This window comes from Roseovarius salincola (assembly GCF_026891095.1).
Classification (GTDB): domain Bacteria; phylum Pseudomonadota; class Alphaproteobacteria; order Rhodobacterales; family Rhodobacteraceae; genus Roseovarius; species Roseovarius salincola.
On the sequence record NZ_JAPTNL010000001.1, the window covers coordinates 224,042 to 280,718 of the forward strand.

52 protein-coding genes and 2 tRNA genes (2 of these 54 cut by a window edge) are annotated in these 56,677 nt (G+C 63.0%); 31 read left to right on the plus strand and 23 right to left on the minus strand.

Annotated elements, in window-relative coordinates; genetic code table 11:
• Positions 1–119, plus strand: partial view of an Lrp/AsnC family transcriptional regulator gene (locus N5A93_RS01075; protein ID WP_268953204.1) — the end only. Its footprint begins 310 nt before the window's first position; 119 of the gene's 429 nt are visible here — the last part of the coding sequence; its start codon lies beyond the left edge, outside the window; it ends in the stop codon at positions 117–119.
• Between the two features lie 134 nt (positions 120–253).
• Here the strand turns inward: N5A93_RS01075 and N5A93_RS01080 are convergent, their stop codons facing one another.
• Together N5A93_RS01080 and N5A93_RS01085 are read right to left on the minus strand one after the other, a co-directional pair.
• A complete protein-coding gene (locus tag N5A93_RS01080; protein WP_268953205.1) occupies positions 254–727 on the minus strand; it encodes a disulfide bond formation protein B in 474 nt (157 codons plus the stop codon).
• Positions 724–1,326 (minus strand): YqaA family protein, encoded by a 603-nt coding sequence (locus N5A93_RS01085; RefSeq protein WP_268953206.1) that lies wholly within the window; start codon positions 1,324–1,326, stop codon positions 724–726. The genes N5A93_RS01080 and N5A93_RS01085 overlap by 4 nt, the downstream gene beginning before the upstream one ends.
• A gap of 120 nt (positions 1,327–1,446) precedes the next feature.
• Between N5A93_RS01085 and N5A93_RS01090 the strand changes: the two genes are divergently transcribed.
• Together N5A93_RS01090 and N5A93_RS01095 are read left to right on the plus strand one after the other, a co-directional pair.
• Positions 1,447–1,532: transfer RNA gene (locus tag N5A93_RS01090), tRNA-Leu, on the plus strand.
• 696 nt (positions 1,533–2,228) lie between these two features.
• Positions 2,229–8,711, plus strand: coding sequence for a Hint domain-containing protein (locus tag N5A93_RS01095; protein ID WP_268953207.1), 6,483 nt, complete (start codon positions 2,229–2,231; stop codon positions 8,709–8,711).
• A 384-nt stretch (positions 8,712–9,095) separates the two neighbouring features.
• On the opposite strand, the gene N5A93_RS01100 is transcribed toward N5A93_RS01095, so the two are convergent.
• Positions 9,096–9,242, minus strand: coding sequence for a hypothetical protein (locus N5A93_RS01100; protein ID WP_268953208.1), 147 nt, complete (start codon positions 9,240–9,242; stop codon positions 9,096–9,098).
• Positions 9,243–9,758: 516 nt separating this feature from the next.
• Here N5A93_RS01100 and N5A93_RS01105 point away from each other — a divergent pair.
• Positions 9,759–10,403 carry a YiaD family glycine zipper/OmpA-like lipoprotein gene (locus N5A93_RS01105; RefSeq protein WP_268953209.1) on the plus strand — a complete coding sequence of 215 codons (645 nt, stop codon included), beginning with the start codon at positions 9,759–9,761 and terminating at the stop codon, positions 10,401–10,403.
• Positions 10,404–10,652: 249 nt separating this feature from the next.
• A complete protein-coding gene (locus tag N5A93_RS01110; protein ID WP_268953210.1) occupies positions 10,653–10,778 on the plus strand; it encodes a hypothetical protein in 126 nt (41 codons plus the stop codon).
• Positions 10,779–10,877: 99 nt separating this feature from the next.
• Here the strand turns inward: N5A93_RS01110 and N5A93_RS01115 are convergent, their stop codons facing one another.
• Complete coding sequence (locus tag N5A93_RS01115; protein ID WP_268953211.1) at positions 10,878–11,609, minus strand: Crp/Fnr family transcriptional regulator; 732 nt, start codon at positions 11,607–11,609, stop codon at positions 10,878–10,880.
• 179 nt (positions 11,610–11,788) lie between these two features.
• On the opposite strand from N5A93_RS01115, the gene N5A93_RS01120 reads away from it, so the two are divergent.
• The 3 genes from N5A93_RS01120 (at position 11,789) to N5A93_RS01130 (ending at position 13,643) form a co-directional block, all read left to right on the plus strand.
• Positions 11,789–12,022: a hypothetical protein gene (locus tag N5A93_RS01120; RefSeq protein WP_268953212.1), complete on the plus strand. Its 234-nt coding sequence runs from the start codon at positions 11,789–11,791 to the stop codon at positions 12,020–12,022.
• Between the two features lie 849 nt (positions 12,023–12,871).
• A complete protein-coding gene (locus tag N5A93_RS01125) occupies positions 12,872–13,063 on the plus strand; it encodes a Thivi_2564 family membrane protein (protein WP_268953213.1) in 192 nt (63 codons plus the stop codon).
• Positions 13,064–13,379: 316 nt separating this feature from the next.
• Positions 13,380–13,643, plus strand: a complete 264-nt coding sequence (locus N5A93_RS01130) for a hypothetical protein (RefSeq protein WP_268953214.1) — start codon at positions 13,380–13,382, stop codon at positions 13,641–13,643.
• A gap of 350 nt (positions 13,644–13,993) precedes the next feature.
• On the opposite strand, the gene N5A93_RS01135 is transcribed toward N5A93_RS01130, so the two are convergent.
• Entirely contained in the window at positions 13,994–15,283 is a 1,290-nt protein-coding gene (locus N5A93_RS01135; protein WP_328404155.1) for a fatty acid desaturase, read from the minus strand.
• Positions 15,284–15,503: 220 nt separating this feature from the next.
• Positions 15,504–15,758, minus strand: coding sequence for a hypothetical protein (locus N5A93_RS01140; RefSeq protein WP_268953215.1), 255 nt, complete (start codon positions 15,756–15,758; stop codon positions 15,504–15,506).
• Between the two features lie 569 nt (positions 15,759–16,327).
• Between N5A93_RS01140 and N5A93_RS01145 the strand changes: the two genes are divergently transcribed.
• The 4 genes from N5A93_RS01145 to N5A93_RS01160 are packed head-to-tail and all read left to right on the plus strand — an operon-like array spanning position 16,328 to position 19,690.
• A complete protein-coding gene (locus tag N5A93_RS01145) occupies positions 16,328–17,401 on the plus strand; it encodes an ABC transporter permease (RefSeq protein WP_268953216.1) in 1,074 nt (357 codons plus the stop codon).
• Positions 17,401–18,174, plus strand: coding sequence for an ABC transporter ATP-binding protein (locus tag N5A93_RS01150; protein WP_268953217.1), 774 nt, complete (start codon positions 17,401–17,403; stop codon positions 18,172–18,174). The genes N5A93_RS01145 and N5A93_RS01150 overlap by 1 nt, the downstream gene beginning before the upstream one ends.
• Positions 18,174–19,076 carry an MlaD family protein gene (locus N5A93_RS01155; RefSeq protein WP_268953218.1) on the plus strand — a complete coding sequence of 301 codons (903 nt, stop codon included), beginning with the start codon at positions 18,174–18,176 and terminating at the stop codon, positions 19,074–19,076. The genes N5A93_RS01150 and N5A93_RS01155 overlap by 1 nt, the downstream gene beginning before the upstream one ends.
• The gene (locus N5A93_RS01160) at positions 19,073–19,690 is read left to right on the plus strand and encodes an ABC-type transport auxiliary lipoprotein family protein (protein ID WP_268953219.1); all 618 of its coding nucleotides are present in this window, start codon (positions 19,073–19,075) and stop codon (positions 19,688–19,690) included. Before N5A93_RS01155 ends, N5A93_RS01160 begins: the two co-directional genes overlap by 4 nt.
• 238 nt (positions 19,691–19,928) lie before the next feature.
• Here the strand turns inward: N5A93_RS01160 and N5A93_RS01165 are convergent, their stop codons facing one another.
• Entirely contained in the window at positions 19,929–20,450 is a 522-nt protein-coding gene (locus N5A93_RS01165) for a hypothetical protein (protein WP_268953220.1), read from the minus strand.
• A gap of 355 nt (positions 20,451–20,805) precedes the next feature.
• Positions 20,806–20,882, minus strand: a tRNA-Ile gene (locus N5A93_RS01170).
• A gap of 108 nt (positions 20,883–20,990) precedes the next feature.
• On the opposite strand from N5A93_RS01170, the gene purM reads away from it, so the two are divergent.
• The 3 genes from purM to rnd all read left to right on the plus strand — a co-directional run bounded on the left by purM (position 20,991) and on the right by rnd (position 23,878).
• Entirely contained in the window at positions 20,991–22,037 is a 1,047-nt protein-coding gene (purM, locus tag N5A93_RS01175) for a phosphoribosylformylglycinamidine cyclo-ligase (RefSeq protein WP_268953221.1), read from the plus strand.
• Positions 22,034–22,630 carry a phosphoribosylglycinamide formyltransferase gene (gene purN, locus N5A93_RS01180; protein WP_268953222.1) on the plus strand — a complete coding sequence of 199 codons (597 nt, stop codon included), beginning with the start codon at positions 22,034–22,036 and terminating at the stop codon, positions 22,628–22,630. Before purM ends, purN begins: the two co-directional genes overlap by 4 nt.
• A 90-nt stretch (positions 22,631–22,720) precedes the next feature.
• The gene (gene rnd / locus N5A93_RS01185) at positions 22,721–23,878 is read left to right on the plus strand and encodes a ribonuclease D (protein WP_268953223.1); all 1,158 of its coding nucleotides are present in this window, start codon (positions 22,721–22,723) and stop codon (positions 23,876–23,878) included.
• Positions 23,879–23,917: 39 nt separating this feature from the next.
• Here the strand turns inward: rnd and N5A93_RS01190 are convergent, their stop codons facing one another.
• Positions 23,918–24,433, minus strand: coding sequence for a hypothetical protein (locus tag N5A93_RS01190; protein WP_268953224.1), 516 nt, complete (start codon positions 24,431–24,433; stop codon positions 23,918–23,920).
• A gap of 125 nt (positions 24,434–24,558) precedes the next feature.
• Between N5A93_RS01190 and N5A93_RS01195 the strand changes: the two genes are divergently transcribed.
• Positions 24,559–24,969 carry a SufE family protein gene (locus N5A93_RS01195; protein ID WP_268953225.1) on the plus strand — a complete coding sequence of 137 codons (411 nt, stop codon included), beginning with the start codon at positions 24,559–24,561 and terminating at the stop codon, positions 24,967–24,969.
• Positions 24,970–25,044: 75 nt separating this feature from the next.
• On the opposite strand, the gene N5A93_RS01200 is transcribed toward N5A93_RS01195, so the two are convergent.
• Positions 25,045–25,698, minus strand: coding sequence for a DUF1638 domain-containing protein (locus N5A93_RS01200; RefSeq protein WP_268953226.1), 654 nt, complete (start codon positions 25,696–25,698; stop codon positions 25,045–25,047).
• Between the two features lie 78 nt (positions 25,699–25,776).
• Complete coding sequence (locus N5A93_RS01205) at positions 25,777–26,481, minus strand: corrinoid protein (RefSeq protein ID WP_085816879.1); 705 nt, start codon at positions 26,479–26,481, stop codon at positions 25,777–25,779.
• 189 nt (positions 26,482–26,670) lie between these two features.
• Here N5A93_RS01205 and N5A93_RS01210 point away from each other — a divergent pair, with 189 nt between their 5' ends.
• Positions 26,671–27,777: a PA0069 family radical SAM protein gene (locus tag N5A93_RS01210; protein ID WP_268953227.1), complete on the plus strand. Its 1,107-nt coding sequence runs from the start codon at positions 26,671–26,673 to the stop codon at positions 27,775–27,777.
• Between the two features lie 21 nt (positions 27,778–27,798).
• On the opposite strand, the gene bmt is transcribed toward N5A93_RS01210, so the two are convergent.
• On the minus strand, positions 27,799–28,815 hold the full coding sequence (bmt, locus tag N5A93_RS01215) for a betaine--homocysteine S-methyltransferase (protein ID WP_268953228.1): 1,017 nt from the start codon (positions 28,813–28,815) through the stop codon (positions 27,799–27,801).
• A gap of 194 nt (positions 28,816–29,009) precedes the next feature.
• Complete coding sequence (locus N5A93_RS01220) at positions 29,010–29,324, minus strand: DUF1476 domain-containing protein (protein ID WP_268953229.1); 315 nt, start codon at positions 29,322–29,324, stop codon at positions 29,010–29,012.
• 626 nt (positions 29,325–29,950) lie between these two features.
• Between N5A93_RS01220 and N5A93_RS01225 the strand changes: the two genes are divergently transcribed.
• The 7 genes from N5A93_RS01225 (at position 29,951) to N5A93_RS01255 (ending at position 39,078) form a co-directional block, all read left to right on the plus strand.
• Positions 29,951–30,895, plus strand: coding sequence for a Hint domain-containing protein (locus N5A93_RS01225; RefSeq protein ID WP_268953230.1), 945 nt, complete (start codon positions 29,951–29,953; stop codon positions 30,893–30,895).
• Between the two features lie 119 nt (positions 30,896–31,014).
• Positions 31,015–31,776 (plus strand): phosphoribosylaminoimidazolesuccinocarboxamide synthase, encoded by a 762-nt coding sequence (gene purC, locus N5A93_RS01230; RefSeq protein ID WP_268953231.1) that lies wholly within the window; start codon positions 31,015–31,017, stop codon positions 31,774–31,776.
• Between the two features lie 58 nt (positions 31,777–31,834).
• The gene (purS, locus tag N5A93_RS01235) at positions 31,835–32,074 is read left to right on the plus strand and encodes a phosphoribosylformylglycinamidine synthase subunit PurS (RefSeq protein WP_268953232.1); all 240 of its coding nucleotides are present in this window, start codon (positions 31,835–31,837) and stop codon (positions 32,072–32,074) included.
• Complete coding sequence (gene purQ / locus N5A93_RS01240) at positions 32,074–32,742, plus strand: phosphoribosylformylglycinamidine synthase subunit PurQ (protein ID WP_268953233.1); 669 nt, start codon at positions 32,074–32,076, stop codon at positions 32,740–32,742. Before purS ends, purQ begins: the two co-directional genes overlap by 1 nt.
• 38 nt (positions 32,743–32,780) lie before the next feature.
• Positions 32,781–34,541, plus strand: a complete 1,761-nt coding sequence (locus tag N5A93_RS01245) for an ATP-binding protein (RefSeq protein WP_268953234.1) — start codon at positions 32,781–32,783, stop codon at positions 34,539–34,541.
• Positions 34,542–34,547: 6 nt separating this feature from the next.
• Positions 34,548–35,885, plus strand: coding sequence for a sigma-54-dependent transcriptional regulator (locus N5A93_RS01250; protein ID WP_268953235.1), 1,338 nt, complete (start codon positions 34,548–34,550; stop codon positions 35,883–35,885).
• A gap of 487 nt (positions 35,886–36,372) precedes the next feature.
• Positions 36,373–39,078: an Rne/Rng family ribonuclease gene (locus N5A93_RS01255; RefSeq protein WP_268953236.1), complete on the plus strand. Its 2,706-nt coding sequence runs from the start codon at positions 36,373–36,375 to the stop codon at positions 39,076–39,078.
• A 61-nt stretch (positions 39,079–39,139) separates the two neighbouring features.
• Here the strand turns inward: N5A93_RS01255 and N5A93_RS01260 are convergent, their stop codons facing one another.
• Positions 39,140–39,370, minus strand: a complete 231-nt coding sequence (locus N5A93_RS01260; protein WP_268953237.1) for a sulfurtransferase TusA family protein — start codon at positions 39,368–39,370, stop codon at positions 39,140–39,142.
• Between the two features lie 92 nt (positions 39,371–39,462).
• Here N5A93_RS01260 and N5A93_RS01265 point away from each other — a divergent pair, with 92 nt between their 5' ends.
• From N5A93_RS01265 to N5A93_RS01275, 3 genes are all read left to right on the plus strand, one after another.
• Positions 39,463–40,224 carry a cytochrome c biogenesis CcdA family protein gene (locus N5A93_RS01265; RefSeq protein ID WP_268953238.1) on the plus strand — a complete coding sequence of 254 codons (762 nt, stop codon included), beginning with the start codon at positions 39,463–39,465 and terminating at the stop codon, positions 40,222–40,224.
• Positions 40,225–40,293: 69 nt separating this feature from the next.
• Complete coding sequence (locus N5A93_RS01270; RefSeq protein WP_268953239.1) at positions 40,294–41,505, plus strand: hypothetical protein; 1,212 nt, start codon at positions 40,294–40,296, stop codon at positions 41,503–41,505.
• Entirely contained in the window at positions 41,502–42,881 is a 1,380-nt protein-coding gene (locus N5A93_RS01275) for a cytochrome P450 (RefSeq protein ID WP_268953240.1), read from the plus strand. Before N5A93_RS01270 ends, N5A93_RS01275 begins: the two co-directional genes overlap by 4 nt.
• Before the next feature lie 12 nt (positions 42,882–42,893).
• Here N5A93_RS01275 and N5A93_RS01280 read toward each other — a convergent pair whose 3' ends face one another.
• Positions 42,894–43,106, minus strand: coding sequence for a hypothetical protein (locus tag N5A93_RS01280; protein ID WP_268953241.1), 213 nt, complete (start codon positions 43,104–43,106; stop codon positions 42,894–42,896).
• A complete protein-coding gene (locus tag N5A93_RS01285; protein ID WP_268953242.1) occupies positions 43,103–44,263 on the minus strand; it encodes an aromatic ring-hydroxylating oxygenase subunit alpha in 1,161 nt (386 codons plus the stop codon). Before N5A93_RS01285 ends, N5A93_RS01280 begins: the two co-directional genes overlap by 4 nt.
• Positions 44,264–44,768: 505 nt before the next feature.
• Between N5A93_RS01285 and N5A93_RS01290 the strand changes: the two genes are divergently transcribed.
• Positions 44,769–45,116, plus strand: coding sequence for a hypothetical protein (locus N5A93_RS01290; protein ID WP_268953243.1), 348 nt, complete (start codon positions 44,769–44,771; stop codon positions 45,114–45,116).
• A 59-nt stretch (positions 45,117–45,175) separates the two neighbouring features.
• Here N5A93_RS01290 and ilvN read toward each other — a convergent pair whose 3' ends face one another.
• The 4 genes from ilvN to N5A93_RS01310 form a co-directional block, all read right to left on the minus strand.
• Positions 45,176–45,748: an acetolactate synthase small subunit gene (ilvN, locus tag N5A93_RS01295; protein ID WP_268953244.1), complete on the minus strand. Its 573-nt coding sequence runs from the start codon at positions 45,746–45,748 to the stop codon at positions 45,176–45,178.
• A gap of 81 nt (positions 45,749–45,829) precedes the next feature.
• On the minus strand, positions 45,830–47,584 hold the full coding sequence (locus N5A93_RS01300; RefSeq protein ID WP_268953245.1) for an acetolactate synthase 3 large subunit: 1,755 nt from the start codon (positions 47,582–47,584) through the stop codon (positions 45,830–45,832).
• Positions 47,585–47,881: 297 nt separating this feature from the next.
• The gene (locus N5A93_RS01305) at positions 47,882–48,538 is read right to left on the minus strand and encodes a response regulator transcription factor (RefSeq protein ID WP_268953246.1); all 657 of its coding nucleotides are present in this window, start codon (positions 48,536–48,538) and stop codon (positions 47,882–47,884) included.
• Complete coding sequence (locus N5A93_RS01310; protein WP_268953495.1) at positions 48,535–49,935, minus strand: cache domain-containing protein; 1,401 nt, start codon at positions 49,933–49,935, stop codon at positions 48,535–48,537. Before N5A93_RS01310 ends, N5A93_RS01305 begins: the two co-directional genes overlap by 4 nt.
• Before the next feature lie 253 nt (positions 49,936–50,188).
• Here N5A93_RS01310 and N5A93_RS01315 point away from each other — a divergent pair, with 253 nt between their 5' ends.
• From N5A93_RS01315 to N5A93_RS01325, 3 genes are all read left to right on the plus strand, one after another.
• Complete coding sequence (locus tag N5A93_RS01315) at positions 50,189–51,277, plus strand: TRAP transporter substrate-binding protein (protein WP_268953247.1); 1,089 nt, start codon at positions 50,189–50,191, stop codon at positions 51,275–51,277.
• A gap of 135 nt (positions 51,278–51,412) precedes the next feature.
• Positions 51,413–52,348 carry a TRAP transporter small permease subunit gene (locus tag N5A93_RS01320; RefSeq protein WP_268953248.1) on the plus strand — a complete coding sequence of 312 codons (936 nt, stop codon included), beginning with the start codon at positions 51,413–51,415 and terminating at the stop codon, positions 52,346–52,348.
• A gap of 14 nt (positions 52,349–52,362) precedes the next feature.
• The gene (locus N5A93_RS01325) at positions 52,363–54,717 is read left to right on the plus strand and encodes a TRAP transporter large permease subunit (protein WP_268953249.1); all 2,355 of its coding nucleotides are present in this window, start codon (positions 52,363–52,365) and stop codon (positions 54,715–54,717) included.
• A 28-nt stretch (positions 54,718–54,745) separates the two neighbouring features.
• On the opposite strand, the gene N5A93_RS01330 is transcribed toward N5A93_RS01325, so the two are convergent.
• The 3 genes in view from N5A93_RS01330 to N5A93_RS01340 are tightly spaced (at most 10 nt apart) and all read right to left on the minus strand, a layout consistent with a single transcriptional unit that may run on beyond the window.
• On the minus strand, positions 54,746–55,930 hold the full coding sequence (locus N5A93_RS01330) for a vWA domain-containing protein (RefSeq protein ID WP_268953250.1): 1,185 nt from the start codon (positions 55,928–55,930) through the stop codon (positions 54,746–54,748).
• A gap of 10 nt (positions 55,931–55,940) precedes the next feature.
• A complete protein-coding gene (locus N5A93_RS01335) occupies positions 55,941–56,108 on the minus strand; it encodes a hypothetical protein (RefSeq protein ID WP_268953251.1) in 168 nt (55 codons plus the stop codon).
• A 9-nt stretch (positions 56,109–56,117) separates the two neighbouring features.
• Positions 56,118–56,677, minus strand: partial view of a DUF2927 domain-containing protein gene (locus tag N5A93_RS01340; protein ID WP_268953252.1) — the end only. Its footprint extends 811 nt past the window's final position; only the last 560 of its 1,371 coding nucleotides appear in the window; its start codon lies off the right edge, out of view; its stop codon occupies positions 56,118–56,120.

The following is a 56,677-nucleotide window of genomic DNA, read 5'->3' on the forward strand; positions in this document are numbered from 1 at the left end:
AGATCGGCACCGAGACACTGGAGGCCTTCGATGCGATCCTGGGTCAGATCCGGAAATTCGACGGGATCGCCAGCTCGGAAACCAGCCTGCTTCTGAACACCCGGAAATCGAGCAACTAAGCGGGAGGAGATGGTACGAAACGTCCGCTTTGTACGGTGGTTTCGTACGCAATCCGGCCTGTCGCCGGAAAGTTTGGTACAAACCGCCTGTGCAGACGCAAAACGGGGTCTGAACGGTGCAATCCTGAGCCGGTTCAGGCGCGCCGCACGGCCATGATCCAGAGCGCGGCGAGGATGAGGGAGGCGACGCTGTTCCAGCTGGCCATCGAGAGGCCGAACATCTCCCAGGGCACTTCATCGCAGCGCACGAGGGGGGCGGCCATGATCTGATCGTAGAGCTGGTCGGAACTGAGCCCGGAGACGCCGGAGGCGGTGCAGGAGGCGGGGCCGTCCCACCAGGCGCGCTCGACCCCGGTGTGATAGAAACCGATGGCGGCGGTGGTCAGCGCGGCCAGCGCGCCAAGGATCGCCAGCGGGAAGACCGCGGCGCGGGGCAGAAGAAGTGCGGCCGCGCCGATTCCGATGGCGGCGATATGCGGGTAACGCTGCCAGTAGCACAGATCGCAGGGCGGCATTGCGCCGATATATTGAAAACCGAGCGCGCCCAGCATCATCAGGGCCGAGCCGCCCGAGGCAATCAAGATGAGGAGGTGCCGGTCAAGAGTCATAGGTGGCGCACGAGGTAGAAGCCGCCAAAGAGCAGCGCAACAAACAGAATCGTGAGCAGGCCGAGGCGGCGTTCGATGAAGGTGCGTATCGGGGTGCCGAATTTCCACAGAAGCGCCGCCACCAGGAAGAAGCGAATGCCACGCGCCAGGATCGAGGTGGCGATGAAGGTGCCGAGCGGCATCCCCGTCCAGCCCGACATGATGGTGATGACCTTGTAGGGGAAGGGCGTGACCCCGGCGGTCAGCACCGCCCAGAAGCCGAAATCGTTGAAACGGGTGTTGAATTCGGACATGGCGTCGGCCTTGCCCAGCGATTGCAGGATCGGTTGACCAAGCTGTTCATAGGCCAGCGCCCCGATGGCGTAGCCCAGAAGCCCGCCCAGCACCGAGGCGACCAGCGCCACCAGCGCCACCAGCCAGGCCCGCGACGGGCGCGCCAGGATCATCGGGATCATCAGCACGTCGGGCGGGATCGGAAAGACCGAGCTTTCGATGAAAGCAACCAGCGCCAGCACCCAGAGGGCGCGGGGGTGGTCGGACATGCGGATCGTCCAGTCATAAAGGCGTCTGAGCATGTTGGCCGCGCTTGCTTGTCTCAAGGGTGCCGCCTTCGACCATGTGCGCGGGGTGGGGTCAAGGCCGCAGGGCAGGGGGCGACGCAAAAAACGGCGCGCCGGCACTGGACGAGGGGTCAAGCCTTGGGTAGAACCCCGAACCGTGCCCAAGTGGCGGAATGGTAGACGCAGGGGATTCAAAATCCCCCGGTAGCAATACCGTGTGGGTTCGAATCCCACCTTGGGCACCAGAAGTTCCCTCAAAGACGATTGTGTCGAAAACCCGACAGCGTGTTGCGATTCGGTCGCCACTGTTTCCGATTCGTGGCTGGTCGGCGGAATCGGGGCGAATTGGTGCCATGCCGGAACGCTGTTTCAGGGGGTGACACCGGAATGACCACATTTCTGCCATTTTCCCCGTGTTCGTAAATTGGAAACAAAATTCGGGTTTCCGTTAACCGTTAACTTGCAGGTTATCGGGCAAGAACACTGATTTTATTGAGGTATGAAGGTGCAGGGATTGTCGTCAAAACAGAAACGATGATACGGCTTTATCTGTCGGTTTTCAGACAAAAGCCGTGGTTTCGTCGGTTTGGGGACAATTTGTTGTCGGGTTTCCGACAAATTTCACTTTTTTGAACGCATCGCTCTGGCTACAAGAAGTTAAGCCCAACTGGGGGGCGATGTTTGCTGGTCAAGGGGGCGACCGCACAAGGTCCATGTCGCAAGACGTGGGGGTGTGTGATCGTCGGGCCGCGCCGGACGAGTGCATGGGATGCGGCAGAAGCTGTGTCCTGCTGGCGTGTAAACTGCCAACACCTCCTCTTAGCGAACTCAGGGTCATCGTGCCGGTCGTCGTCATGCTGCAGCGTCGCCTGACGGTCGGGATGAAGAAGGTGTAGCGGCTTGCCTCTCTGTGATGTCGGCCCGCGTAAAGGAGTATGACTATGACCTATTTGTTCGATCCCAAGAGCTCTGTGATCTGGGGCCGCATGTACGATGACACGAACGCGGACAACACGGAAATCAACGACGCTGGCGGGTTCGAGCCGGGCATAGAAGGGCAGCTTATCACGCTGTTGGACGCACATGGCAATGTGAAGGCCACCACGACTACGGATGCGAACGGGGAGTATCAGTTCACAGGCCTTCCCGCAGGCACCTATACAGTCCAGTTCCCCACGGCGATTGGCGACAAGACGCTGGTGGAAAAGGATGTCGGCGATTTCGGCACCGACAGCGACGGGGACCAGGCGACGGGCAGGACGGATGAGATTCACCTTGGCAAGGACCAGACGCTTGGCGAAATCGACGCGGGCTATCGTGCGGGCCAGAACCTTGATGGTGTCGTGTCCGGCGACGAGACCGCGAACCTGATCGACGCGGCATACATGGGCGACCCCGAAGGCGACATGATCGACGCGGGTGACGCGATCCAGCCGGACGCGGGGCCTGACGACGATGTGGTCGACGCGCTTGGCGGCAATGACACCGTGCTGGCGGGCGCGGGCGATGACACGATCTTCGGCGGCGCGGGCAACGATTCCATCGATGGCGGCGCGGGCAATGACCTTATCTACGGCGATAGCGACCTTGCGGGCGGATCGGGCGGCGACACGGGCGAGATCGCGGTGGACCCGGTCGCGGGTGCGGATCAGACGCTGCTGGTCTGGGAGCTGTCCGATGTCTCGGTGGTGAACGCGCCTGGCAATGACAACCCGTTCCCCGACAACGTCTCGGGTGAGCATGACGTTGTCGGCTCGACCCTGAGCTTCAATTCGGGTGCGGCGCCCACCGCGGTGGGGATCAATGACGGCGACAGCCGTTTCAACGATGGCGACGGCAGCCAGGATCTGTCTCAATCGGTGACGCTGAACGGCATTACGGGCCAGGCCGGTGACCGCCTGACTCCGGAATATGCCTATTCGCTGGAAAGCTCGACGGGTGATCTGGTGAACATCTATGCCGTCGAACTGGGCGGCAACGACCCCGTCGGCTTTGTTTCGGATGCGCCGATCGACACCAGCGAGACCTATACGTTCCTCGGGCGCACCGACACGACCCCCGATGTGAACTACGCCAATCTGGCGAATGTCTATCTTGATGGCAGCGCGACGGACACTGGCGACGGCGACAATGGCGTTGCCGGAGATGACACGCTGCTGGGTGGCGATGGCAACGACACGATTTTCGGCGAGGGTGGCAACGATTCCATCGAGGGCGGCGCGGGCGATGATGTGCTCTATGGCGACGGCGACGGATCGCTGCAGGGCGGCAACCCGGTCAACCTTCTGGTCAACGGATCATTCGAGGATGTGACGGGGCTTGCGACCGATCCGTTCGGCTTTGTCGGGACCGGGTCGATCCCCGGCTGGACGACCGCTGACCCGAACGCGCGGATCGAGGTCTACAACGTCAATCCCGAGCTTGATCCGGCGGCCAGCGACGGTCTGAATGCGCTTGACCTCGAGGGTTCGCCCGGCAACATCCGGATCGGTCAGGACGTGCAGAACCTGGTCGATGGGGAAAGCTACGCGTTGCGCTTCGACGTGACGGACAGCCCCAACCTGACTTCGATCGATGGGCCGGAGGAGAACGTGGTGGACGTGTTCTTCGGCGGCGAGTTGATCGCGACCATCGACCCGAGCAATATCGACGAGGCCGAGTTCGAGACGATCCAGTTGACTGTTGAGGCGGGATCGGGCGACGGCAGCGACCGTCTGGAATTCCAGGGCCGCGGCGTCGAGGACAGCATCGGCGTGGGGCTGGACAATGTGCAGCTTGTGCCGACGACGCCGGCGGGTTTCGCCGCGGCGCTGAGCGCGGACGGAGGCGACGATACCATCGACGGCGGTGAGGGCAACGACACGATCTTTGGCGGGGCGGGCGACGATTCCATCGACGGCGGCGCGGGCGATGATGTGCTCTATGGCGACGGCGACGGATCGCTGCAGGGCGGCAACCCGGTCAACCTTCTGGTCAACGGATCATTCGAGGATGTGACGGGGCTTGCGACCGATCCGTTCGGCTTTGTCGGGACCGGGTCGATCCCCGGCTGGACGACCGCCGACCCGAACGCGCGGATCGAGGTCTACAACGTCAATCCCGAGCTTGATCCGGCGGCCAGCGACGGTCTGAATGCGCTTGACCTCGAGGGTTCGCCCGGCAACATCCGGATCGGTCAGGACGTGCAGAACCTGGTCGATGGGGAAAGCTACGCGTTGCGCTTCGACGTGACGGACAGCCCCAACCTGACTTCGATCGATGGGCCGGACGAGAACGTGGTGGACGTGTTCTTCGGCGGCGAGTTGATCGCGACCATCGACCCGAGCAATATCGACGAGGCCGAGTTCGAGACGATCCAGTTGACTGTTGAGGCGGGATCGGGCGACGGCAGCGACCGTCTGGAATTCCAGGGCCGCGGCGTCGAGGACAGCATCGGCGTGGGGCTGGACAATGTGCAGCTGCTGGCGCTGACCCCGGCGGGCGTTCCCTCTGAACTCGTGACGGGCGAGGGTGACGACACCATCGACGGCGGTCTCGGGGCCGACACGATGTACGGCGAGGGTGGTAACGATACCTTCGTGATCTCCAACCCCGGCGAAGCGGGCGGCGATGTGGTCATCGGCGGCAACGGCCCCGACGAAACGCTCGACAATGACGTGCTGGATCTGCGTGGCCTTGGCCAGGTGGAGATCGACGACATGGAAGATCCCACCGATGAAGGCGCCCGCATGGGCACGGTGACGGTCGTCTCCACTGGTGAGACGCTGACCTTCAGCCAGATCGAAACCATCCTGACCGATCCCCAGGGCGACGGGGTCGTGGACGGGGCCGAGGCGGGCGAAGCCATGCCCGTGGGCTATTCGGATGCACAGGGCGACCTGATCACTGAAGGCGACGACACGATTTTCGGCAATGGTGGTGATGACACGATTGACGCAGGCGGCGGCGACGATTCGGTTTCGGGCGGCGACGGTGATGATCTTGTCGATGGCGGTTTTGGCAATGACACCATAAGCGGTGACGACGGCAATGACGATCTGAGCGGCAACTTCGGCGATGATCAAATCTTAGGCGGCGCCGGCAACGACCAGCTGGACGGGGGCGAAGGGAACGATACTCTTTCCGGTGGCCTCGATGACGACATCCTCTTCGGCGATGCAGGCAATGACAGCCTTTCGGGCGACGAGGGCGATGACGTGATCCTTGGCGGCGACGGCGACGACACGCTGCTGGGCGGCGAGGGCGCGGACACGCTGGCCGGCGGCGAGGGCGCGGATTCGCTGGATGGCGGCGACGGCGATGACGACATCGCGGTTGGCGGCGAGGACACGGCGACGGGCGGCGCGGGTGACGATGTGTTCACCATCGACGCCAGCGATCCGGCGACGGATATCGATGTGACCATCGATGGCGGTTCGGACGGCACCGACGGCAACCCCGCCGGCCCCGAGAATGGCGACGAGGGCGACGTTCTGGACCTTGGCGACCAGAGCGCACCGCTGGAGGTCGTGTTCGGCACCGACCCGGAATCCGGCACGGTTGACGGTCTGGACGCCGACGACACCCCGGATGTGACGTTTGAGGAGATCGAGAAGGTCTTGACCGGATCTGGCGACGACACGATCGACGGCAGCAACGCGACCGGGCCTCTGGACGTGGATGCGGGTGCGGGCGACGACGTGGTCGATGGCGGCGATGGCGATGACAGACTTGTTGGCGGCGATGGCGATGACAGCCTGAGCGGCGGCGCGGGCAATGACACGCTGGAAGGCGGCGCGGGCAGCGACACGCTGGAAGGCGGCGAGGGCGCGGACGTGCTGGAGGGTGGCGATAACGACGACACCTTCGTTCTGGGCGTGGGCGATGTTGCGAGTGGTGGCGACGGTGACGACGTGTTCACCGTGGATCCGAGCCTGACCGAAGGTTCCGGCCCGATCACCGTGACCGGCGGCGAGGCCGACGAGGGCGGTGCGGACACCACCAACGACAACTATCCCGGTTCGGGCCTGCCCAATGGCGATATCCTGGACCTGCGCGGCCTCGAGATCACCGACTTCTCGCCCACGGGCGGGGATCCGGCCTCGGAAAGCGGGTCGATCACCTATCTCGATGACAATGGCGATCCGGTGACGGTGAACTATACCGAGATCGAGGCGGTGCTGTTCGACCCGATGGCCGACGGTGTTGTCGACGGCGAGGAGACCGGCGAGGATATGGGGGTCGGCTATGATGACTCCAACCCGCCGACCGATGGCGGCGGCGACATGATCACCGATGGCGATGACGTGATCGAGGGCAATGGCGGCGACGACACGATTGATGGCGGTGCGGGCGATGACCTGATCGACGGCGGCGCGGATGACGATGTGATCGAAGGCGGCGACGGCGACGACACGCTTCTGGGCGGCGATGGCAGCGACACGCTGGCCGGCGGCGAGGGCGCGGATGAGTTGGATGGCGGCGACGGCGATGACGATATCGCGGTTGGCGGCGAGGACACGGCGACGGGCGGCGCGGGTGACGATGTGTTCACCATTGATCCGACCGATCCGGCGACGGATATCGATGTGACCATCGATGGCGGTTCGGACGGCACCGACGGCAACCCCGCCGGCCCCGAGAATGGCGACGAGGGCGACGTTCTGGACCTTGGCGACCAGAGCGCACCGCTGGAGGTTGTCTTCGGCACCGACCCGGAATCGGGCACGGTGGACGGTCTGGACGCCGACGACACCCCGGATGTGACGTTTGAGGAGATCGAGAAGGTCTTGACCGGATCGGGCGACGACACGATCGACGGCAGCAACGCGACCGGGCCGATCGATGTCGATACCGGCGCGGGCGACGACTCGGTTGTGGGTGGTGAGGGCGATGACGTGATCAGCACCGGGCCGGGTAATGACACGGTCATTTCCGGCGACGGTTCGGACACGGTTGATGGGGGCGATGGTGACAATTTCATCGACACGTCGTCCACAGCGCCCGTGCCTCTGCCTGACGATGGCTTCCCCGGTTACGGGCCGGTTCCGGCCATCCCCGCGGATGGCGATCCTGATGATGACCGTGATTTCGTCACCGCGGGGTCGGGCAATGACACGATCATCACCGGCGACGACAACGACACGATCGATGCGGGCGATGGCGACAATCTGATCGACGCCGGGATCGATGACGACGACATCACCACCGGTGACGGCAACGACACCATCGTCGGTGGCGAGGGCAATGACACGATCACGTCCGGTGGCGGCGACGATCTTATCTATGGCGGGCTGGACCCGGCCGTGGTGCCGATCGACGGCACCGATATTCCCGATGCGCCGGACGGGGGCAGCTTTGGCCCCGACCCGGACGAGGATAACGGGCGCGATCTGATCTTTGCCGGTGCAGGCAATGACACGGTGTTCGGCCAGGATGACGACGACACGATCTATGGCGGCGACGGCGATGACTCGCTTGACGGCGGTGTCGATGACGACCTGATCTTCGGCGAGTCTGGTGACGACACGATCATCGGCGGGCAGGGCGCGGATACGCTTTCTGGTGGTGCGGGTTCGGATGTCTTCGTCATCGAAAATCGTGAGGATGCCTTCGGCGATGAAATCGATGGCGGCACCGAGGATGGCGATGGCGATCCGACGACCGATAACGAGTTCGACGAACTTGACCTGCGGGGTCTGGGACGGTTCGAGATCGTTCAGAGCGACGGCACCACGCCGCTTGACCTGACCACGCCGAACGACCCGGACGGCAACAGCTATAGCGGTCAGGTCAATTTCCTCGATGCCAGCGGCAACGTGGAGGGTGTGCTCACGTTCACCGAGATCGAGAACATCGTTCCCTGCTTTACGCTGGGCACCGTCATCGCGACGCCCAAGGGCGAGCGGCTGGTCGAGGATCTGAAGGTCGGGGACCGGATCATCACCCGCGACAACGGTATCCAGGAGATCCGTTGGCTGGGACGGCGCGATCTTAAGGGGCGTGAGCTGCTGCAGGCGCCGCACCTGAAGCCGGTACTGGTGCGTGCGGGATCGCTGGGCAATGGTCTGCCGGAACGCGACATGGTCGTGAGCCCGAACCACCGCGTGCTGATCAACAACGACCGCACCGCGCTTTATTTCGAAGAGCGCGAGGTGCTGGCCGCGGCCAAGCATCTGACCGGGCTCGAGGGCGTCGATGCGGTCGAGGCGAGCGGGGTGAGCTATATCCACTTCATGTTCGACAATCACGAGGTGGTCCTGTCGAACGGCGCCTGGACGGAGAGCTTCCAGCCCGGCGAGCAGACGATGGATGGCATGGGCCAGCCGCAGCGGGACGAGATCTTTGAATTGTTCCCGGAACTGCGCGAGGCTGAGGGCCTGAACGCCTATCAGTCGGCCCGCCGCTCGCTCAAGAAGCACGAGGCGCGCCTCTTGGTGAAATAAGCGAATGCAGCCGACCGGCGCGCGCCCTCCGCGTGCCGGTCCTCGGGAACGGGTTTAGGGGGCTGTCCCGCTTCCAGACGGGAACAATCCCGGCGTGTGCGCCGGGATTGTTTCCGTTTATTGTATTTTGCGCCGCATGCACGCGCCCGGGAGAGGGCAGGTATGGTGCTTTGGTGTTCGGAGAAGCGCCATGTCGTTCATTCCGTGCGGTGTATGATTTTCAGCGCTTGTGCGCACTGCCTGCAAACCGCTGCTTTCGCGTGCGCCTGATATGGTCGCAAATTTCTGATAAGATATTGAGATATATGAATTATGGGAGGCGCAGAGGACCTTGAAAACGGCCATGAGGTGCTGATTTTACTGATGCAGGGTGCCCCGCGCAAATCACCACTCGAATTCCGACATCCTCTGCATTGCTTCGCCAGCCAGGCGTTGCCGGTTCACGCCGCGCATGTAGCCCTCGCTGGTCATGGTCTGCCTGTGATCATGCACCGCCATGATGTGATACTGCGTGGCTCCTTGCAGGGCCATAAGCTCCCCGGCTGCCTTTCGGATGCCGTGCGGGCTGCGCCCTTCAAGACCGGCCTTTCTTGTCTGACGTCTGTGCCTCTGGGACGATGCCAATAATCTGTTGTGCATCAGCCCCGGCGTTGTCGTCGGCTATGCCGCAACACCCATTCCAACACGTTTTGCGCAAGGCGGGTGCCTGCGTGATCTGTGCGGGCGGCGGGGGCATTCGCGTCGTCCGAGGCGCGGAAGGGCTGATGGAAGAGGTCGAGGCGCTGATCGAAAAGGACCGCATGTCAATTTGCCTGCCAGGGCGGCACCATGGCCGGCATAGGCAGTCTCCCGGATATCAGTGGGATCGTTGAAGGGAACGCCGGAACGCGGATGCGGATGCACCCGATACGGGAAATCGCTGCGGCTCGCATATCTGTCTAACGCAGATCAGCGTGGATGGGTCGAAACAATGCCACTGTCGAGTCTGTTTGGAGCGGCCGTCTGGCAGATCCCGGTCGGGATGCTCCTTTGAAAAGGAATGAATACATGGCCAATCGTGGAAAGACGTTCTCAATTGCGATCATCGCAGCGACCTTCACAGTCGCAGGATGCACCTATGATGACGGGACTGCGAACAAGCCGGGAACGGGCGTCGTGATCGGCGGTCTGACCGGCGCAGCAGCAGGAAAGATCATCGGGGACGACACCCGTGCGACGCTGATCGGTGGTGCGATAGGCGCCGCCGCCGGGGGCGCGATCGGAGCGCATATGGCCGCGCAGGAACGCGAATTGCGTCAATCCCTTGCCGGAACGGGCGCCGAGATCACCAATACCGGCGATGACCTGCGGGTCATCCTGCCTAACGGGGTGACGTTCCGGACTGACTCGTCGGTGGTCGACCCCGGGTTCCGCCCGGCCTTGCGGACGGTATCGGACAGCCTGCGACGACATCCGGATTCGAACGTGCGGGTCGTAGGCCACACGGACAATGTCGGGACCGCCGCCTATAATCTCGAGCTTAGTCAGGAACGCGCGTTGGCGGTTGCGCGTGAGCTGATCGCGAATGGAACCAGCGCCGACCGAGTCGTGGTTGCCGGCCGTGGCTATTATGAACCAGTCGCGTCCAATGCCACCGCCGCAGGGCGCGCCGGGAACCGCCGGGTCGAGATCGTTATCACACCGTACAGCTGACAGCGGATCGCCGAGGCCCGCTTGATACAGGCCGGGACGAACTGCGTGCCCGCCTCTTTTCCAGGAGGCGGGCGGCCGGTGTCAGACACATTTGCCCGGACACCAACCTGCAACAGCCGTGACTGAGCCGAACGGATTCAGGAGCAGTCTTGAGAGCCTCACGTCCCGCCATTCGCGGTTCTGCTCCGATCAGAGGGTCAGGTGACGGTTCGGTTTTCCGGGGCAATCCAGGTCCGATCAGGTGTTTCGATGGTTCTGACGAACCCGAACAGGATCACCCCGATGGATGCTGATCCCGCAACATCCGAAACCGCTGAAAAGATGAAAATCGTCAAGACGGCATGGGACGCTGCGCCCGCCGCTCGCCAAGAATGATGCTGAATGCAACCATGAACCCGGTGCGGCCAAGCGTGCGCCCGCATGACCCATGGGCAAGCCTTTGACGTTTCTCGTGCAGGCTGCCCGGGCGGCTGGCTAACGCAGCAATGGTCCGTCCTGATCCAGGTAATCCATATCGAAGTCGGCCAGCGTCATCAGACCTGAAAAGTCGTCGAAAGCGACCCGCCCTTTCTGGAAGGTCACCAATCCTTCTTCGCGAAGATGACGCAAGACGCGGTTCACATGCACCGCACTCAGTCCCAGCGCGTCGGCGAGGTGATACTGCGTCAAAGGGCAGTCGTACCCGGACTTGTCCCCGATACCCACCAGGCTCAGCCGCGCGCCCAGTTCCAGCAGGAAATGCGCCATGCGCATCTCGGCCGAGCGGCGACCTATATTGACCAGATGCTCCACAACCATCGCCTCGTCGCGCGACGCGGCCCACAGCACGGCGGTTGCCAGCCTCGGGGCTTCTTCGAAGCTCTCGAAAATATCCGCCGCCAGAACTTCGGACGCCTCGATCCGCGTCACGGCCTCGCTGCTGTGGTCGGCGGTGTGGAACAGGATGCTGCGCAGTCCCAAGAAATCGCCGGGGATCTGGACATCCACGATTTGCCGTTCACCATCGGGAAGGATCTTGAACGAACAGGCCCAGCCTTCGGCCAGGATGAAGGCCGACTGGTTCCTTTGCCCCTCATGGATCAGCTCATGTCCGGCCTGAAATGTCCGCCTGCGTCGATGATAGCGTGCAAGCGTTTCCAGGTCGGTGGCGGACAAGCCAACAAATGCTGAAAGCTTGAGCGTCAATGGACTTTGCAGGATCGACATTTCGGGCTTCACTTTCTTTTGGCAAGGCGTGACCGGACCCAGCGGCTAGCCTGAAAAGTTTTGTCGCAGGCTGCTTTGGATCAGCGCAGTATAACAAGTAATGGCTACAATCCTGAGGCACCACCACCCCGCAAAGTAGGAGTGTTTCCCTCTCATCTGACCCGAAGGCGAAGTTGATCATGCCCGTATCCCAAGACACCGCCGGAACAGCTGCCCTGTCCATCTGTGAATCGCTGCTGCTGGCGCTGAACGATCGCAACATTCTGCCGGAAAAAGAGATCGTGGGTATCCTCCGGGACGCCGCAGCAGCGCATGAGTTCGCCCCCGAGTCCGAACACTCCGAAATGCACATCGCGGTTGCAGCCCTCATCAACGGAATACTGGCTGGTGGCAATTCGGTGCGACGAAGATAAACGCACGGGCTTTGGCCTGGCCTGGCCGGCCTGTTCGCGGCCGGGGACAGCCCTTTCGCGCGCGGTCATCTGTGGCGGGCGCATCCGACCTGCGGAGCAGCCCTTGACCGGGCCGGTCTTGCCCTTGGGGGATGTCCTGGTGGAGCATCGTTTCCGGCTGAATTTCCTTGCCGGACGCTTCATGTCTCGTGTAGCCGCTTGACAGCCGGTGCCGTTGAGGGCGCTGGCCGCCTTTCCATTCTCATGGTCACTGTCGACATCGCGCAAGATGGCTGCGCAGGGCTTGATCGGTTGGCCTGCATCATGCCCGGCCTTGACGATCTTCGCGCTCAGGAGGCTGGTTTGCTCATCGGCGCCCGCCAGAAAAGGGCTGCATGCCAGAAAATCCGCCGGTGCCCGCGACGTTGCACCCGGTTCCCGTGACCGTGGGGCGGTGTTCTGTCGTCGGGAAAGAGTGCGCTCAGCGCAGTCCAAGAACGCCCAGTATGACCAAGACGACCACAACCAGCCCAACAATATAGATCAGTCGGTTCATTGGTATCCCTCCAGATTCAGAGCCAGAAACGTGGCGTATCTCGCATCACAGTAGCGGTCTTTCGATCCGCAGAAACAACATGGATCAGTGTCAGGAGAGGCGCTTGCAAAACGCCGCTCCGGGCGTTCTCAAACTGGCTGATCCAGGTAAGTGCAGCGCTGCATCAATCGCCCATTGTTCCTTGAGCCACCGCATCCTGCGGGTCTCCGGCGCGTGTGACATTCCGAGGGCAGGCCCGGCAGGTCTGATACCAAGGTCACGGTCCATGCATCGTTGCCCATGTGCGGGCGGAATTTTACCAAAGGAAAAGTCCAATGTCATTAATCAATCTGATCGTTACCCTTGTCGTGGTCGGGGTCGCCCTTTGGGCGATAAACACCTATCTGCCGATGGATCGCAAGATCAAGAACATCCTGAACGTAGTTGTCGTGATCCTTGTCGTCATCTGGCTCTTGCGCGCCTTCGGACTTCTGGGGGACATTGGCGCCATGCGCGTCGGCGGCTGAGGATAAGGGGCAACCGGGCGCGGAGCGGCTTACCGTCTTTTCGGGGTCCAAGGATTGTCCCAAGGATCCTCGAGGCAAATACTCGCCTGATTTCGGCCGATGCGACTGCGGATCGATTTCGCCACAGAACGGCACTGCCAACGGGTGGTCGGGCGAGCAAGGTCCCAACCACGATGCGTGGACTGACCCAGGTCAGTCTGCGCCGTCGCTTTTTGCGCTAACCTGAGTCAGCCCGTTCGGATGGCGCCCGCGCGATCAAACGGAAGCCCCCCTTTCCGGCTGAGGCTCTCCAGCCGCCAAACAAGGAGCAGTTCAGATGGTCCGAAATCACCACATCCCCGATCTCAAACATGATGTCGCAGGACAATCCGGTGTTTCAGGCGGCGCCCGGGAAGCAGTCGTGGCCCCGAACGCAACAGCGGTCACGTTTCCTGCGCGCCACCATTCTCAGCCAAACCGTGTTCAGGTTCGGGAAAGAAACAGCATCTGGGAGGTGCGTGTCGATGGCGTCTTTCGAGGCGATTACCATAAGGAAGAGCATGCGCTGACCGCCGCGGTGCGATTCAGGAAGTCACTGTGATGCAGTCCTTGAACCGACAAGCCGTCCCGACGATTTTCCGATCCGGTTCGCCGAGAACGAGCGAATGCGGTCAAAGCCTGCGATTGTCGACGGGTCGGTTCCCGACACCAACAGAGTGGCGCGATAGCGAACAGAGCCATAGGTAGTCTGTTGGCCGAGGATTCGTTGGGCGATGACCGCTTCATTCTCACAAGCAGTTTGTCCAACCCGGTCCCAGAGCCGTTGGCATCCGGCGGGCCAAGAGAGCGCGCGCCAGCCGATCATCAAAGCGCTGTCGGTCGCCAATCCGCCGCCAACCGTGTCGGTTGAGGTGCCCCCGCATCGTGTTCTCCGAAGAGCCCGCGCAAGGCTCAGGCGGAAAGCGTGCGGGCCTGCGCGAACGACAGGAGCCTGCGACGCTTCTCGTCCCAGAGGTGCAGCCGGGCACAGCGAAAGCTTTCCCGAAGCGTGATGCGTTTGGTCTGTGCGAGGATCTCGTGGTCTGCGATCACCTCGGGCAGGCGATAGAACGGAATACGGCTGGCCAGATGGTGAACGTGGTGGACACCGATATTGCCGGTGATCCAGCGCAGGATGCCGGGCAAGGCGTAGTGGGAACTGCCGTGAAGGGCCGCCTCCTGAATGTTCCAGTCTTCCTCGTGCTGCCAGCTGGTTTCCTCGAATTGGTGTTGGACGTAGAAAAACCACATCCCGGCGATCGCGGCCAGAAGCATCGTTGGCAGGAATATGAACAGCAGGACATCCCATCCGCCCAACCAGACGATCACCGTGAGGGCGACAGCGATCATGGCGTTTGTGCCCATTGCGCTCAGCCAGTAGCGCCAACCTGACCGCATCAGGTGCACAGGCAGGCGGTTCTGCAGGAAGAAGGTGTAGAAGGGCACCACCCCGAACAGAAAGACCGGATGGCGGACAAGTCGATAGAGCGCACGACCGCGCCATCCCTTCTCGCGGTATTCCCTGACGGTGAGGGTTGGCAAGTCTCCGACACCGCGTCGCTCGAGGTTGCCTGTCGTGGAATGGTGAATCGCATGGGTCCTGCGCCAGACGTCGTAGGGTGTCAGCGTGAGAACACCGAGCCCGCGGCCGATCCAGTCGCAGAGTTTACGGTCGCGGAAAAGGGATCCGTGCCCGCAATCGTGCTGGATGATGAACAGCCGGACGAGGAAAGCCGCGTTCGCCAGCGCCAGGCCAAGGGCCGATATGTAGCTGATCGACAGCATCCACCAGGCCACTGCCCATATTCCCACGAACGGCGCGAGCGTAATGGTCAGCTCGAAGACGCTGCGGGAAGGGATCGGCTGGCGATACTTCGCCAGCGTGCGCGTCCAGTCCGATGGCGATGGCGCGGCGTCATGATGTGTCGGATCGCCTGAGGGGATCAGGCGCGGAGCGACGTTCGAGGCGGGCGAGTCTGAAGGCCCGGCCTGAAGCTGCCGCGTGACCGGGGGGCGTTCGTCGTTCCGCCCGCAATACCGGGCATCGCCTTCTTGATTTTCCTTCAAGCGCGGCCTGTTCTGTTCGCTGCCTGGTTGATTCCGTGTGTCGGGTGATATGCCAGATTTGGGTCGTGTCATGTGCGATCTGGATCCTGTGCTGTTGAGTGTGTCGTTTTCTTGGTCTTCGAACCGAACTGCCACCGGCGAAGATCTTCGATGAGCGTTGCCACAGTCCGGTGCATTTCAGCATCCGTGCCGGGGGCATTGTCCTGGGGGCAGCATTCAAGGTCTGCCTCATCGGGCATCCGGTGCGGCATGATGGACTGATCTGAAGCCGTCGCCGAATCGCATTCGCCAACGACTGCCAGGTCAGGCAACCGCGAGAATTCCGAGGGCGGATGAACACCGCGCCGGACAACGCTTATATTGCAAGGCTGCGCTCCTTCGCTTGGCAGGTGGTGCCGGTGATCAGGTCGGATACTGGAGATTGCGCGATAGCGTGGGCCGCCGCATCGAGATGCCTGTTGCTCTCTGCTTCCTTGTTTGCAGCACGCGCTTTTGCGGCGGCCTGGCAGTGTTTCAACGCCATGGTCTTTTGAGGCCCTGCCGCCGCTCGGTTGCAGGCATTCATGACGGAGATCATCTTCAGAGACGGTTTCGTCATATCGATTGTCATGGAACGATCCTTTCATGAACGTTTGGAGGACATGAAGCCTGCGAATGTGCGGCAAGGCCGGGTTGCCGCAGGCGCTTGCCTTTTCAGTCGTTCGGATACCCGCAGAACCGTGCCCCCCGGATATTCAGCGAGTATCGGACCATCGCTACCTTTTTCTCGCCGTGGCGCACTAATGCAGGTTAGCTGCGTCGCGTGCCGCCGAAGTAGCTGATCCAGGTAAGTGCAGGGGGGCCCGATCTGCAAGACTATCAGTGCCGGGACGGCCTGCCGCGCGCGATAACGGCGGCACGCCGCATCGCTTCAGCGACTCTGACTCGGGCAGGGGAAAGATACAGGGGAGCCAGCCATGACACAGGCCGGCAACATCGGACACGTCGTCATCTCCCCGGGCTTCACGCCGCTTCTTCGCGGCTCTGCAAGCCTCTGATTCGCATTGCGGTGAACCCGGAAGGATCGGGGTCGCCGGCATTCCATCATCGGGCCGCACTGGCTCGGCAGGACACTCTCACCGGGAACCAATCTGATGTCTCTCATTAACCCGCTGGTCACATCTGTCGCTGTCGGCGTCAATGGCTGAGGCAATCCCCGTTTCGCCGCTGACCCTCTCCGGGCCTGTCACTCTGGCCACTCTGGATGAGGTTCGCCAGCGGATCGGCCCAGCCGCGACCGGTGCTCCCGTGGACATTTCGGCAGTCACCCGGTTGGATACGGCTGGCGCATGGTTGCTGGGATCGACGGGACGGCCTGTCACAGGCGCAGACGACGCGCAGCTTATGTTGATGCGCAAGGTGCAGGATGCCGTGCTTTCCGGAGGCGCGGTCGAACAGCGCGCAGCGCCGCACCGGGCAGGCGACATTCCGGCAGCGGTCGGTATGGCGGTCGACCGGTTTCTTGCCGGCACTGCGCAAAGCCTCGGCTTCGTCGGCCTCGTCATGGCGCGGCTTGCCGGCACCTTGGCGCATCCGCGCCGACTCAGGCTGACGGCTCTGGCGCATCATATGCAGGAGGCCGGGTTGAACGCCGTGCCCATCGTGGCCCTCATGGGGTTCCTGATCGGGGTGGTTCTGGCGTTTCAGGGCGCCGCACAGCTGCGCCAGTTCGGGGCCGAGGTGTTCGTGGTCGATCTTATTGCCGTCTCGATCCTGCGTGAGCTTGGCATCTTGCTGACTGCCATCATCGTCGCGGGGCGCTCGGCTTCCGCCTTCACTGCGGCCATCGGGTCGATGAAGATGCGCGAGGAGATCGACGCCATGCGCGTGCTCGGGCTTGACCCCATAGAGCTATTGGTGCTGCCGCGCCTGCTGGCGCTGGTGATCGTGCTGCCAATCCTCGGCCTGGTCGCGGATCTGGCGGGGCTGTTCGGTGGCGGGTTGATGGCCTGGATCGAACTTGGCATCTCGCCGAGCCAGTTTCGAACGCAATTACTGGCGAGTATCGGTGCGACCCAGGCGTTGGTCGGAGTGTCCAAGGCCCCGGTATTCGCCGTGATCATCGCGCTGGTTGGCTGTCAGCAGGGCTTGCAGGTCAAGGGCGATGCGGAATCGCTGGGCATGCGGACATCGCGCGCCGTCGTTATCGCAATTTTCCTCGTCATCGTTGTGGATGCGCTGTTCTCCGTATTCTTCGCGCTTTGGGGGGTGTGATGAGGTCCGATACCATCATCGCGATCCGGGGGCTGACCAACCGGTTCGGCAAGACGATCGTCCATGAAAACCTTTCACTCGACGTGTTGCGCGGCGAGGTTCTGGGTGTCGTGGGCGCCTCGGGCAGCGGGAAATCGGTGCTCTTGCGCAGCATCGTTGGGCTGATGACGCCCAGTGCGGGTGAGATCACGATGCTGGGCACGGATGTGCTGCGCGCCAGTGCCACTGAGCGGGCGGCGGCCAGTGCGCGCACGGGTGTGATGTTTCAGGACGGTGCGTTGTTCTCGGCCCTGACCGTGCGCGAGAATATCGAGGCGCCGATGCGCGAACGCATGGCGATTGACCCAGAAACGCGGCGGGCGCTGGCCGATCTGCGCATTTCCCTTGTCGGCCTTCCGCCTGAGGCGGGCGATCTGTTTCCCGCGGCGCTTTCAGGCGGCATGAGGAAGCGCGCGGGTCTGGCGCGGGCGCTGTCGCTTGATCCCGAAATCCTGTTTCTGGACGAGCCGACGGCGGGTCTCGATCCGATAAGCGCGTCGGACTTTGACAGCCTGCTGAATTCGCTGCGTGCTGCTCTTGGTCTGACGGTGTTCCTCGTGACCCATGACCTGGACACGTTGCAGGCCACATGCGACCGGATTGCCGTGCTGGCCGACCGCCGCGTGCTGGTCACGGGAACCCTGGCCCAGATGCGGAACGTCGAGGACCCTTGGGTGCATTCCTATTTCCACGGCCCGCGCGCCCATGCGGTGCTTGTGAAGGCGGGGTGCTGATGGAAACCCGTGCACGCTTCATTCTGGTGGGTTTATTCACGATCCTGGGTTTCCTGGCCGCATTAGGATTCGTGCTCTGGCTCGCGAAGGTTCAGCTCGACCGGACCTATGCGCAATACGACATCCTGTTCGGCACCGTCGCAGGTCTGAGCCAGACCGCTCCGGTCAGATACAATGGCGTGGAAGTCGGCCGCGTTCTGACAATCGCGCTTGATCGGGATGACCCCGCATTGGTGCGGGTGCGCATCGAGGTCTTAACCAGCACGCCCGTCCGCACCGACACGATCGCGACGCTTGCCGCGCAGGGCGTCACGGGCGTTGCCTTCATCGCGCTCGAAGGCGGTAGCGCCGAAGCTGATCTTCTCACACCTGTGCCCCCGGACGTGGTTCCGGTAATCCGTTCGAAACGGTCGGTTGTGCAGGATCTGATGCTAACGGGACCTGACCTGGTGGCCGAGGCGACCGCACTGATCGTCGAAGTCCGAAGCTTTGCCGCGCCAGAGAACCGCGATGCCGTCTCGGGCATTCTCGCCAACATTCAGGACGCCACGGGGCGGATAGATGCCCTTGCCACGCGTGCGGAGGAAACCCTGTCGCGGGTCGACGCCGTCCTTGATGCGACCGATGCGGGGCTGACCGCAACGACCGACCTGCTCCGGAATGATATGACTGCGCTCGTCGCCGACCTGCGAGCCGCCGCCGCCAACACGGGCGCGGCGATGGAGGGCATTCGCGGGACCACCCAGCGCGATCTGCCTCAGCTTTCGGCGCAGGTCGGGAAGCTCATCCAGGATGCAAGCGGAGTGATCGCGAGGTTCGACGCGCTCGCCCGGCAGATCGGCAGTGATCCCGGGCGCTTTCTTCTGGGCAACGAAACACCTGAATACAGGAGGTCTGAATGATCCTTTCACGCCGAAGTCTTCTTTCGCTTTTCGCCGGAGCCGGCTTGTCCGGCTGCAGTGCCGTTGCCGCAGTGTCGCGGGCGAGCGATCCGCTCGACACTTTCACGCTCTCGCCGCTGCAACCGGAGGGGGCGCGGTCCGGCGGCACCGGTCATCTGGTCGTCGAACTGCCGACATCCGCCGGCGAGTTATCGACCGATCGTATTCTGATCAAGGTCTCGCCCCGACAGGCGGAGTATCTGCCCGATGCCCGCTGGTCCGAACCGACCCCGTCCATGGTGCAGAGCCTGCTGGTGAATTCGCTTCTAAACCGCGGCGGTTTTCAGTTGGTCAGCCGGGTAGGGGCGGGGTTGAGCCCCGATCACACGCTGATGAGCGAAATTCAGGCTTTCCAGGCTGAATTGACCGGTGAAAAGCTCGCCGCGGCACAGATCAGGATTCTTGTGCAGATCACCGTGATCCGCGAATCCGACCGCGAGATCGCGGGTACGCGGGCATTTGGCGGAATCGCGTCGGTGGATTCAGACAGCACGGCGGCTCTGATAGCCGGCCTGGACGTTGCGATGCAAACTGTCCTCGCGGATGCGACAGCCTGGGTGCGGTCCGTAACCTGAAATCTGGGTGGGTTCCCGGTGTCAGAGGCGCGCAGACACACAGGTTGTCAGCATGCGCTGCTCCAGCGCGCCCAGCAGCTTGTGGCAACGCAGCTGTCGGCAGAGAATCTTGCCGCAGGTTGATCTCTGTCCGGGCATGCGACAAAGCACCGGCGCACCGGCTTTGCCTTTCGGGAATCTGTCCCGAGTTGGAAAACGCCGGTCCAAAAATCTTCGAACCGGCGTCAGATGTCAGTGATTATTCTTCGATGCGCTCGACAATGGTCGTTGCGTAAGCATCAACGAGGGCATTGTAGAAATCATCCTGAGACGGTGCGACAGTGATCCAGTCATCCGGCGCTTTTTGCTCTCCGCTGATGGCGGTCATCCGCAGGGCGTAGCTTCCGGACTGAGCATCTTGGGCCTCGCCCTCAGAGCTTGCAGCGCCCGCATTGCCCCCTTGATGGGTGGTCACAGTCCCTTCAAGTTGATTGAACTCTCCGGAATCCGGCAGAACGGTATCGCCATCAATAGCGACCTTGTTGATCTCGACCGATATTCGCGGCGCGTCGGCCTTGTCATCAATGTTCAGTTTCGAGGCAATCGCCGTGGCAATGTCTTCTTCCAGCGTCGGCCAGAACTTCAGGACATTGTTTTCCTCGTAGGAGCTCAGATCGGACGTGACCTCTACGCCGGAGAGCGTTTTCTCCAACGCGGCCAGCGGGCTGGCTGCGGCCAGCGCGAATGCGCTGCAAAGGGCAGTAATCTTAAAGAGTTTCATTTTGAATTTCCTTGATTTTATCATCATCGCCAGTTGCCTGTGCAATGCCCGGTCGGACAGTCGCACGGACGTTGTTCGGATGGGATGTGAAGAGTGAAGGGCTGCGGGCATAAATTCGATTTGCCAGCCCATCCATTGTTTATTGCACCGAATGCCATCCCTGGCACTTACATGCATCAGCGCTTGGGTGAACTGATCATACCCCAAGTCGCGATAAAGAGCGCGCCATCGAGCCATCGGGAGGGGAGCTTTGCGGTTCAACGGGCCGAAAGTTTACCACCCGATCCTGCCTTGCTCTTGTCTGCGGGCAAAAAGCGCGTCATTCCCGTGGTGTATCAAGCGCTTGTAAGAGCGCTGGTAGGCCCGGAGGGACTCGAACCCCCAACCAAAGCGTTATGAGCGCTCTGCTCTAACCAATTGAGCTACAGGCCCGACCTGGGGCTTTTGCTAAGCTGGCAGAGCAGGGGCGTCAAGGCTTTCAGATTGCGCCGGGAAGGGGGATCGTCTAACGGAGAGCCAGGAATTTCAGGAGGGCCGAGAATGAGCGAGCGCAGGAATGGTCTGACCTATGCGGATGCCGGTGTGGATATCGATGCGGGCAACGCCCTGGTTGACCGGATCAAGCCCGCCGCCAAGCGCACCGACCGCCCTGGCGTGATGGCGGGGCTGGGGGGCTTTGGGGCGTTGTTCGATCTCAAGGCGGCCGGATACAGCGACCCGATCCTGGTGGGGGCGACCGATGGGGTTGGCACCAAGCTGCGCATCGCGATTGACACGGGCAATGTGGATGGCGTGGGCATCGACCTTGTGGCCATGTGCGTCAATGATCTGGTGTGTCAGGGTGCCGAGCCGCTGTTTTTCCTGGACTATTTCGCAACCGGCAAGCTTGAGACCGACAAGGCCGCGCGCATTGTCGAAGGCATCGCCGAGGGCTGTATGCGCGCCGGTTGTGCGCTGATCGGCGGCGAGACGGCCGAGATGCCGGGCATGTATCCCGAGGGCGATTTCGATCTGGCGGGTTTTTCCGTGGGCGCGATGGAGCGGGGCACCGAACTGCCCGCCGATGTCGCCGAGGGCGACATCCTTCTGGGGCTCGCGAGCGATGGCGTGCATTCCAACGGCTACAGCCTTGTGCGCAAGCTGGTCGAGATCTCGGGGCTGGATTGGCAGGATGACTGCCCCTGGGCGACGGGCACGCTGGGCGAGGCGCTGCTGACGCCCACGCGACTTTATGTGAAACAGGCGCTGGCGGCGGTGCGCGCGGGTGGCGTTCATGCGCTGGCGCATATCACCGGCGGGGGCCTCAGCGAAAACATCCCGCGCGTGCTGCCCGAAGGTCTGGGCGTGGCGGTCGACCTCGATGCCTGGGATCTGCCGCCGGTCTTTGGCTGGCTCAACCAACAGGGCGGGATGGAGCAGGGCGAACTGCTCAAGACCTTCAATTGCGGGATCGGCATGGTGCTGGCGGTCGCGCCCGACAGGGCCGACGCGCTGGAAACCATGCTGAGCAAGGCGGGCGAGCGGGTCTGCCGGATGGGCCGTGTGGTCGTGGGCGAGGGCGTCAGCTATAGCGGGCGGCTTAAGTGACGCATGAACGGGTCGCCATTCTGATTTCGGGCAGCGGGTCGAACATGGTCATGCTGGCTGACAGCATGGTGGGGGATCATCCCGCGCGCCCGGTGCTGGTTCTGTCCAACCGCCCCGATGCCGGGGGGCTGGAGAAGGCGGCGGCGCGGGGCATTCCCACGGCTGTAGTCGATCACCGGCCCTTCAGGGGCGATCGCGCCGGTTTCGAGGCCGCCTTGCAGGACGCGCTGGACGCGGCGCAGCCCGATATCATCTGCCTTGCCGGTTTCATGCGGGTGCTGAGCGCGGATTTCGTGCAGAATTGGCAGGGCAGGATCCTGAATATCCACCCGTCATTATTGCCGAAATATCGCGGGCTCGACACCCATGCACGGGCCTTGGCTGCGGGTGACACGGAGGCGGGCTGCACCGTCCATGAAGTGACCCCGGCGCTTGATGACGGCCCCGTTCTGGGGCAGGCGCGGGTGGCGATCAAACCGGGCGACACGCCCGAAACGCTGGCCGCGCGGGTGCTGGAGCGCGAACATGCGCTTTACCCCGAGGTGCTGCGCCGCTTTGCGGCGGGCGACCGGCGTCCGGTGATGCTGCCCTGAGGGGCGGGGCTATTTTCATTCCGCAGCGCTTTGCCCTATACCGGGTGGAACGCGCCGCGCGCAGGCATTTGCAGGAGCATACACCCTTTGATGAAGACACTGACCACCACCGAGGAGCTTGCCGAATTCTGCACCCGTGCGCGGGGCTTCGAATATGTCACCGTCGATACCGAATTCCTGCGCGAACGCACGTATTTCTCAAAGCTCTGCCTTGTGCAGCTGGCCGTGCCCGGAGAGACGCGCGACGATGCGGTGCTGGTCGATCCGCTGGAGGGGGATCTGTCGCTTGAGCCGCTATACGAGCTGTTCCGCGATCCTTCGGTGGTCAAGGTGTTCCATGCCGCGCGCCAGGATCTTGAGATTTTCTATGTCGATGCGGGCGTCATCCCCGAGCCGATGTTCGACACGCAGGTGGCGGCGATGGTCTGCGGCTTCGGCGAGCAGGTGGGCTATGAAACATTGGTGCGCCGCATCGCCAAGCAGCAACTGGACAAGACATCGCGTTTCACCGACTGGTCGCGCCGCCCGCTGACCGAGGCGCAGAAAAAATACGCGCTGGCCGATGTGACGCATCTGCGCGACATCTATGAGTTCCTGGCGCGCAAGCTGAAGGAGTCGGGGCGCGACAAATGGGTTGCCGAGGAACTGCGCACGCTGACCAATCCCGAGACCTATGTCGTCAAGCCCGAGGACGCCTGGAAGCGAATCAAGACGCGCAACGGGTCGGGGCGGTTCCTGGCGGTCCTGCGCGAGCTGGCTCGGTTTCGCGAGGGCTATGCGCAGTCGCGTGACGTGCCGCGCAGCCGGGTTTACAAGGACGATGCGATGGTCGAGCTGGCCTCGACCAAACCGGCCTCGATGCAGGACCTGTCGCGCTCGCGCCTGTTGTTGCGCGAGGCACGCAAGGGCGAAATCGCCGAAGGTATCCTGAGGGCCGTGGAGGAGGGGCTGAAATGCCCGCCCGAAGACATGCCCAAGCTGGATGATGCGCGCAGCAAACTGCAGGTGAACCCGGCGCTGGCCGATCTCTTGCGGGTTCTTCTGAAGGCCAAGAGCGAGGAGTTCGGCGTGGCGTCGAAACTGATCGCCAGCGCCTCGGATCTTGATGAGTTGTCGGCGGGCGGGCGCGATTTGCCGGCGCTGAGCGGCTGGCGGCGCGACGTGTTCGGGGGTGACGCCCTGCGGCTGTGCGAAGGCAAGATCGCCCTGGCGGCGCGTGGCAAGGATATATGCACGGTGGAGCTTTAGACGCCACGCGGCGCGCGCGCTGTGGCGCGCGGCCGGGCCTTAGCGGCTGCTGGTCTGGCTGTTGCGCAGGCCGACGACGCGAATCGCGGTGATCCGGGACAGGTCCTGATCCGAGACGAAACGACCGGCATGGATGCGGCGCGTCGAAGCGGGGCCTTGCGGTGTATTGCCGGGCTGGATTGCCCTGAGTTCCAGGGTCAGGAGCCCATCGGCCGGCTCGCCGTCGTTCTGGGCGACGAGGCGCACATCATGTGCCCCCTGGCGCAGGCTCTGGCCGGTGACGCGGATGATCGCGCCGCCCCCCGAGGGTTCCACGGAAAGCGCGGTGATCTGATCGACCGGCGTGCCGGGATAGGGCGCCTCTTGTGTGGACCGCCTGAAGATGCCGCTGCTTCTGGTGGGGATAAGCGGGTTGGTCTGACCGGGCTCCTGTGCGGACACCGGCGCGGAGCGGCTGTTGCCGAACCAGTTGACCGGATTGACCCGCGAGTCCCGCCAGCCACACGCCGAAAGCGTTACCGAGAGGATCACAAGACCTGCAATAGATTTCCGCATCACGACCGCCCCTTTGCCTTTCCCATCGGTTAACCTATCCGGGGCGAGTTGAAAAGGTGCAAGCTGGGTCTGGACCTTCGCTTCGTGGCGACCTAGGTCTGTGTCAGGCAGATCGGAGCGTCACCATGGCCAGCGAGGCATTCGAGGAAATTGTCGCGGATTTCGAGTTTCTCGAGGACTGGGAAGATCGGTATCGTTACGTGATCGACAAGGGCAGGGCGATGGAGCCGCTTGACGATGCGCTGAAGGTGCCGGCGACCAAGGTCGAGGGCTGCGCCAGCCAGGTCTGGCTGCATCCGCGCATCGAGGCGGACCGGTTTTCATTCGACGGCGACAGCGATGCGATGATCGTGCGCGGGCTGATCGCGGTGCTGCGCGCGCTTTACAACGGGCGGCCCGTGGGCGAGGTGCCCAAGGTCGATGCGGCCGGCGAGTTGCAGCGGCTGGGGCTCAACGAGCATCTTTCGGCGCAACGCTCGAACGGGTTGCGGGCGATGATCGAGCGAATCCGGGGCGTGGCCGCCGAGGCGGCGTGACCGGCGCGCCAAAAGAGACAGGAATGAGGGGCGCGGCCCCTCATGCTCCCCGGGATATTTTCAAACAGAAGAAGATCAGGTTTTTTCGGCCTCTGCGCTGAGCGCGCGGGCCAGGTCGCCATAGCCGGTGAAGCGATACTCGAACGCCAGCCCGAGCCGGTCGGCGCAATCGCGCGCCTTGGCCAGAAGGGCGGGGTCTTCGGTTTGGGCCTGGTAGACCAGTTTGGTGTAATTGCCGAACAGCATGTCGCGCAGTTCGGGGTGGCGGTCGAGCCCCATCGGTTTCCAGACGAAGGCGTCGAATTGCTTGACCAGGAAGTCGGTAAGATAGAAGGCCGTGATTTCATCCTCGGCGCGGGCGGCGAAGGCGTCGTTGCCTTCGAAGAAGGCATAGCAATGTGGCCCCGCCACCATGTTGACGCCAAGTTCTGCGCATTTCGCCTGTAGCTGCCCGCCGGTGCCGCAATCGGCATAGACGATGAAAATCTCGTCATAGGCGGCGCGGTTGCGCGCCACGGCCTCTTCGACGGCGGTGACGATCCGGTCGGGATAAAGGTGCAGCTTGGCGGGCAGGCATTGCAGGTCCATGTGGTTCCAGCCATTGAGGCGGATGAGCGCGAGGATCTCGCGCGCGAGGGCGCCGCAGGCGATCAGCAGGATGCGCCCTTTGCCTGCACGCAGGTCGAGCCCGGTTTCGGTGAGGGTGGTGTCATCGGGCAGATCGGTCATGATGTCCTTGCCTTGCCTAGGAACGTCAAGCGGCCCGCAAGGGCGGGCCGCTGATCGGTTGCGCCGGGTGGCGAAAACTCAGGCGGTCGCGCCCTGATTATGCTTGCGCTTGACGAAATCCTTGGCGGTTTCCACCGCCACGGCCGCGTCGCGGCAATAGGCGTCGGCGCCGATCGCCTTGCCGAATTCCTCGTTGAGGGGGGCGCCGCCGACCAGCACGATATAGTCGTCGCGCAGCCCCTGTTCGATCATCGTGTCGATCACGACTTTCATGTAGGGCATGGTGGTGGTCAGCAGGGCGGACATGCCGAGGATGTCGGGTTTGTGTTCGGCCAGCGCCTCGAGATAGCTTTCGACCGGGTTGTTGATGCCCAGATCCACGACCTCGAACCCGGCGCCTTCCATCATCATCGAGACGAGGTTCTTGCCGATGTCGTGGATGTCGCCCTTGACGGTGCCGATCACCATCGAGCCCATGCGCGGCGCGCCGGTTTCGGCCAGCAGCGGCTTGAGGATGAACATGCCGCCCTTCATGGCGTTGGCGGCGAGCAGCACTTCGGGGACGAACAGGATGCCGTCGCGGAAATCCTTGCCGACGATGGTCATGCCGCCGACCAGCGCTTCGGTCAGGATGCGATAGGGCGCCCAGCCGCGTTCGAGCAGGATGTTGACGCTTTCCTCGATCTCTTCCTTGAGGCCGTCATAAAGGTCGTCCCACATCTGTTCGACGAGTTCCTCGTCGCTGAGATCCGCGAGGATGATGTCGTCTTGGTCTTCCGACATGGCCGGGTTCCTTGCTCTGATGGTGCTGAGGCGCACGTTGGTCTGGCGCAGCTTTCGTCAATTTGTCGCAGTCGGACTTTCCGAATTACGACACTGGCCGCTCTTCTACCGACCTATAGCCCGGATTTGCAGGGGATGATGCTGAAAACTTGTCATGAACTATATGGCCTTATTGCAAGTGTTCCCCATATGTTCCATCATGGGGTGATGACGCGCCATGACAGCACAGATCCCGAGTTGCGCCTGCGCGGGCGGGGAGCGACCAGCAACGAAGCTGGGCGTCATGAACGACATGGGCGCACCTATGAGAGCGATGGCTGGGCCGTGGAGGCGGACGAGTCGCGGCTTCTGCGGACCGAGGTCAGTCTGGAGCGGCCACGCAGTGTGATCAGTTATAATCGCTCGCCCGACCTGCCGTTTGACCGGTCCGTTAACCCTTACAGGGGGTGCGAGCATGGCTGCATCTATTGTTTTGCGCGCCCGACCCATGCCTGGCTGGGCCTGTCGGCGGGGCTCGATTTCGAGACAAGGCTGATCGCGCGGCCCGAAGCGCCCGAGGTTTTGGCGCGGGAACTGCGCAAGCCGCGATACAGGGTGGCGCCGATCGCGATCGGCACCAATACCGACCCCTATCAGCCGATCGAGCATCGCCACGGCGTGACGCGCGCCTGTCTCGAGGTGCTGAGCGATTTCAACCATCCGGTCGCCATCGTGACCAAGGGCACATTGATCGAGCGCGATCTGGATATCCTGACGGACATGGCGCGCCGCGGTCTGGTCCGGGTGGGCATTTCGATCACCACGCTGGAGGCGGGGCTGGCACGGCGCCTTGAGCCGCGCGCGCCTGCGCCGGGGCGGCGGCTGGCGGTGATCGGCGCGCTGGCCCGGGCCGGGGTGCCGGTGCGGATCATGGTCTCGCCGGTGGTGCCGGGCCTGAGCGATCACGAGACCGAGTCGATCCTGACGGCGGGCCGGGATTCGGGGGCGCGGGCGGCAAGCTGGATCATGCTGCGCCTGCCGCGCGAGGTGGCGCCTTTGTTCCGGGATTGGCTGCAGGCGCATTATCCGGAGCGCGCGGCGCGGGTGATGGGATTGGTGCGCGCCATGCAGGGGGGGCGCGATTATGACCCGGAATGGGGCCGCAGGATGCGGGGCACGGGCGCTTACGCCGAAATGCAGGCGCGGCGTTTCGATATTGCGGCGCGCCGTCTGGGGCTGGATCGCGCGCAGCAGCCGCTGCGCTGCGATCTTTTTGCGCCGCCGATGCGGGCGGGCGATCAGATGCAGCTGTTCTAGGCGCGCGCGCCAGGCCGCGCTTCAGCCCCGGCGGCGGCGGTTGCGGCGCTTTGGCGAGGTGGCCTCGTCCTCGCCGGTGCCATCGGCGGCCGAGGAGAAGGCACCGAGCGCGCCGGTGATCTGGTCGAGCGTGGGGCGTTCGCCGCGCGGGCGGGTGCTGAGCGCCTCATGCATCTTTTCGAGATGTTCGGCCGTGGTGCCGCAGCAGCCGCCGATGATCGTGGCGCCGCAGTCGCGCGCCAGCACGGCGTAATCGGCCATCAGTTCCGGCGTGCCATCGTAATGGATATGCCCGTCGTGAAATTTCGGGATCCCGGCATTGCCCTTGGCGATGATCGGGCGCTCGGTGCCCTGGGCGGCAAAGCCCAGCACGGTGCGCAGCAGGTCAGATGCGCCGACGCCGCAATTTGCGCCGAAGGCCAGCGGCGGATTGCCCAGCCCGTCCACGAGGCTGACCATGTCTGCCGAGGTGAGGCCCATCATCGTGCGCCCGGCGGTGTCAAAGCTCATGGTGCCGCACCAGGGCATGCCGGCCAGCTTGAAGGCTTCGGCGGCGGCCTTGTATTCCTCGGGGGCCGAGATCGTCTCGAGCCAGAGCACGTCGGCGCCACCTTCCTTGAGGCCGTCGGCCTGTTCGTGAAATATCTCGACCGCCAGATCATGGGTCAGGGCGCCCATGGGGGCCATGATTTCGCCGGTGGGGCCGACGGAACCGGCCACGACGACGGGACGGTCGCGCTTGTCGGCGACCTCGCGGCCGATTTCGGCGGAGATGCGCGAGAGGGCGCGGGCGCGCTTTTCCTCGCCATGGAGCTTGAGGCGCGCGGCGTTGCCGCCAAAGGAGTTGGTGAGGAAGATGTCGCTGCCCGCATCCACGGCCATGGTATAAAGGCGGGTGATGCGGTCGGGGTGGGTCTCGTTCCAGAGTTCGGGCGCGTCGCCCGACTCCAGCCCCATGTTGAACAGGTTGGTCCCCGTCGCGCCATCGGCCAGGAGCCAGTCGCGGGATGCGAGAAGTTTGGACAGGGCGTTGGTCATAACGGGAATCCTTGGTGGTTTCGTGCGCGCGTTACAGGGCACGGATGTGTCATGTTTCGCGCGTCGGCGCAATTTCATTCTGCTCACGCAAGTGATGAGCGGCGCTCAGACCCGCGGCCGATGAACCCAAGGAAAACAGGCGCGCCCGGTTGCCCGGACGGCCCATTCTTCGGCATCGCAGCAATGGCGCAGGATCAGCTTTCCTTGACCAACTGCGTCTTGGCGATGCGCAGGAGTTCGGCCATCTTGCCGCGGATCGTGTCCGCATCCGCCAGATCGCCCAGATCGGCGGCGACCTTGCGCACGACATCCTCGTGGCCCGCTTCCTCGAAATCGGACAGCACCACTTCCTTGGCGTAGGCGTCGGCCTCGTCGCCGGTCTTGCCCAGAAGCTCGGCGGCCCAGAGGCCCAGCAGCTTGTTGCAGCGTGCCTGCGCGCGGAATTTCATCTCCTCGTCATAGGCGTATTTGTTTTCGAAGGCGTTTTCGCGATCGTCGAATGTGGTCATGGTTAACCCCTCTGGTGTGCCCGAAATCAACAGGTAGTCGCGGCGTTGATAGAAAAACAGTCCCGAAAAGTATAGTCGCAATTCGGACAGGGTGGGGTGAAACCGCGGGCCGGTGCCTTGCGGTGCATGACCAGATGCGCGCTGCGGTCACTATTTCCCTGAAAACACGCATGCTTAGGCAGATTTCAACCCCTGTCTGCGAGTGATGTCGAACCATCCCCTTCGATTGGTCCCGCCCGAGCCTTGCGATGTCCTTTGAAGCCGACCTGAAGGCGCCGCCCCGCTGTCATGCGGTTATCGGCTTAAAAAGGCCTCGATTAAGCCGTTTTCAACTCAAGATAGGGGTATATCAAAAGACCCGCCTTTGTTGAGTGTTCGAGTTGGAGAGTTAACATGTCCTTTACGTTTGGCATCATCGAATGGTCATCCGTCAACGATCCTGACGAGTTGTTCCGCCAGACCGGATCACTGGAAGGCGATAGCGGCTCGGGCGGTGATCCGGGGTCACGCAGGTCAGTTTCGACGCCACCTCGACCGGGACCATCACCACGGCCACCACGTCGGGCGACCCGGATTATCCCGATGACAGCGGCGCGCGGCTGGATCAGGATGTCACGCTCAACGGGGTGACCTATACGGCCGGTGATGAGGTCGAGGCCGATTTCGAGGTTATTCTGGTCGATCCGAACACCGGCTATTACTTCCGCGCCACATGGCTGGCGATCGAGAATGAGCCCGTCGGTATTTCGCTGTCGCGCGCCTGGGACGCCTCGACGGGGGAGTACGTTTCCGGTGCGGAGGGAAGCTACGTTCCCGGGACGCAGTTGACGCTGATCGACGGCGATGATCTGGATGGCACGCCCAACATCACGTCATTCGCGACCGACAGCAACTATACATCGGATGGCATCGGCAACGATGCGGAGCTCAACGACGCGAATGGCGGCGCGATCTGCTTTGCGGGTGGCACCCTGATCAAGACGCGGCGCGGCGAGGTGCGGATCGAGGATCTGCAAGTGGCGGTGGACGAGGTTCTGACGCTCGATCAGGGCTACAAGCACCTGCGCTGGATCGGATCGCGCCACCTGACGCTGGCCGATCTGCGGGCGAGGCCGAAACTGCGGCCGGTGCGTATCCGCCACGCCGCGCTTGGGCTGAACCTGCCTGAACGGGACCTGCTGGTGTCGCCACAGCACCGGATCATGCTGCGCTCGAAAGTGGCAGCGCGGATGTTCGGGGTGAATGAAATCCTTGTACCGGCCAAGGACCTGCTGGCGCTGGACGGAATCGAAACCGCCGAGGACATGAGAGAGGTCACATACTGGCATTTCATGTGTGACGAACATCAGGTGGTTTTCGCCAATGGCGCCATAGCCGAAAGCCTTTATGCGGGACCGGAGGCGCTCAAGTCGCTTGATCCGGCGGCGCGCGAGGAGATTCTGACGGTCTTTCCTGAGCTGGCGCCCGGGTCATGCGCAGCGCCCGCACCGGCGCGCCTGATCGCCAGGGGACGTCGCGTGCGCCATCTTGCCGTACGGATCGCGCGCAACCGCAAGCCCCTGGTGGCATGAACCGGGCGCGCCGGGCGTGTTGAATTCCGCAGAGCCTAGCTTGCAGCGTCGTCGGCGTTGCTCTAATACGGCGCTGTAATCCCCGAGGCACGCCCAAAGGGCGCAAGGCTGGAGTGGCCATGGCACGGCGCACAAAGATCTACGAAGGCAAGGCGAAAACCCTGTATGAAGGCCCCGAGCCCGGGACCCTTGTGCAGTATTTCAAGGACGACGCGACAGCTTTCAACGCGCAGAAGAAGGACGTGATCGAGGGCAAGGGCGTTCTCAACAATCTTCTGTCCGAGTATTTCATGACCGGGCTGACCAATGTCGGCATTCCGAACCATTTCCTCAAGCGGCTCAACATGCGCGAACAGTTGGTGCGTGCCTGCGAGATCGTGCCGCTGGAAGTGATCGTGCGGAATTACGCCGCCGGGACGATGGCGTCGCGGCTGGGTATCGACGAAGGCACGCAATTGCCGCGCCCGGTGGTGGAATATTGCCTCAAGGACGACAAGCTGGGCGATCCGCTTGTCACCGAGGAGCATATCGCCGCCTTTGGCTGGGCCAGCCAGCAGGACATGGACGATATCCTGAGCCTGGCGCTGCGGGTCAACGATTTCCTGTCCGGGGTCATGTATGGCGTCGGGATCAGGCTGGTCGATTTCAAGATCGAGATCGGCCGCGTCTATGACGGCGATTTCCAGCGTCTGATCGTGGCCGACGAGATCAGTCCAGACAGCTGCCGCCTCTGGGATATCGAAACCGGCCAGAAGCTGGACAAGGACGTGTTCCGCCGCGATCTGGGCAGCCTGACGGATGCCTACACCGAAGTGGCCAGCCGTCTGGGCGTGATGCCCAAGGGCGCCACGCCGATGAACCGGCCGACCCTAATCAACTGACAGGCGGTCAAGCAGGGGCGGCGCGCGGCGCCGCGCGACAGAAAACGGGAAGACAGAGATGAAGGCACGCGTTCACGTCATGCTGAAGAACGGCGTTCTGGACCCGCAGGGCGAGGCCGTGCGCCACGCGCTTGGCCAGCTGGGTTTCGAGGGCGTGGAAGGGGTCCGCCAAGGCAAGGTGATCGAGCTGGACCTGGCCGAGACCGACGCCGAAAGGGCCCGCGAAACCGTCACCGAGATGTGCGAGAAGCTGCTCGCCAACACGGTGATCGAAAGTTACGCCGTGGAGATCGCCTGATGCACGCCGCGATCATCGTCTTTCCGGGATCGAACTGTGACCGCGATCTTGCCGTCGCCTTCGAGAGGGCGGGCGCGAAAGTGTCTATGGTCTGGCACAAGGACACGGCGCTGCCTGCGGGTGTCGATATCATCGGCGTGCCGGGCGGGTTCTCGTTCGGGGATTATCTGCGCTGCGGCGCGATCGCGGCGAATTCGCCGATCTGCCGCTCGGTCGTGCAACATGCCGAAAAGGGCGGTTACGTGCTGGGCATCTGCAACGGGTTCCAGGTGCTGACCGAAACCGGCCTGCTGCCGGGCGTGCTGCTGCGCAACGCCAATCTGAAATATATCTGCAAGCCGGTCGACCTGAAGGTCGAGACCGTCGACAGCCCCTTCACCGCGGGTTACGAGGCGGGGCAGGTGGTGCGCGTGCCCATCGCCCATCACGACGGCAATTACTTTGCCGATGCGGAGACACTTAAGCGCCTGCACGGCGAGGCGCGGGTGGCCTTTACCTATTGCGACAATCCCAACGGCTCGCTTGACGATATCGCCGGGGTTCTGTCGCAGAACCGCCGGGTCATGGGCATGATGCCGCATCCCGAGCGCATGTCAGAGCCGCTTCAGGGCGGTACCGATGGGGCGGCGATGTTCGAAAGCCTCGTTGGCCAACTGGCTGAAGCGTGACGCTTGAGCGGCGCCGCGCCACGGCGTAGATTGCCGGGATGACGAACCAGACCTCGCCCGTATCAGTGCAGGCGCCGCGCCCCACCTCGTGGCGGATGCGGCTGGTCTTTGTCGTGCTGGTGGGGCTGGCGGTGGCAGTCGTGTTCGTCACCAACCGGCTTCTGACCGACCGTTTCACCGAATCCACCCGCAACCGGGCCGAATTGCGGCTGGTGCTTTATTCGGGCAACCTGCTGAGTGAGCTGCGCCAGAATGCCGTGGTGCCGCAGCTTCTGGCGCGGGACCCGACGCTGATTCTGGCGCTCAATACCGGCGACTACACGCAATCGACGCAGCGCTTGATCTCGTTCCTTGATGAAATCGGTGCGGCGTCGCTGACGCTTCTGGACCGTGACGGTCGCGCAGTGGCGGCGACCAACCGCAACCTATTGGGGCAAAGCCATCGGCAAGCTGCCTATTATGTGGATGCGTTGCGGTCGAAGGATACCGTTTTCAAGGTGCTTGAAAGCGATACCGGCCAGTATCGGTTCACGTATTCACGCCGTATCGAAAGCCAGAACCAGTTGCTTGGCGTGATCGTCGTGGATGTCGATCTGGCCAAATATGAACGCGCCTGGGCGGGCATTTCGGATGCGGTTCTGGTCTCCGACAGCGAGGGGCGCATCATTTTGGCGACCGAGCCGCGCTGGCGCGGGCTGAACGAATCCGAGGCGTTGCAGCGCGAGCCGGTGGACAGCGCCATCGAGCGCGCCATTCAGGCGACCCAGAGCTGGACCGCGCTGCCCGCCGATGCCTATGTGCGCGGCGAGGCCGTGATGCGGGTGGAAGGACGGGTCGCGTTTCTCGGCTGGCGCATCGCCAGTTTCACGACCTATGCCAGCGTGCGCGAGAAGGTGAACGGGTTCCTGGCGCTCGAGATCATGGGTTTCGCGATTCTTCTGGCGCTCACGTTTTGGGTGATGAACCGCAAGACTGCCGTGCGCATGGCGGTGTTCCAGCGCGAATCGGCAGAGCTTCGCGCATTGAACGCCCGCTTGCAGCGGGAAGTCGCCGAACGCGAGCGCGTTCAGGAGAACCTTGCCGTGGCCGAACAGACCCTTGCGCAAAGCTCCAAGCTGGCGGCCCTGGGCGAGATGTCGGCGGCGGTGAGCCATGAGCTGAACCAGCCGCTGGCGGCGATGAAAACCTATCTCGCGGGTGCGCGCCTGCTGCTGAGCCGTAACCGCCCCGATGAGGCGCTGTCTTCGTTCCAGAGAATCGACGACCTGCTTGAGCGGATGGGCTCGATCACGCGGCAGCTCAAGTCCTATGCACGCCAGAGCGGCGACACGTTCGAGCCCGTTAATCTTGGCGATGCGTTGTCTTCGGCCCTGTCTATGATGGAGCCGCAGCTGCGCCAGCGGAAGGTGAATATCACCCGCACGCTGCCCGAGGAACCGGTGCGCGTGATGGGCGACCGGGTGCGCGTGGAGCAGGTGATGATCAACCTCCTGCGCAACGCGATGGACGCGACCGAAGGGGTCGACGACCCCACCATCGAAATCCTTCTGGCGGCGGGCGAGACGGCGGTGTTGACGGTGCGCGACAACGGCCACGGGATCGACGATTTCGACAATCTTTTCGAGCCGTTCTATACCACCAAGCAACCCGGTGACGGAGTCGGGCTGGGGCTTGCCATTTCTTCGGGGATCGTCAACGACCTTGGTGGCCGCCTGACCGCAAGAAACGCATCGGGCGGGGGGGCTGTATTCGAGGTGCAGCTACCTATCTTGACTGAAGAAACCCGTGCAGCGGAGTAACCTGCCATGCCGAGCGCCATGAAAATCGCGATTGTCGACGACGAAAAGGACATGCGCCAGTCGATCAGCCAGTGGCTTGCCTTGTCCGGTTATGACACCGAGGCCTTCTCGAGCGCCGAGGAGGCGCTCAAAGTGCTGGGGCCGGATTATCCCGGCATTGTCGTGACCGATATCAAGATGCCCGGCATGGACGGGATGCAGTTCCTGAAAAAGCTGATGGGTTCGGATTCGAGCCTGCCGGTGATCATGATCACCGGCCATGGCGACGTGCCGATGGCGGTTGAGGCGATGCGCATGGGCGCGTTCGACTTTCTTGAGAAACCCTTCAACCCCGAACGGATGAGCGAGTTGGCCAAGAAGGCCACCAATGCGCGCCGCATGACGCTGGACAGCCGCGCGCTGCGCCGCGAGCTGTCGGATGGCGGGCAACTGATGAAGAAGCTGATCGGCGCAAGCCCGGTGATGGAGCGCCTGAAGGAAGACATCCTGGATCTTGGACAGGCGGATGGCCATGTGCTGATCGAGGGCGAGACCGGCACTGGCAAGACGCTGGTGGCGCATGCCCTGCATGCGGTGGGGTCGCGCGCGGGGCGCAAGTTCGTGCTGGTTTCCTGTTCGGCCTTTGAGGAAGAGGCGCTGGCCAAGCGGCTGTTCGGCCCGGTGCTGCCCGAGGACAGCCAGCTTCCCGCGGTCGAGGAGGCGCGCGGCGGCACCCTGGTGCTGGAGGATGTCGAGACCCTGAGCGATGCGCTTCAGGCGCGCTTGCTGACCTTCATCAATGACGAGGGCACGCCGCCCGAAACCCGGATCGTGGCGATTTCCAACATGCAGGAACAGGATCGCACCTGCGAGGATGCTTTGCGCGCCGATCTCTTTTATCGCCTCGCCAGCCTGCGCATCACCGTGCCGCCGCTGCGCCAGCGCGGCGAGGATATCCTGACGCTGTTCACCCGTTTTGGCGAGCAATTCGCCGATGATTACGGATGCGATGCGCCGCAGGTTTCCGCGCAGGAGGCCGCGCAGCTGTTGCAGGCGCCATGGCCGGGCAACGTGCGCCAGCTTTTCAACGTTGCCGAGCGCGCCGTGCTTCAGGCCCGCCGGGGCAGCGGCACGATCGCGTCGCTCCTGATGTCGGATCATCAGGACATGCAGCCGGTCATGACCACCGAGGGCAAGCCGCTCAAGGAATATGTGGAGGCCTTCGAGCGGATGCTGATCGACAACACGATGCGCCGCCACAAGGGTTCGATCGCGGCGGTGATGGACGAGCTTCGCCTGCCGCGCCGGACATTGAACGAGAAGATGGCGAAATACGCGTTGCAGCGATCGGACTACCTGGATTAAGCCCGCGCGGGCCGGGAAAGGGGCGATCTTCCAACGCCCCGCAGCATGCCAAATGGCCTGGAAAAAGGGCTTCGCGGGCGTCGCTGGGCGTCGATGACAGATTTGCCATTGTCAGCAGGGTGCAAATGCCTCTATCAAGGGGGACGGTCGCCCGCGTTTTCGCGCCGGGTCCGCACCATAAAGTTTCGCTGTTTGGGGCCGAGCGGGTCGACGATGATCCGCAGCCTTCGACAGACCGATCAGGCCTCGCTTCGAGGGGCCGCATATATGCCTGCCCCGGCTGAATCCCGGTCCGGCAGGCCAGAGTAGGCCCCCACAGGGGCCGGAGACCAAGAACCGCGATGCAACGCGCACAACTGACATACCACAGAGCAGGGCCATTAACAGGCGCTCTTGGCTGTGCGACCGTCATCGCCCCCAACTTATACCCGCCGCAGACAGCCGCCCCGCCGGGGTGCGCCGCCTTGCCGCGGAGCAAACGGACATCATGGCCAAGAAAATGCTTATCGACGCCACCCACGCGGAGGAAACCCGCGTCGTGGTGGTGGATGGAAACAAGGTCGAGGAATTCGACTTCGAATCCGAAAATAAACGGCAGATCGCCGGAAATATCTATCTTGCAAAGGTAACACGGGTCGAACCGTCGCTTCAGGCGGCGTTTGTCGACTACGGCGGAAACCGCCACGGGTTCCTGGCTTTCTCGGAAATCCACCCGGATTACTATCAGATCCCGGTGGCCGACCGCGAGAAGCTGCTCGAGGAAGAACGCGCCTATGCCGAGGAGTTGCGCGCACGCGACGACGACGAGGAAAAGCCCAAATCCAAGCCCCGGCGCTCGCGTTCGCGTAGCAAGGCCGCGAAGGTCGCCGACAAGGATGCCGTGCTGACGGACGAGGATGGCAACGCCGGTGATATCGCCGGGATGGAGACCATCGACCTTGACGAAACCGTGCCCGAGGGCACCTCGCCGATGGAAACCGTGGCCGAGACCCCGGTCGAGGAACCCAACGAGCAGGATAACGGGAATGGCAATGGCGACCATGGCGGCCATGACCACGACGACGAGGAGCGCCGCTCGGACGCCACGGCGAAGGACGATTCGATTGAATCCGTCGCCGATGACGATGACCACGAGGATATCCGCCCCGCCCGCAAGGCGCGGCCGCGCAAATACAAGATCCAGGAAGTCGTCAAGGTGCGCCAGATCCTGCTGGTGCAGGTGGTCAAGGAAGAGCGCGGAAACAAGGGCGCGGCGCTGACGACGTATCTGTCGCTGGCCGGTCGCTATTGCGTGCTGATGCCCAACACGGCGCGCGGGGGCGGGATTTCACGCAAGATCACGAATGCCGTGGACCGCAAGAAGCTCAAGGAGATCGCCACCGAGATCGACGTCCCCCAGGGCGCGGGCCTGATCGTGCGCACGGCGGGCGCCAAGCGCACCAAGTCGGAAATCAAGCGCGATTACGAATATCTTCAGCGCCTCTGGGAGCAGATCCGGGAGCTGACGCTGAAATCCATCGCCCCGGCGAAGATCTATGAAGAGGGCGACCTGATCAAACGCTCGATCCGCGATCTTTACAACCGCGAGATCGACGAGGTTCTGGTTGAGGGCGAGGCGGGTTACCGCATCGCCAAGGACTTCATGAAGATGATCATGCCGTCCCACGCCAAGAACGTGAAGCATTACGCCGATGCGATGCCGCTTTTCGCGCGCTTCCAGGTGGAAAGTTACCTGAGTTCAATGTTCAATCCGACGGTTCAGCTGAAATCCGGCGGGTATATCGTGATCGGCGTCACCGAGGCGCTTGTCGCCATCGACGTCAACTCGGGGCGCGCGACCAAGGAAGGCTCGATCGAGGAAACCGCGCTCAAGACCAACCTCGAGGCCGCCGAAGAGGTGGCCCGCCAGCTGCGGCTGCGCGACCTGGCCGGCCTGATCGTGATCGACTTCATCGACATGGACGAGCGGCGCAACAATGCCGCGGTCGAAAAGCGGTTCAAGGACAAGCTGAAATCGGATCGTGCGCGTATCCAGGTGGGGCGCATCTCGGGCTTTGGCCTGATGGAGATGTCGCGCCAGCGCCTGCGTCCAGGCATGATCGAGGCGACAACCCAGCCTTGCCCGGCCTGTCACGGTACCGGGCTGATCCGTTCGGATGACAACCTTGCGCTGTCGATCCTGCGCCAGATCGAGGAAGAGGGTGTGCGCCGCCGCTCGCGCGAGGTGCTGGTGAAGTGCCCCGTGGCGATTGCGAATTTCCTGATGAACCAGAAGCGCGAGCATGTCGCGCAGATCGAGGCGCGCTACGGTCTGTCGGTGCGGATCGAGGGCGACCCGATGCTGATCAGCCCGGATTTCGCCATCGAGAAGTTCAAGACCGCCACGCGCAGCGTGCCCGAGGCGACCGCACCGGTCGTGTCGGTGGACAGCTCGCTCATGGATGATGTCGAAGAGGCGAGCGAACTCGAAGCGGTTGCCGAAACCGCGAGCGAAGAGCAACCCGCAGCCGAGAACGGCCAGCAGGAGAACGGCGAGGGCCGTCCCAAGAAGCGCCGTCGCCGTCGCCGCCGCTCGAAGTCCAAGGGCAACGGGGGCGAGGCGCAAGCCAACGAGTCCAATGGCGAACAGCAGGACGACCAGCCCCGCCACGAGCCCGAGGCGGCGCAAGCCGAGGCCGCGGCAGATGTGCCCGCAGCCGAGGCCGAAAAGCCGAAATCGCGTTCAAGATCGGATTCGGGCAGCCGCAAGCGCCCGCCTGTGTCGCGCAGGAAGAAAAGCGATGTGGAGGAGCCGGTGGCGGATGCTGCTGCGCAACCCGTGGCCGAACCTGTCTCCGAGGCTGTGAGCGAGGACGCGGGCGCACCCGCCGAGGCCGAAGCGGCGCCCAAGCCCAAGCGTAAGCCGCGCGCCCGCAAGGCTCCGGCGGCCAAAGCTGCCGAAGCCGCGCCCGAGGCCGAAGCGGATACGGCTGCGCAAACGCAGAGTGAAGCGGCCAGTGCCGAAGCGGCTCAGGCGCCCGAGCCGGCAGCCAAGAAGCCGCGCAGCCGCAAGAAGCCCGCGGCCAAGCCGGCCAAGGCCGAAGAGGCTCAGGAGGGCGAAAAGGCCCCGGCGATGGCCGAGGCCGCGCCCGAAGAGAAACCGCAAGCCGACGAAAAGCCCAAACGGCGCGGCTGGTGGTCGATCGGACGCTGACTCGCAGGACAATACTGCAAGGCGCCGTGCGGTCATTCGCGCGGCGTTTTGCGTTTCAGGATCAGGTCTTGCGCACGAGATAGGTCCGGGTACTGCCCTGTTCGCTGACCGAGATCAGCTCATGCCCGGATTCGGCGCAGAAATGCGGGACGTCGATCACCGCCGCCGGGTCGTCGGCCAGCAGTTCGATACATTGCCCTGCGGCCAGCGGTTGCAGCCGTTTGCGCAGCTTGAGAACCGGAAGCGGGCACAGAAGCCCCGTGGCGTCGATATGGTCGCTGATATCGTCCATGGCTGCGACATAGTCGCCTTGTTTCAGCCTGTCCACAAGGATGTGACAACGCGTTGCGTGACGCCGCCCGCAAGATGGATTATGCGAGGCTCATGTTCGGATTTGAAATCATAGACGCGGCCCTGATTCCCGCCATGGCGATTGCGCTGATGGCCGGGGTGATCTCGTTTCTCAGCCCCTGCGTTCTGCCCATCGTGCCGCCCTATCTGGCCTATATGAGCGGTGTCGCCATGAGCGACCTGACCGAGACCGAAGACGGCGCGCGCCCGCGGGCCAGCGCATTGGTTCCGGCGCTGTTCTTCGTCCTGGGGCTGTCGACGGTGTTCCTGTTCCTTGGCTTCACCGCATCGGCTATCGGCACGCTGTTCCTGCAATATCAGGATTGGTTCAACACGATTGCCGGGGTGATCGTGATGATCTTCGGCGCGCATTTCGTGGGGGTCTACCGGATCGGTTTCCTTGACCGCGAGGCGCGCATGGATGTGGGCGACCGGGGCGGGTCGTCGTTCGGGGCCTATGTTCTGGGCCTTGCCTTCGCCTTTGGCTGGACGCCCTGCATCGGTCCGCAACTGGGGGCTATCCTGTCGCTGGCGGCGAGCGAGGCCAATGTGGCGCGGGGCACGCTGTTGCTGGCCGTCTATGCCATCGGGCTTGGCGTGCCCTTCCTGCTGGTGGCGGCGTTCCTGCCGCGCATGGGGGGGGTCATGGGCTGGATGAAGCGCCATATGGAGCGCATTGAACGGGTCATGGGCCTTCTGCTGTGGACCATCGGCTTGCTCATGCTGACCGGCGGCTTCTCGGCGTTTTCCTTCTGGTTGCTCGAGACGTTCCCGGCGCTGGCGGTGCTGGGTTAGGGCTTACGCTGGCGGCATGCCTGCGCTAGACTCCGGCCAACGCGCGCCAGAGACGTGAGGTAGGACAGTTTGGCCAGTTCGAGGGTTCAGCGCAGGCGCGTCTTTTACATTCCCGGATATGATCCGATCCATCCGCGCCGCTATCGCGAGCTGTATCGCAAGGAAGGCGCGGCGCAGGCGGCACTGTCGGATTACCGGCTGACGCTCTCGCCCAAGGGTGGGGACGGGCGCTACGGCTGGCAGGTCGATGCGGCGATCGGGGGGCAAGAAACGCATAGCGATTTCGAAGTGCTGGTCTGGTCCGATATCGTGCGCGACAGCATGGATCAGGGCGTTCCTGGCACCTATCTGCTGCTGGCGCGCACGGCTTGGGTCTATATCGCCTCGGGCACGCTGTTCCGGCTGATGCGGTTGCGCAAGGGGCCGCTGATTGCGGCGCTTTATCCGGTGGGTTTCCTGTTGCTTCAACTGATGCTGGCGCTGTTGCTGGCCTGGGGGCTGGGGCGGCTTTTGGCGCTGCTGCATCCCTGGCTGGCCTGGGCGGGGCTTGTGGTGGTGCCCTTCGTGCTGGAATGGTTCCGGCGCAAGGATAACCGCTTTTTCGTCTATTACCTCATGCACGACTATGCCTATTCGGCGCGTCACCGAGGTGCAAACCCGCCCGAGCTTGAGGCCCGAATGGCCGAATTCGGTGACGAGATCGCCGCCGCGCTGGCTGACAAGACGCTCGACGAGGTGCTGGTCGTGGGCCATTCATCGGGGGCGCATCTGGCGGTGTCGGTGCTGGCGCAGCTCTTGCGCGACGGGCGCGGGCCTGGGCAGGGACAGGACACCCCTGTGCTCGCGTTCCTGTCGCTGGGACAGGTGGTGCCGATGGTGTCATTCCTGCCCGACGCGCATGATCTGCGGCGCGATTTGCGTTACCTGAGCGCGTGCGACGCGCTGACATGGGTCGATGTGACCGCGCCGGGCGATGGCTGCGCCTTTGCGCTTTGCGACCCGGTCAGCGTCAGCGGAGTCGCACCCGAGGACAAGCGCTGGCCGCTGGTTCTGTCGGCGGCCTTTACACAGACACTGAGCCCCGAGCGTTGGCGCGCGCTGCGGTGGCGGTTCTTCCGGCTGCATTTTCAGTATATGTCCGCCTTTGATTGTCCGGGCGATTACGATTATTTCCAGATCACCGCCGGTCCACAAACGCTGGGGGCGCGTTACGGCGCGCGGACGGCCTCGCCCAGCCGGATCGAGACGCCGCTATCGGGCTATCGTGGAGTCTCGCCATGAGGCAGCCGCCCAAACCGCAGGCGCGCGCCGGACGCGTGTCGCTTTGGCGTTATGCGCGGCTGTTTCGCGCGGACCTTCTGTCGGCGCAGCCCGCGCGGCTCTATCGCGCCTGGATGGCTGAATTCCGCACGCCGTTCTTTCGCTCGTTCCTGTGCAATCAGCCCGAGCTGGTCGATCTGGTGCTAAAGGAACGGCCCGACGATTTCCCGAAATCCGACCGCATCCGCGAGGGGCTGGCGCCTCTGCTGGGCAATTCGGTTTTCGTGACCAATGGCGAGACATGGAAGCGCCAGCGCCGCATCATCGACCCGGCCTTCGAGGGCGGGCGGTTGCGAGACGTGTTTCCTGCCATGCTGGAAGCGGGGCAAGGCGCGGTGACGAGGCTGGGGGAGGTGGCCGCGCAGGGTGATGCGCCTGTCGAGATCGAGGCACAGACAAGCCATGTGACGGCGGATGTGATCTTTCGCACGCTGTTTTCGATCCCGATCGAAAACGAGGTCGCGGCGCAGGTCTTCGAGAAGTTCCGCGAACATCAGCGCGCACAACCGGTGCTGAACCTTGGGGCGCTGTTGCCGCTGCCGCGCTGGTTCCCGCGCTTCCATCGGCGCCGCGCAAAGGAAACCGCCGCCGCGATCCGGGCGCTGATCACCGGCTTGACGGCGACGCGCAAGACCGAGATCGAGGCGGGCACGGCGCCCGACGATCTGGCGACAAAGATCATGACCACGCCCGATCCGGTGACGGGCGCGCTGTTCGATACCGAAGAGATGGTCGATCAGGTGGCGATCTTCTTTCTGGCGGGGCATGAGACCAGCGCCTCGGCGCTGGCATGGGGGCTTTACCTTCTGGCGCTTTATCCCGAATGGCAGGACATGCTGGCCGAGGAGGCGCAGGCTGTCATGCCCGATGGCGCGCCCGGTTTTGGCGATATCGCGCGCCTGACACTGACCCGCGACGTATTCCGTGAGACGTTGCGGCTATATCCGCCGGTGCCGATGATGGTGCGCGAGGCGACGCAGCCCGAGCGGTTCCGCGACCGCGACGTGCCAAAGGGTGCGCAGATCGTTCTGAGCCCATGGCATCAGCACCGCCACGAGAGACTTTGGGACGACCCCGACGCCTTTGATCCGGCGCGTTTTGCCACGCCCAACGGGCGGGCGGGGCTGCGGCAGGCCTTCATGCCGTTTTCCGCCGGGCAAAGGGTCTGCACGGGGGCGGGGTTCGCGATGATCGAAGGTGTGTTGCTGCTGGCGATGCTGGTGCGCGCGTTTCGCTTCGAGCCCGTGCCCGAGCGCCCGGCCATGCCGGTCGCGCATCTGACCGTGCGCGGCAAGGACGGGATCTGGCTGCGGATCACGCCGCGCGCGGCGCCCTGACAAGGCTTGGCGTCAGCTTTCGCGCCCCTGTGCCTTGAGGCGGGCATGCAGGGTGTTTGCCTCGGCGGCGCCGGCCTCGAGCGCGAAGATATAGGCATGCGTCAGGAAAAAGCAGGACGCATCCCGGTCATTCACGCTGTCGGCGGCCTCGCTGTAAAGCTTGATCAGCGCCATTCGGTCCTGTGCGGCGTGGGCGCTGATCATGCGGTCGTCGAGATCCTTCATTGCGCGGCCTTGGCGCTGGCGCGGTGAATGCCGATCTTGCCGGCGACCCAGTCGTGAAAGCAATGGGTCGGGCTGTCCATCACCGGCGAGAACCGCCCGCCGTCGAAACGGTTGGCATGGCGGCCGCGCTGCATCCCTTCGACGACGAAGATGTCCTCCTCGAACACGGTTTTCCAAAGCTGGGAGTTGCGCATGCGCAGCCCCTCGTCGCTGTCGGGCACGGCGTAATAGAGATGGACATGTTCCACCGTGCGCTCGCATCCGCGCGGTTCGAGGATGATGGCGAAGGCGTGGTCGCGATGCGTGCCCAGAAGGACATTGGGGTAAACGGCGATATATTCCGCCTGTTCGTTCCACTTGGCGCCGACATCGGCGAAATCGGGGAAACGCTCGTCGTTTTCGTTGGTAAGCTGGCGATAGACCATCGTGCCCTGGCCGGAATACTGGCCCGGTTTCTCGATATGGTAGTGATCTTCCAGCTTGGAATAGCTGTTGAGGCCGGGATGGACCCAAGGCAGGTGATAGCTTTCGCAGTAATTTTCGACCGCGAGTTTCCAGTTGCTGGCCACCTCGAGCGTAAAGCGGCTGTCATGCCCGCCGTGATAGAGCGGCAGGTCGAATTCCCGCCAGCGTTCGATCACATCGGCCATGGCATCGGCGAAATCGGGGGCGTCGCCCGAGACGTTGATCCAGACCACATCGCGCCAGACATGGCTGCGGATCTCGATCAGGCCCAGCTCTTCGCGCCGGATCGACGGGTGGGTGTTGTGGCCGGGGCCGCCCACATGCGGGGTGGCCACAAGGTTGCCCTTGGTCGAATAGCACCAGGAATGATAGGGGCAGCGGATCGCCCCTTCGATCTTGCGGGGCTGTTCGACAAGGATCATGCCGCGATGGCGGCAGATGTTCTGGAACACCCGGACCGCGCCGTCGTTGTCGCGGATCAGCAATAGCGGCATCCCGAGGAAATCGAGCGGCACCGCATCACCCGGTTCGGGCACGTCCGCGGCCACCGCCAACCCCGCCCATTGCGAGAACAGCAGGGCCTCTTTTTCCTCGTTGAAGATTGCCGCGTCGATGTAATGGGCATTGGGCAGCCCATTGGCGCGTTCGACGCTACTGCGGACGTTGGACAGATCGGTGACGTGCTCAATCATGACTGGTCTCCTGATGTAAGGATACCCATTGCAAAGCAGGAAACCGCCCGATCCAACCGACGAATCGCGACCCGGTTTTCCTCAAGGCGACAGAATCTGCGGAATTCCTCGGATTCTTGCAGAATCGGAAGATGGAGCGACGGAATGTCATCTTCGCCCACGAGCCCGCTTTGGCGCGCTATGTGCCTTGCTGAGGTAGGGCAGGTTCTGCCCGAACACCGCGCAGTTCCGCGGGCTCGGGGCGGATGGGGTCTCATGATCAATGGCACGGTTCATCAGGCACATGTTCCGTGGAGCGGAACGATCTGACAGGTCGCCAAGAAATGCCAAAGCACAACTCTAGAGGTAAATATTGTTTGCTGTTAGCATCGCAGGGTTGTGACGCGAAATCGAATCAAATTCCGATTCTCGTGACCCCAGTTGTCACGTTGTGTCAGTGTGCAAGGCGTGGCCATTTGAAAGGTAAGGACGCGCCTTCTTTGTGAGGTATGTCAAGGGGTATGATATGTATGGCGTAGTATTATGGTCTGATCGTCGGCTCAAGACAGCGGTCATCTGGTGCGAGGATCATGGCGATCTCGCGTTACTGGCACCTGAAGACGACGGGCTTGTTGAAGCTGATATCGCGCATGGCGACGTGATTGCATTCGAACTTGATCCCGAGAGCGCGTTTCGACGGGCGCGCAATGCCCGCATCGTCGACAGCCAGGCCTATCCGTTGTTGGCCCGCTCGCTGACAGACCGCATGGAAACGCAGCAGTCTTGCATGAATGAACGCGAGCCGAGTGGCAGCGCCGCTCCGGAACTGTCTAATGTCATTTCGTTTGCGACGCGCAGCGGAGCGCAGGCCTGACAGCGGAGGCGCCGGACCGCGCGATCGACGGGTCGGGTGCACCGTCCGGCTGAACGGGGTCAGCTGTCTTCGAGGCGGCCACGGGGCAGGGCGGCAACACCGGTGCGCGCGATCTCGTTGAGGCCCAGCGGGCGCATCAGATCGGCGAAGGCGTCGATCTTCTCAGGGGTGCCGGTCAGCTCGAAAACGAAGCTGTCAAGCGTGCTGTCCACGACGCTGGCGCGAAAGATATCCGCCAGGCGCAGCGCCTCGACACGTTTGTCGCCGCTGCCCTGCACCTTGAGCAAGGCCAGTTCGCGTTCGACCGAGCGGCCTTCGGCGGTAAGGTCATGCACCTCGTGAACCGGCACGATCCGCCCCAGTTGCGCCTTGATCTGTTCGATCACCTGCGGGGTGCCGGTGGTGACGATGGTGATGCGGCTCATATGGCCGGTATGGTCCACCTCGGCCACGGTGAGGCTGTCGATATTGTAACCCCGCCCCGAGAACAGCCCGATCACGCGCGCCAGAACGCCCGGTTCGTTGTCGACGATCACCGCCAGCGTATGGGATTCCACCTCGTCCGAGAATTGCGGCCGCAGGTTATAGGCCGAATGCTTGGATGAGCCTTTCTTGATTTTCAGAGCCGACATGTGAGTCATTCCTTGTTCTTGTCGCGCATTCAGAAACCGGCGCCCGGCCATGAGGCGGGCGCCAGAGCCGCAGCGCTGGCGTCAAACCAGCACCGCGCCGCCTTCCTTGATGGCGCCCTTGGTGCTGGCCTCGCCCAGAAGCATGCTGTTATGCGGCTCGCCCGACGGGATCATCGGGAAGCAGTTCTCGTGCTTTTCAACGAGGCAGTCGAAGATCACCGGCCCGTCATGATTGATCATTTCCATGATCGCATCATCCAGATCGGCGGGATCCTTGCACAGGATGCCCTTGGCGCCAAAGGCCTCGGCCAGCTTGACGAAATCGGGCAGGGCCTCGGACCAGGAATGCGAATAGCGCTCGCCATGCAGCAATTCCTGCCATTGCCGCACCATGCCGAGGCGCTCGTTATTCATGATGAACTGCTTCACGGGCAGGCGGAACTGCACCGCGGTGCCCATTTCCTGCATGTTCATCAACCACGACGCCTCGCCCGCGACATTGATCACCAGCGCGTCGGGATGCGCCATCTGCACGCCGATCGAGGCCGGGAAACCATATCCCATCGTGCCAAGCCCGCCGCTGGTCATCCAGCGGTTGGGTTCGTTGAAGCCCAGATATTGTGCGGCCCACATCTGATGCTGGCCGACCTCGGTGCAGATATAACGGTCATAATCCTTGGTCAGCTCTTCGAGCCGTTGCAGCGCGTATTGCGGCTTGATCGCCTTGCCGGTCTGTTTGAAGGCGAGGCAATCGACCTTGCGCCATGCGTCGATCTGCGCCCACCATTTCTGCAAACCCTCGCGGTTCGTCTTGCGGCCGCGCGATTTCCAGACCTTGAGCACGTCTTCGAGCACATGCGCCACGTCCCCGACGATCGGGATGTCGGTCTTGATCACCTTGTTGATCGAGCTGGGATCGATATCGATATGGGCTTTCTTCGAATGTGGGCTGAACGCGTCCACCCGCCCGGTGATCCGGTCATCGAAGCGCGCTCCGATATTGATCATGAGGTCGCAGTCATGCATCGCCATGTTGGCCTCGTAGAGCCCATGCATGCCCAGCATCCCCAGCCATTTGTCGCCATTGGCCGGATAGGCGCCAAGCCCCATCAGGGTCGAGGTGATGGGCACGCCGCTGGCCTCGACCAGCTCGCGCAGAAGCTGGCTGGCGGCGTTGCCCGAGTTGATCACCCCGCCACCGGTATAGAGGATAGGCCGCTCGGCCACTTCCAGCGCCTCGACCAGTTCGGTGATCGCGGCCATGTCGCCCTTGACCTGCGGCTGGTAATGCGCGGTGCGCGCCTTTTGCGGCGGCACGTAATCGGCGCTGGCGAACTGCACGTCCTTGGGCAGGTCCACCAGCACCGGGCCGGGACGGCCCGAGGTCGCCACGTGAAAGGCCTGATGGATCGTGTCCGCCAGGTTCTTCGTGTCACTGACCAGCCAGTTATGCTTGGTGCAGGGGCGGGTGATGCCGACGGTATCGGCCTCCTGAAAGGCGTCGTTGCCGATCATGAAGGTCGGGACCTGGCCGGACAGAACGACGATCGGAATCGAATCCATCAGCGCGTCGGTCAGCCCGGTCACCGCGTTGGTTGCACCGGGTCCCGAGGTGACAAGCGCCACGCCGGGCCGCCCGGTCGAGCGGGCATAGCCCTCGGCGGCGTGAACCGCCCCCTGTTCGTGACGCACCAGGACGTGACGGATGTCATTCTGCTGAAAGATCTCGTCATAAATCGGTAGCACCGCGCCGCCGGGGTATCCGAATACGACGTCCACGCCCTGATCCTTGAGGGCCTGAACCACCATTTTCGCTCCGGTCATCTGACGTGTCATCGCATTGCTCCGTTCATGACGTCATTCATTGTTTCACGCACAAAAAAGCCCCCGAATTGGCGGGGGCGCATGGGGTACCGTTATGGTGTCCGTTACCGGCCCATGCGCCATTTTCCTACAATGCCTACAAGCGTTGCCATTCGAGGCGACTCCTATGCTGCGTGCGCGGGACATTAGGTCGGGGGGCTGGGGGCGTCAACCGCAATTCGGCGAAAACATGTCGCGGGCCGGGGGTGAATCTTTGCATTTGTTGCGCAAGATGCCCGTCACGCCGTAATCGGCCAACTTTAACGGCTGTCAGAGGCTGACGCGGGTGCCGCCCTGAAGGACGCCATGTTCCAGCGCATACCGGGTCAGACCGGCGGTGGAACTGATGCCCAGTTTGCGCTTGAGGTTCTTGCGATGGGTTTCCACCGTGCGCACCGAGATATCCAGCGCGGCGGCGACCTCGCGGTTGGAGCGCCCCTGCGCCAGTTGCAACAGGATTGTCTGTTCGCGGTTGGTCAATTGTTCGCGAGCCGGGTCCTGATAGGGTTCAAGCGAACCCCGCGCGCCGGTGCACAGATAACGCTGACCGGACATCACCGCGTCGATGGCGCGTTTGATCTCGTCTGTGGGCACGTCCTTGAGCACATATCCCACCGCACCGTGGCTGAGCGCCGAGGAGATATATTCGGGGCTGTCATGCATTGACAGGATCAGGATGCGCGTTTCGGGGCGGCGTTCCAGGATGATCTCGGTTGTCGAAAGCCCGCCGATCCCCGGCATGTTGAGATCGAGCAGGATCACGTCGGGGGCCAGGGTTTCCACCTGTTCGATGATATCGGTACCATTTGCCAGCGTCGCGATGACCTCGACATCATCGTAGCTTTCAAGGATCGCCTGGATGCCTTCGGCGATCATGGGGTGATCGTCGACCACGGCGATACGGATCAGTGCGGGGCGATTGCTCATGCGTTGGCCTTCGTGTTCGAATCGGAGCGGTCTTCTGGCGGCAGAAGATGCGTCAAGGGGACGGTGGCTTCAATCACCGTGCCGCTATTGGCCGAGAGAATCCGCAAGCTGCCGTCCAGTTGCTCGACCCGTTCCTGCATGTTGCGCAGGCCCAGGCCCGCGCCGGTCGAGGGCGCGCTGCGGGTGGCTTCGATCCCCTGGCCGTCATCGGTGATGCGCAGGGTGGCGCCGCGGCTGTGACCGCGCAGGGCGATGGACACGGTGCTGGCGCGCGAATGGCGCTCGATATTGGTCAGCGCCTCCTGGGCGACGCGGTAAAGCGCGATCTTGGCCTCGTCGTCCAGCCGGTTGCGGAACACCACGGTGTCAAATTCGGTGGCAACCCCGGTGCGCTGACCGAAATCCTCGATCAGGGCCTTGAGCGCGGGGCCAAGCCCCAGATCGTCCAGCGCGCCGGGGCGCAGATCACGGCTGATGCGGCGGACCTCGTTGATCGCGCCGGACAGATGCGAGATGCCGCGATCCAGGTCGCCTTGTGCGCGCGCATCGCCGCTGACCAGGCGCCGCTTGGCGATATCCAGCGCATAGCGCACGCCGACCAGGATCTGGCTGATCCCGTCATGCAATTCGCGCGCGACGCGGCCGCGCTCCTCCTCCTGGGCGTCAAAGACGCGCTGCGTCAGCTTCTTGAGCTTGGCATCGGCCAGGCGGCGCTCGCGGATGGTGATCAACAGCCCGCTGCCAAAGACCAGAAGCAGCGCTGCCAGCGTGATCGCCCCTATATAAAGGAACGTGCGCTCGACGCGGGCCTCGACCTGATCGCGCGCGGCGGCGACCGTGGCCAGCACGTCATCCACGAACACCCCGGTTCCCACGGCCCACCGCCAATCCTGAAAGCCGATCACATAGGTGATCATGCGCGCGATTTCCCCGGTCGAGGGCTTGGGCCAGTCATAGCTGTGATAGCCCCCGCCCGAACGCGCGAGGCGGATCAGTTCGTCGGTGATGGCGATCCCGTTGGGGTCCGTGAGCCCGCGCCAGTTGGCGCCGATCAGATCGGTTTCGCGCGGGCTGACAAGGTTGTTGCCAGCGTAGTCATAGACGAAAAAATATCCGTCCTGCCCATAGAGCATCGCCGAAAGCGTCTGAGTGACCAGAAGCTTGGCTGCCTCGTCATCGGGCGCGGCGCGGCCATAGACATTGATCACGGCATTGCGCGCTATCGAGATGTAGTTCTTCAGCTCGGCGCGCTTGGCCTCGATCAGCTGGCGTTCAAGCTGATGGATTTCGCGCTCGGCCAGCTGGCGGGATTGAAGCGTCACCAGCACCGAGACCAGCACCGCGGCGGCCAGAAAGGGCAGGGCGGTGATCAGAAATAGTTTCTGCCCGTAATTCAGCCGCTGGCCAAAGCGCCAGCCGCCCGCGCCGCCGCGCAACGGGTAGATGTTGCGCAGCTGCGCCTTGGCAGCGCGCCGGAATGGCCAGCGCTGCGCGCTTTCGCCGCCGTTTTCGCGCCCCTTGGGGCCGTTTCTACGCAAAAGTAGGTATTTCCAACGGCTTTGCGTCACTGTAGCGTCCTGTCACTCGGAATGATCCAGCTGGCGGGCAGTCTGCCCGCTATGGATGTATGTTGTAATGGGAGGATAACACATGGACCGTCGTTCATTCTTGAAGAATTCCGCTCTGGGCGGATCGGCAGCGGCCGCGACGGCGCTGGCGGCACCTGCATATGCACAGGGCAAACGCACGCTGACGCTCGTCACCACCTGGGGCCGTGGGCTGGCGGGTGTGCATGACGCCGCGCAATACTGCGCTGACAACATCACCGCCGCGACCGACGGACAATTGACCGTCGACCTGAAGGCCGGTGGCGAGCTGGTCGGGGCATTCGAGGTGTTCGACGCGGTTTCGGCCGGTCAGGCTGACATCTATCATGGCGTAGACTACTATTTCCTTGGGCAGCACCCGGCACTGGCGTTCTTCTCGAACATCCCGTTCGGTATGACCTTCCAGGAATTCAGCAACTGGTATTATCATGACGGTGGCCGCGAACTTCAGGATCAGGTGTCCGAGATCTTCGGCCTCAAGACATTCGCTGCAGGCAATACCGGCCCGCAATCGGGTGGCTGGTTCAACAAGGAAATCAACTCGCCCGCCGATTTCGAGGGCCTGAAATTCCGCATGCCCGGCCAGGGTGGCGAAGTTCTTGGCCGTCTCGGCGCTTCGGTGCAGAACCTTCCCGGCTCCGAAGTCTACCAGGCGCTGGCGTCGGGTGCGATCGACGGGACCGAGTGGATCGGCCCCTGGGCCGACGAGAAGGCCGGTTTCCAGGAAATCACCAAGACCTATTACACCGCCGGCTTCCATGAATCCGGGCCGAACCTGTCGCTGGCCTTTAACCGCGAGGTGTTCGACTCGTTCACGCCCGCGCAGCAGGCCGCGGTCGAAAATGTCTGCGCGGCCGCGAATATCTGGAGCATGTCGCAGTTCATGGCCAACAACTCGGCGGCGCTCGAGCGTCTGCAGTCGGGTGGCGTCAAGATCATGAAATTCCCCGACGAGGTCTGGGATGCCTTCGGCACCAATTCGGTTGAGGTGGTCCGCCAGCATCTGGACGATCCGCTCTACAAGGAAGTCTATGACAGCTACATGGCGTCGATGAAGAAGTCGGCCGCCTGGATCAGCCGTTCGCAAGGGGCCTATACGGCTCAGCGGAACCGCGTCCTGGAAGCGATGTAATCCACCTGTCGGCAATCTGCGCCCCCGGTCATGCGGCCGGGGGCGCAAGTCTGGACTCTGCTGAAACGGCGCCAATGAAACCACAGCATGTGGGCCGCAGGCGCGAATTCAAGGCAGACTCCGTGCGAGGGGACCATGCAGCAAGATACGAGTATGACGATCCTTGATGTCCTGTCCGCGCTTGGCGGCGGGATCATGGTGTTCTTTCAGAACATCGCCATGGCATTCTACAATCTGGGCTATGCGATCTCGCATCCGGCCCTGTGGCTGAATTGGTCCGACAAGGAAGCGGTGATGCGCTTCGTCTACTATGGCGGATCGGTCGAGTTCTTTTATGTCGTGTTCACCGCATTCCTTGTGGCTACGGGTATCGGCCTGTGGCGCAACAGTGTGATGTGGGCCTATGTGCGCGTGCTCGAAGGCTTCGCGAACACGGTGGGGCGGTTCTTTGCCTGGGCCGGGCTGCTGATGGTGGTGCAACAGATCATTATCGTCTTCGTTCAGCGAATCTTCGCGCGACCCGACATCGTCATCGGGCTGGGAATCCCGATCGATCTGGATATCAGCTGGTGGTCAGAGGAGTTGAAACTTTACAACGCGATGGTTGTCTCACTCTGTGCCACCTACACCTTCGTGCAGGGCTCGCATGTGCGCGTCGATCTGATCTATTCCGCTGTGCGCTTTCGCACCAAGAAGATGATCGACATGTTCGGCTCGCTGTTCTTCATGCTGCCGATGGCGGTGCTGATCTGGCTCTACGGCTGGTTCTTCATGTGGCGGCATCTGATCGTGCCCAAGCCCTCGGCCAGTGAGGGCCTGGACCGGCTGTTGATGAAATCCCGCGCGATGCGCTGGAATGTCGAAACCATCGGCTTCTCGCCCAACGGATTCAACGGCTATTTCCTGTTCAAGGTTCTTCTGGTGGGGTTCGCCGCGATGATTTTCCTTCATGCGATCGCGTTTTTCTACCGCTCCTATCTGGAGTGGAAGGAAGGCGAGGAGAGCGAAAACAGGTATCTCGACAAGGACAATCTTGGCGACGGCGAAGAAGCCTATGAAGGCACGCATTAAAAGGGCAGGACACCATGCTATTCGGACTTGATGGCGTCGAGATCGGGCTAATCATCGTCTTCCTCTGCCTCTTTGGCGGGATTCTTTCGGGCTTTCCGGTGGCCTTTGCCATCGGCGGCGCAGGGGTGATATCCTTTGCGATCATCGCCGCCCTGGACAGTGCCGGACTGCTGATCCATCAAAGTGTCGACACCGCCAGCGACGCCTATCGCGCATTGGTGGCGAGCGGGGTCAAACCCGACGCCATATCGGTGTTCCGATACCCCGACCTGCCCAGGCTGGGTGAATCCGTCTTCCCGCGTGGCTGGGAAGTGGCGCTGGACCGCAATGTCAGTTTCATCGTCAACCGCATCAACGAGCGTGTGTTGGCCGGCCAGTCGATCGAGACCCTGCTGGCCGTGCTGATGTTCGTGATGATGGGTATCACGCTGGAACGCTCGAAGATCGCGAACGACCTGTTGACAACGATGGCGCGTGTGTTCGGGCCACTGCCAGGCGGTCTTGCGGTGTCGGTGGTCGTCGTGGGCGCGTTCCTTGCGGCCTCGACCGGGATCGTGGGCGCTACTGTGGTGACCATGGGCCTCCTGTCGCTGCCCACCATGCTGCGCAACAATTACAGCCCCGAGATCGCGACCGGCGTTATTGCCGCCAGCGGCACGCTGGGGCAAATTATCCCGCCCTCGATCGTGATCGTCCTGCTGGGGACGCTGGCGGGCGATCTTTATGCCACCTCGCAGGAGGCGCGCGCCCAGGCGGCGGGCTGCGGGGATGCGCTGACCTATCTGGGCGAACCTGCTGTGGTATCCGTGGGCACGCTGTTCCAGGCCGCGCTTTTGCCGGGGATCCTGCTGGCGCTGCTCTATGCGCTCTATGCATTTGGCTACGCGCTGTTCAATCCCAAGCGCGCCCCGGCGGTGGAGCTTGGCAGCACCAATGCCGAAGTCATCACCCGCAACGAGGCCTTCACCTGGTTCCTCGGTGTGCCTGTCGCGCTGATCGCCGGGTTGCTATTGCTGGCGCAGGTGGGGATCATCGGCTCTCAAAGCCTCCAGGTCGACACCTTCACCGACCGTGGCGAGGGGGCCGCGCTGCGCACCAATGTGAGCGACGATTGCAAGGCCGCGATGATCGAGTTGCACGGGCAGGCCGCCTGGGACGAGTCGGTCGCGCAGCAACAGGCAATCGACGAGTCAGGCGGAGTGGATGAGAGCCATCGCCTGACCCCCGAGGAAATCGCCGAGCGCGTCGCCGAAAAAGAGGCCAACGCCGCGCCCATCGGCACCGGCGTCGCCACGATACTGCTGCTCTCTGCGCTGGTGCTGGCATTGGCGCGCGGGGTGATGCCGTCGGCGCCGGCCAAACCGCTGCTGATCGGGGCGCTCGGGGTGGTTCTGGCCCTTCTGGCCGATATCCTGCTGATCGCGCCCTCGACCAGTTCGGGCGCGTCGCTGGTGATCCTGGCCATTCCCTATGCGCTGGCGTTCTATGGCTGTGTTCATGCCGCGGGGCGGCTGGCGCAAAACGACATGATCCGCGTGGTCTTTCCGCCGCTCGTTCTGATCGTCGCCGTGCTGGGGTCGATCCTGGGCGGCATCACCAACCCGACACCGGCCGCGGCGCTTGGTGCGGGCGGGGCGATCATGCTGGCGGCCTATCGCCGGCTGAAGGATCTGGACCGTTCCGGCATGGTGATCATCTGGTCCACCTTCGCCATCGTGGTGGCGATCCTGCTGGGCATCAATTTCGATCTGCGGATCTCGCGCGGTGACGTGCCGATGGAAAGCTGGTTCGCCTTCATTGGCGCCTATGCCGCGTATCTCTATGCGGTGTTCGGGCTGCTGTATTCTTGCTGGGTGCTATTCACGGGCGGGATTCTGACGCCTGTCGTGCGCGAAACCGCCAAGGTGACATCGATGGTGTTCACCATCCTGATCGGTTCGCAATTGCTGAACCTCGTGGTGATCTCGTTCGGGGGCGAGCATTACATCCAGCAATTCCTGCGCAGCTTCGACAACGAGTACAAGGTTTTCCTGATCGTGATGCTGGTGCTGTTCATCCTGGGGTTCGTGCTGGATTTCCTGGAGATCATCTACATCGTGATCCCGATCGTCGGGCCGGTGATTTATGGCGGCACCTTCGATCCCAAATGGGTGACGATCATGATCGCGGTGAACCTGCAGACGAGCTTCCTCACGCCACCATTCGGCTTTGCGCTGTTCTATCTGCGAGGGGTCGCGCCCAAGGAGGTCACGACGGGCCATATCTATCGCGGCGTGGTGCCTTTCGTGCTGATTCAGGTGATGGGGCTGGGACTCCTGTGGTTCTTCCCCGGTATCGTCACCATCGTGCCGGCCCTGATCGGAAACTGACACATGCGCGCCTGCGCGGCGCGCGTGCCTAACGCAGCAATTCGCGCATGCCGCGATCAATCCCTTGCAGGGTCATCGGCATCATGCGCCCTTCGAAGATGTCGGCGATCATGCGGGTCGAATGCGTATAGCCCCATTGCCTTTCGGGGACCGGGTTGATCCAGACATGGGCGGGCCATTGCGCGCGGGCGCGCTCCAGCCAGACCTGCCCTGCCTCGGGGTTCCAGTGCTCGTTGGCACCGCCCGGATAGGCGACCTCGTAGGGACTCATGCTGGCGTCGCCCACGAAGATGCATTTGTAATCCGATCCATAGGTGTGCAGCACATCCCATGTCGGTGTCTGCGCATCCCAGCGGCGGTTATTGTCGCGCCACACGCCCTCATAGAGGCAGTTGTGGAAATAGTAGTATTCCAGATGCTTGAATTCGGCGCGCGCGGCGCTGAACAGCTCCTCGACCACCTTGATATGCGGGTCCATCGACCCGCCCACATCGAGAAACAGCAGCACCTTGATGGCGTTGCGCCGCTCGGGGCGGGTCTGCACGTCAAGATAGCCATGTTCGGCGGTGGCGCGGATCGTGCCATCGAGGTCCAGTTCGTCATGCGCCCCGTCGCGCGCCCATTGGCGCAACCGCTTGAGCGCGATCTTGATGTTGCGCGTGCCCAGCTCGACGCTGTCGTCGAGGTTACGGAACTCGCGCTTGTCCCAGACCTTGACGGCGCGCTGGTGGCGCGACTTGTCCTGACCGATGCGCACGCCCTCGGGGTTGTAGCCATGCGCGCCGAAGGGCGAGGTGCCCGCGGTGCCGATCCACTTGTTGCCGCCCTGATGGCGCTTTTGCTGTTCGCGCAGCCGCTCCTTGAGCGTCTCCATCAACTTGTCAAAGCCGCCAAGCGCCTCGATCTCGGCTTTCTCTTCCTCGCTCAGGTGCTTTTCGGCCAGTTTCTCCAGCCAGTCGGCTGGCAGATCGACGGCATCCAGCACATCCTGGGCCGAAAGCGCCTCGAGCCCCTCGAAACTGGCGGCGAAGGCGCGGTCGAAACGGTCGATCATGCGCTCGTCCTTCACCATCGCGCTGCGGGCGAGGTAATAGAATCCCTCCAGATCGTAGGTGACCAGATCGGCGCTCATCGCCTCGAGGAAGGTCAGGTACTCGCGCAGGCTGACCGGAACGCCGGCCTTGCGCAGATTATCGAAGAAGGGCAGGAACATGCGCGCCCCCTCAGATCGAGGAGCGGTGGACGATCAGAGTGATGAACAGACCCGCCAGCGCGAAGACCAGCGCATAGACGAAGGCATATTGCAGGATGTCGGCCAGGCGCCCCTTGCGGCGCTTGGCGATCATTGTGCCGGTGACGGCGCCGAGGATGGCTCCCAGAATGACGATCATTTGCCTGCACTACCTGTTCGATCCCTTCAGCGGGCTGAGCATCGTAACCTCGCGCAATTTCGCGCGCACCGCCCAATCCGCTCCGAACCCGTAACGTGCCCAGCCCAGACTGTCCAGACGAACCGCCTGCGCTTCGGCGACGCGGCCGGTCATGTCCAGCGCCTCGGCGCGCAACATCATGAGCGAGGCCAGAAGCGCGGCGTTCTCGTGCTGTTCGGCTATGGCGAGGTAGGGATTGACCAGCAACAGCGCCTCGGCGCCCCGCCCTTGGCTCAGCGAATAGGCGGCAAGCTGAGACGCTGCGTAAGCGCGGTGCAACTGGGTGCCGGGGCTGCGCTCGTAAAATTGATCGGCGATCAGGAATTGCTGCTGCGCCAGATCAGCGTCAACCGATTGCGACAGCCTGCCAAGGGCAAAATGGCTGAAGGCGCGGCGATGGTCCTGCCATCCCATGACCTGAGCGATATGCACCGCCTCGCGCGCGGCCTCGCGGCGTTGCGCGGGGCGCGCGCCGGGTCCGAGGGCGGTCTGGATGGCGTCAATCCATGCGCGCGGCGTCGAACCGGGAT

Bases quoted from the DNA above. Each gene is read 5' to 3' on its own strand.
- N5A93_RS01080 (WP_268953205.1), bottom strand. From the start codon at position 727: ATGACTCTTGACCGGCACCTCCTCATCTTGATTGCCTCGGGCGGCTCG.
- N5A93_RS01320 (WP_268953248.1), top strand. From the start codon at position 51,413: ATGCAGCAAGATACGAGTATGACGATCCTTGATGTCCTGTCCGCGCTT.
- N5A93_RS01290 (WP_268953243.1), top strand. From the start codon at position 44,769: ATGTATGGCGTAGTATTATGGTCTGATCGTCGGCTCAAGACAGCGGTC.
- N5A93_RS01200 (WP_268953226.1), bottom strand. From the start codon at position 25,698: ATGACCGATCTGCCCGATGACACCACCCTCACCGAAACCGGGCTCGAC.
- N5A93_RS01300 (WP_268953245.1), bottom strand. From the start codon at position 47,584: ATGACACGTCAGATGACCGGAGCGAAAATGGTGGTTCAGGCCCTCAAG.
- bmt (WP_268953228.1), bottom strand. From the start codon at position 28,815: ATGACCAACGCCCTGTCCAAACTTCTCGCATCCCGCGACTGGCTCCTG.
- N5A93_RS01280 (WP_268953241.1), bottom strand. From the start codon at position 43,106: ATGAAGGATCTCGACGACCGCATGATCAGCGCCCACGCCGCACAGGAC.
- ilvN (WP_268953244.1), bottom strand. From the start codon at position 45,748: ATGTCGGCTCTGAAAATCAAGAAAGGCTCATCCAAGCATTCGGCCTAT.
- N5A93_RS01145 (WP_268953216.1), top strand. From the start codon at position 16,328: ATGGCTGAGGCAATCCCCGTTTCGCCGCTGACCCTCTCCGGGCCTGTC.
- N5A93_RS01120 (WP_268953212.1), top strand. From the start codon at position 11,789: ATGCCCGTATCCCAAGACACCGCCGGAACAGCTGCCCTGTCCATCTGT.
- N5A93_RS01285 (WP_268953242.1), bottom strand. From the start codon at position 44,263: ATGATTGAGCACGTCACCGATCTGTCCAACGTCCGCAGTAGCGTCGAA.
- N5A93_RS01110 (WP_268953210.1), top strand. From the start codon at position 10,653: ATGGTTCTGACGAACCCGAACAGGATCACCCCGATGGATGCTGATCCC.
- N5A93_RS01315 (WP_268953247.1), top strand. From the start codon at position 50,189: ATGGACCGTCGTTCATTCTTGAAGAATTCCGCTCTGGGCGGATCGGCA.
- N5A93_RS01265 (WP_268953238.1), top strand. From the start codon at position 39,463: ATGTTCGGATTTGAAATCATAGACGCGGCCCTGATTCCCGCCATGGCG.
- N5A93_RS01140 (WP_268953215.1), bottom strand. From the start codon at position 15,758: ATGACAATCGATATGACGAAACCGTCTCTGAAGATGATCTCCGTCATG.
- N5A93_RS01250 (WP_268953235.1), top strand. From the start codon at position 34,548: ATGCCGAGCGCCATGAAAATCGCGATTGTCGACGACGAAAAGGACATG.
- N5A93_RS01130 (WP_268953214.1), top strand. From the start codon at position 13,380: ATGGTCCGAAATCACCACATCCCCGATCTCAAACATGATGTCGCAGGA.
- purQ (WP_268953233.1), top strand. From the start codon at position 32,074: ATGCACGCCGCGATCATCGTCTTTCCGGGATCGAACTGTGACCGCGAT.
- N5A93_RS01245 (WP_268953234.1), top strand. From the start codon at position 32,781: ATGACGAACCAGACCTCGCCCGTATCAGTGCAGGCGCCGCGCCCCACC.
- N5A93_RS01220 (WP_268953229.1), bottom strand. From the start codon at position 29,324: ATGACCACATTCGACGATCGCGAAAACGCCTTCGAAAACAAATACGCC.
- N5A93_RS01160 (WP_268953219.1), top strand. From the start codon at position 19,073: ATGATCCTTTCACGCCGAAGTCTTCTTTCGCTTTTCGCCGGAGCCGGC.
- N5A93_RS01095 (WP_268953207.1), top strand. From the start codon at position 2,229: ATGACCTATTTGTTCGATCCCAAGAGCTCTGTGATCTGGGGCCGCATG.
- N5A93_RS01255 (WP_268953236.1), top strand. From the start codon at position 36,373: ATGGCCAAGAAAATGCTTATCGACGCCACCCACGCGGAGGAAACCCGC.
- N5A93_RS01105 (WP_268953209.1), top strand. From the start codon at position 9,759: ATGGCCAATCGTGGAAAGACGTTCTCAATTGCGATCATCGCAGCGACC.
- purC (WP_268953231.1), top strand. From the start codon at position 31,015: ATGGCACGGCGCACAAAGATCTACGAAGGCAAGGCGAAAACCCTGTAT.
- N5A93_RS01165 (WP_268953220.1), bottom strand. From the start codon at position 20,450: ATGAAACTCTTTAAGATTACTGCCCTTTGCAGCGCATTCGCGCTGGCC.
- N5A93_RS01210 (WP_268953227.1), top strand. From the start codon at position 26,671: ATGTTCCATCATGGGGTGATGACGCGCCATGACAGCACAGATCCCGAG.
- N5A93_RS01125 (WP_268953213.1), top strand. From the start codon at position 12,872: ATGTCATTAATCAATCTGATCGTTACCCTTGTCGTGGTCGGGGTCGCC.
- N5A93_RS01275 (WP_268953240.1), top strand. From the start codon at position 41,502: ATGAGGCAGCCGCCCAAACCGCAGGCGCGCGCCGGACGCGTGTCGCTT.
- rnd (WP_268953223.1), top strand. From the start codon at position 22,721: ATGAAGACACTGACCACCACCGAGGAGCTTGCCGAATTCTGCACCCGT.
- N5A93_RS01150 (WP_268953217.1), top strand. From the start codon at position 17,401: ATGAGGTCCGATACCATCATCGCGATCCGGGGGCTGACCAACCGGTTC.
- N5A93_RS01155 (WP_268953218.1), top strand. From the start codon at position 18,174: ATGGAAACCCGTGCACGCTTCATTCTGGTGGGTTTATTCACGATCCTG.
- N5A93_RS01335 (WP_268953251.1), bottom strand. From the start codon at position 56,108: ATGATCGTCATTCTGGGAGCCATCCTCGGCGCCGTCACCGGCACAATG.
- purS (WP_268953232.1), top strand. From the start codon at position 31,835: ATGAAGGCACGCGTTCACGTCATGCTGAAGAACGGCGTTCTGGACCCG.
- N5A93_RS01325 (WP_268953249.1), top strand. From the start codon at position 52,363: ATGCTATTCGGACTTGATGGCGTCGAGATCGGGCTAATCATCGTCTTC.
- N5A93_RS01190 (WP_268953224.1), bottom strand. From the start codon at position 24,433: ATGCGGAAATCTATTGCAGGTCTTGTGATCCTCTCGGTAACGCTTTCG.
- N5A93_RS01100 (WP_268953208.1), bottom strand. From the start codon at position 9,242: ATGGCCCTGCAAGGAGCCACGCAGTATCACATCATGGCGGTGCATGAT.
- N5A93_RS01205 (WP_085816879.1), bottom strand. From the start codon at position 26,481: ATGTCGGAAGACCAAGACGACATCATCCTCGCGGATCTCAGCGACGAG.
- N5A93_RS01115 (WP_268953211.1), bottom strand. From the start codon at position 11,609: ATGTCGATCCTGCAAAGTCCATTGACGCTCAAGCTTTCAGCATTTGTT.
- N5A93_RS01330 (WP_268953250.1), bottom strand. From the start codon at position 55,930: ATGTTCCTGCCCTTCTTCGATAATCTGCGCAAGGCCGGCGTTCCGGTC.
- purM (WP_268953221.1), top strand. From the start codon at position 20,991: ATGAGCGAGCGCAGGAATGGTCTGACCTATGCGGATGCCGGTGTGGAT.
- N5A93_RS01260 (WP_268953237.1), bottom strand. From the start codon at position 39,370: ATGGACGATATCAGCGACCATATCGACGCCACGGGGCTTCTGTGCCCG.
- N5A93_RS01195 (WP_268953225.1), top strand. From the start codon at position 24,559: ATGGCCAGCGAGGCATTCGAGGAAATTGTCGCGGATTTCGAGTTTCTC.
- N5A93_RS01305 (WP_268953246.1), bottom strand. From the start codon at position 48,538: ATGAGCAATCGCCCCGCACTGATCCGTATCGCCGTGGTCGACGATCAC.